53 protein-coding genes (1 of these 53 only partly in view) are annotated in these 57,468 nt (G+C 56.3%); 29 read left to right on the top strand and 24 right to left on the bottom strand.

What is annotated here, in order from left to right:
* From WEB54_RS13525 to WEB54_RS13510, 4 genes are all read left to right on the top strand, one after another.
* Positions 1–160 carry the 3' end of a nucleoside triphosphate pyrophosphatase gene (locus WEB54_RS13525; RefSeq protein ID WP_368056242.1) on the top strand. Its footprint begins 443 nt before the window's first position, so only the last 160 of its 603 coding nucleotides appear in the window; its start codon lies off the left edge, out of view; the stop codon is at positions 158–160.
* Positions 161–292: 132 nt separating this feature from the next.
* A complete protein-coding gene (gene rng, locus WEB54_RS13520; protein ID WP_368056240.1) occupies positions 293–1,753 on the top strand; it encodes a ribonuclease G in 1,461 nt (486 codons plus the stop codon).
* Positions 1,754–1,832: 79 nt separating this feature from the next.
* The gene (locus WEB54_RS13515) at positions 1,833–5,780 is read left to right on the top strand and encodes a YhdP family protein (RefSeq protein WP_368056238.1); all 3,948 of its coding nucleotides are present in this window, start codon (positions 1,833–1,835) and stop codon (positions 5,778–5,780) included.
* A gap of 42 nt (positions 5,781–5,822) precedes the next feature.
* Entirely contained in the window at positions 5,823–6,626 is an 804-nt protein-coding gene (locus WEB54_RS13510) for a carbon-nitrogen hydrolase family protein (RefSeq protein WP_368056236.1), read from the top strand.
* A gap of 7 nt (positions 6,627–6,633) precedes the next feature.
* Here the strand turns inward: WEB54_RS13510 and WEB54_RS13505 are convergent, their stop codons facing one another.
* The 3 genes from WEB54_RS13505 to WEB54_RS13495 all read right to left on the bottom strand — a co-directional run bounded on the left by WEB54_RS13505 (position 6,634) and on the right by WEB54_RS13495 (position 8,597).
* The gene (locus WEB54_RS13505) at positions 6,634–7,422 is read right to left on the bottom strand and encodes an NRDE family protein (protein WP_368056234.1); all 789 of its coding nucleotides are present in this window, start codon (positions 7,420–7,422) and stop codon (positions 6,634–6,636) included.
* 2 nt (positions 7,423–7,424) lie between these two features.
* On the bottom strand, positions 7,425–7,607 hold the full coding sequence (locus WEB54_RS13500; RefSeq protein ID WP_368056232.1) for a hypothetical protein: 183 nt from the start codon (positions 7,605–7,607) through the stop codon (positions 7,425–7,427).
* Between the two features lie 183 nt (positions 7,608–7,790).
* Complete coding sequence (locus WEB54_RS13495) at positions 7,791–8,597, bottom strand: DUF1338 domain-containing protein (RefSeq protein ID WP_368056230.1); 807 nt, start codon at positions 8,595–8,597, stop codon at positions 7,791–7,793.
* A 284-nt stretch (positions 8,598–8,881) separates the two neighbouring features.
* On the opposite strand from WEB54_RS13495, the gene WEB54_RS13490 reads away from it, so the two are divergent.
* The gene (locus WEB54_RS13490) at positions 8,882–9,508 is read left to right on the top strand and encodes a LysE family translocator (protein ID WP_368056228.1); all 627 of its coding nucleotides are present in this window, start codon (positions 8,882–8,884) and stop codon (positions 9,506–9,508) included.
* Here the strand turns inward: WEB54_RS13490 and rarD are convergent.
* The gene (rarD, locus tag WEB54_RS13485) at positions 9,474–10,403 is read right to left on the bottom strand and encodes an EamA family transporter RarD (RefSeq protein ID WP_368056226.1); all 930 of its coding nucleotides are present in this window, start codon (positions 10,401–10,403) and stop codon (positions 9,474–9,476) included. The two genes, WEB54_RS13490 and rarD, sit on opposite strands and share 35 nt — an antisense overlap.
* Before the next feature lie 7 nt (positions 10,404–10,410).
* Positions 10,411–11,802 (bottom strand): PLP-dependent aminotransferase family protein, encoded by a 1,392-nt coding sequence (locus tag WEB54_RS13480; RefSeq protein WP_368056224.1) that lies wholly within the window; start codon positions 11,800–11,802, stop codon positions 10,411–10,413.
* A gap of 325 nt (positions 11,803–12,127) precedes the next feature.
* Between WEB54_RS13480 and WEB54_RS13475 the strand changes: the two genes are divergently transcribed.
* Both WEB54_RS13475 and galU read left to right on the top strand, forming a co-directional pair.
* The gene (locus WEB54_RS13475; protein WP_368056222.1) at positions 12,128–12,733 is read left to right on the top strand and encodes a LysE family translocator; all 606 of its coding nucleotides are present in this window, start codon (positions 12,128–12,130) and stop codon (positions 12,731–12,733) included.
* Between the two features lie 467 nt (positions 12,734–13,200).
* Positions 13,201–14,043, top strand: a complete 843-nt coding sequence (gene galU / locus WEB54_RS13470; protein WP_368056220.1) for a UTP--glucose-1-phosphate uridylyltransferase GalU — start codon at positions 13,201–13,203, stop codon at positions 14,041–14,043.
* A gap of 254 nt (positions 14,044–14,297) precedes the next feature.
* On the opposite strand, the gene fabB is transcribed toward galU, so the two are convergent.
* Both fabB and fabA read right to left on the bottom strand, forming a co-directional pair.
* Positions 14,298–15,515 (bottom strand): beta-ketoacyl-ACP synthase I, encoded by a 1,218-nt coding sequence (gene fabB, locus WEB54_RS13465; RefSeq protein ID WP_368056218.1) that lies wholly within the window; start codon positions 15,513–15,515, stop codon positions 14,298–14,300.
* 2 nt (positions 15,516–15,517) lie between these two features.
* Complete coding sequence (gene fabA / locus WEB54_RS13460; RefSeq protein WP_028669714.1) at positions 15,518–16,039, bottom strand: bifunctional 3-hydroxydecanoyl-ACP dehydratase/trans-2-decenoyl-ACP isomerase; 522 nt, start codon at positions 16,037–16,039, stop codon at positions 15,518–15,520.
* A gap of 444 nt (positions 16,040–16,483) precedes the next feature.
* Here fabA and guaD point away from each other — a divergent pair, with 444 nt between their 5' ends.
* The 3 genes from guaD to WEB54_RS13445 all read left to right on the top strand — a co-directional run bounded on the left by guaD (position 16,484) and on the right by WEB54_RS13445 (position 19,940).
* Positions 16,484–17,833 carry a guanine deaminase gene (gene guaD / locus WEB54_RS13455; protein WP_368056216.1) on the top strand — a complete coding sequence of 450 codons (1,350 nt, stop codon included), beginning with the start codon at positions 16,484–16,486 and terminating at the stop codon, positions 17,831–17,833.
* A 152-nt stretch (positions 17,834–17,985) separates the two neighbouring features.
* Positions 17,986–18,660: a TetR/AcrR family transcriptional regulator gene (locus tag WEB54_RS13450; RefSeq protein WP_368056214.1), complete on the top strand. Its 675-nt coding sequence runs from the start codon at positions 17,986–17,988 to the stop codon at positions 18,658–18,660.
* Between the two features lie 107 nt (positions 18,661–18,767).
* Positions 18,768–19,940, top strand: a complete 1,173-nt coding sequence (locus WEB54_RS13445) for a 1-acyl-sn-glycerol-3-phosphate acyltransferase (RefSeq protein ID WP_368056212.1) — start codon at positions 18,768–18,770, stop codon at positions 19,938–19,940.
* Positions 19,941–20,180: 240 nt separating this feature from the next.
* On the opposite strand, the gene lolB is transcribed toward WEB54_RS13445, so the two are convergent.
* Together lolB and WEB54_RS13435 are read right to left on the bottom strand one after the other, a co-directional pair.
* Entirely contained in the window at positions 20,181–20,741 is a 561-nt protein-coding gene (gene lolB / locus WEB54_RS13440) for a lipoprotein insertase outer membrane protein LolB (RefSeq protein WP_368056210.1), read from the bottom strand.
* Positions 20,738–22,492, bottom strand: coding sequence for a tetratricopeptide repeat protein (locus WEB54_RS13435; RefSeq protein WP_368056208.1), 1,755 nt, complete (start codon positions 22,490–22,492; stop codon positions 20,738–20,740). The genes lolB and WEB54_RS13435 overlap by 4 nt, the downstream gene beginning before the upstream one ends.
* A gap of 430 nt (positions 22,493–22,922) precedes the next feature.
* On the opposite strand from WEB54_RS13435, the gene hemA reads away from it, so the two are divergent.
* From hemA to prmC, 3 genes are read left to right on the top strand one after another with little or no spacing between them, the layout of a single operon-like run.
* Positions 22,923–24,179 carry a glutamyl-tRNA reductase gene (gene hemA / locus WEB54_RS13430; RefSeq protein WP_368056206.1) on the top strand — a complete coding sequence of 419 codons (1,257 nt, stop codon included), beginning with the start codon at positions 22,923–22,925 and terminating at the stop codon, positions 24,177–24,179.
* Positions 24,180–24,194: 15 nt separating this feature from the next.
* On the top strand, positions 24,195–25,280 hold the full coding sequence (gene prfA, locus WEB54_RS13425) for a peptide chain release factor 1 (protein WP_368056204.1): 1,086 nt from the start codon (positions 24,195–24,197) through the stop codon (positions 25,278–25,280).
* 30 nt (positions 25,281–25,310) lie between these two features.
* Positions 25,311–26,162 (top strand): peptide chain release factor N(5)-glutamine methyltransferase, encoded by an 852-nt coding sequence (gene prmC / locus WEB54_RS13420; protein WP_368056202.1) that lies wholly within the window; start codon positions 25,311–25,313, stop codon positions 26,160–26,162.
* 186 nt (positions 26,163–26,348) lie between these two features.
* Here prmC and WEB54_RS13415 read toward each other — a convergent pair whose 3' ends face one another.
* From WEB54_RS13415 to WEB54_RS13405, 3 genes are all read right to left on the bottom strand, one after another.
* Positions 26,349–27,023, bottom strand: a complete 675-nt coding sequence (locus WEB54_RS13415; RefSeq protein WP_368056200.1) for a MaoC family dehydratase — start codon at positions 27,021–27,023, stop codon at positions 26,349–26,351.
* Positions 27,024–27,164: 141 nt separating this feature from the next.
* Positions 27,165–28,139: a D-2-hydroxyacid dehydrogenase gene (locus WEB54_RS13410; protein WP_368056198.1), complete on the bottom strand. Its 975-nt coding sequence runs from the start codon at positions 28,137–28,139 to the stop codon at positions 27,165–27,167.
* A 19-nt stretch (positions 28,140–28,158) separates the two neighbouring features.
* Positions 28,159–28,359, bottom strand: coding sequence for a hypothetical protein (locus WEB54_RS13405; protein ID WP_368056196.1), 201 nt, complete (start codon positions 28,357–28,359; stop codon positions 28,159–28,161).
* A 167-nt stretch (positions 28,360–28,526) separates the two neighbouring features.
* On the opposite strand from WEB54_RS13405, the gene WEB54_RS13400 reads away from it, so the two are divergent.
* The gene (locus tag WEB54_RS13400; protein ID WP_368056194.1) at positions 28,527–30,071 is read left to right on the top strand and encodes an alpha/beta fold hydrolase; all 1,545 of its coding nucleotides are present in this window, start codon (positions 28,527–28,529) and stop codon (positions 30,069–30,071) included.
* A gap of 309 nt (positions 30,072–30,380) precedes the next feature.
* Positions 30,381–31,580 (top strand): ABC transporter substrate-binding protein, encoded by a 1,200-nt coding sequence (locus WEB54_RS13395; protein ID WP_368056192.1) that lies wholly within the window; start codon positions 30,381–30,383, stop codon positions 31,578–31,580.
* 84 nt (positions 31,581–31,664) lie between these two features.
* Here WEB54_RS13395 and WEB54_RS13390 read toward each other — a convergent pair whose 3' ends face one another.
* The gene (locus WEB54_RS13390) at positions 31,665–32,579 is read right to left on the bottom strand and encodes a LysR substrate-binding domain-containing protein (RefSeq protein WP_368056190.1); all 915 of its coding nucleotides are present in this window, start codon (positions 32,577–32,579) and stop codon (positions 31,665–31,667) included.
* Between the two features lie 139 nt (positions 32,580–32,718).
* On the opposite strand from WEB54_RS13390, the gene WEB54_RS13385 reads away from it, so the two are divergent.
* Positions 32,719–34,185 carry an aspartate ammonia-lyase gene (locus tag WEB54_RS13385; protein WP_368056189.1) on the top strand — a complete coding sequence of 489 codons (1,467 nt, stop codon included), beginning with the start codon at positions 32,719–32,721 and terminating at the stop codon, positions 34,183–34,185.
* A gap of 85 nt (positions 34,186–34,270) precedes the next feature.
* Here WEB54_RS13385 and WEB54_RS13380 read toward each other — a convergent pair whose 3' ends face one another.
* From WEB54_RS13380 to WEB54_RS13365, 4 genes are read right to left on the bottom strand one after another with little or no spacing between them, the layout of a single operon-like run.
* Entirely contained in the window at positions 34,271–35,536 is a 1,266-nt protein-coding gene (locus tag WEB54_RS13380; protein WP_368056188.1) for a branched-chain amino acid ABC transporter permease, read from the bottom strand.
* On the bottom strand, positions 35,536–36,537 hold the full coding sequence (locus WEB54_RS13375; protein ID WP_368056186.1) for a branched-chain amino acid ABC transporter permease: 1,002 nt from the start codon (positions 36,535–36,537) through the stop codon (positions 35,536–35,538). Before WEB54_RS13375 ends, WEB54_RS13380 begins: the two co-directional genes overlap by 1 nt.
* 19 nt (positions 36,538–36,556) lie before the next feature.
* On the bottom strand, positions 36,557–37,261 hold the full coding sequence (locus WEB54_RS13370; RefSeq protein WP_368056184.1) for an ABC transporter ATP-binding protein: 705 nt from the start codon (positions 37,259–37,261) through the stop codon (positions 36,557–36,559).
* A 1-nt stretch (position 37,262) separates the two neighbouring features.
* Positions 37,263–38,045 (bottom strand): ABC transporter ATP-binding protein, encoded by a 783-nt coding sequence (locus tag WEB54_RS13365; RefSeq protein WP_368056183.1) that lies wholly within the window; start codon positions 38,043–38,045, stop codon positions 37,263–37,265.
* A 556-nt stretch (positions 38,046–38,601) separates the two neighbouring features.
* Here WEB54_RS13365 and WEB54_RS13360 point away from each other — a divergent pair.
* Positions 38,602–39,471: a 23S rRNA (adenine(2030)-N(6))-methyltransferase RlmJ gene (locus tag WEB54_RS13360; RefSeq protein ID WP_368056181.1), complete on the top strand. Its 870-nt coding sequence runs from the start codon at positions 38,602–38,604 to the stop codon at positions 39,469–39,471.
* Here WEB54_RS13360 and lnt read toward each other — a convergent pair whose 3' ends face one another.
* A complete protein-coding gene (lnt, locus tag WEB54_RS13355) occupies positions 39,472–40,992 on the bottom strand; it encodes an apolipoprotein N-acyltransferase (RefSeq protein ID WP_368056180.1) in 1,521 nt (506 codons plus the stop codon).
* Positions 40,993–41,435: 443 nt separating this feature from the next.
* Here lnt and WEB54_RS13350 point away from each other — a divergent pair, with 443 nt between their 5' ends.
* From WEB54_RS13350 to WEB54_RS13315, 8 genes are all read left to right on the top strand, one after another.
* Positions 41,436–42,116, top strand: coding sequence for a cyclic nucleotide-binding domain-containing protein (locus WEB54_RS13350; RefSeq protein WP_368056179.1), 681 nt, complete (start codon positions 41,436–41,438; stop codon positions 42,114–42,116).
* A gap of 123 nt (positions 42,117–42,239) precedes the next feature.
* Positions 42,240–43,019, top strand: coding sequence for an outer membrane lipoprotein-sorting protein (locus WEB54_RS13345; protein WP_368056177.1), 780 nt, complete (start codon positions 42,240–42,242; stop codon positions 43,017–43,019).
* A 9-nt stretch (positions 43,020–43,028) separates the two neighbouring features.
* Positions 43,029–44,255 carry an ABC transporter permease gene (locus WEB54_RS13340; RefSeq protein ID WP_368056175.1) on the top strand — a complete coding sequence of 409 codons (1,227 nt, stop codon included), beginning with the start codon at positions 43,029–43,031 and terminating at the stop codon, positions 44,253–44,255.
* 1 nt (position 44,256) lies between these two features.
* Positions 44,257–45,486: an ABC transporter permease gene (locus WEB54_RS13335; protein WP_368056174.1), complete on the top strand. Its 1,230-nt coding sequence runs from the start codon at positions 44,257–44,259 to the stop codon at positions 45,484–45,486.
* A 184-nt stretch (positions 45,487–45,670) separates the two neighbouring features.
* Positions 45,671–46,363, top strand: coding sequence for an ABC transporter ATP-binding protein (locus tag WEB54_RS13330; RefSeq protein ID WP_368056173.1), 693 nt, complete (start codon positions 45,671–45,673; stop codon positions 46,361–46,363).
* Positions 46,356–47,576 carry a hypothetical protein gene (locus WEB54_RS13325; RefSeq protein WP_368056171.1) on the top strand — a complete coding sequence of 407 codons (1,221 nt, stop codon included), beginning with the start codon at positions 46,356–46,358 and terminating at the stop codon, positions 47,574–47,576. The genes WEB54_RS13330 and WEB54_RS13325 overlap by 8 nt, the downstream gene beginning before the upstream one ends.
* A 69-nt stretch (positions 47,577–47,645) precedes the next feature.
* On the top strand, positions 47,646–48,065 hold the full coding sequence (gene hisI / locus WEB54_RS13320) for a phosphoribosyl-AMP cyclohydrolase (RefSeq protein WP_368056169.1): 420 nt from the start codon (positions 47,646–47,648) through the stop codon (positions 48,063–48,065).
* 15 nt (positions 48,066–48,080) lie between these two features.
* Positions 48,081–48,980 (top strand): DMT family transporter, encoded by a 900-nt coding sequence (locus WEB54_RS13315; RefSeq protein WP_368054299.1) that lies wholly within the window; start codon positions 48,081–48,083, stop codon positions 48,978–48,980.
* Here the strand turns inward: WEB54_RS13315 and WEB54_RS13310 are convergent.
* Positions 48,965–50,068: a citrate/2-methylcitrate synthase gene (locus tag WEB54_RS13310; protein WP_368054301.1), complete on the bottom strand. Its 1,104-nt coding sequence runs from the start codon at positions 50,066–50,068 to the stop codon at positions 48,965–48,967. The two genes, WEB54_RS13315 and WEB54_RS13310, sit on opposite strands and share 16 nt — an antisense overlap.
* Before the next feature lie 97 nt (positions 50,069–50,165).
* Here WEB54_RS13310 and WEB54_RS13305 point away from each other — a divergent pair, with 97 nt between their 5' ends.
* Entirely contained in the window at positions 50,166–51,074 is a 909-nt protein-coding gene (locus tag WEB54_RS13305; RefSeq protein ID WP_368054303.1) for a LysR family transcriptional regulator, read from the top strand.
* 15 nt (positions 51,075–51,089) lie between these two features.
* On the opposite strand, the gene WEB54_RS13300 is transcribed toward WEB54_RS13305, so the two are convergent.
* The 3 genes from WEB54_RS13300 to WEB54_RS13290 all read right to left on the bottom strand — a co-directional run bounded on the left by WEB54_RS13300 (position 51,090) and on the right by WEB54_RS13290 (position 53,721).
* The gene (locus WEB54_RS13300; RefSeq protein ID WP_368054305.1) at positions 51,090–52,004 is read right to left on the bottom strand and encodes a hypothetical protein; all 915 of its coding nucleotides are present in this window, start codon (positions 52,002–52,004) and stop codon (positions 51,090–51,092) included.
* Positions 52,005–52,142: 138 nt separating this feature from the next.
* Positions 52,143–53,327, bottom strand: a complete 1,185-nt coding sequence (locus WEB54_RS13295; RefSeq protein ID WP_368056166.1) for an aromatic amino acid transaminase — start codon at positions 53,325–53,327, stop codon at positions 52,143–52,145.
* A 52-nt stretch (positions 53,328–53,379) separates the two neighbouring features.
* Complete coding sequence (locus WEB54_RS13290; protein WP_368056165.1) at positions 53,380–53,721, bottom strand: EamA family transporter; 342 nt, start codon at positions 53,719–53,721, stop codon at positions 53,380–53,382.
* A 188-nt stretch (positions 53,722–53,909) separates the two neighbouring features.
* Here WEB54_RS13290 and WEB54_RS13285 point away from each other — a divergent pair, with 188 nt between their 5' ends.
* Complete coding sequence (locus tag WEB54_RS13285) at positions 53,910–54,371, top strand: YbjN domain-containing protein (RefSeq protein WP_368056163.1); 462 nt, start codon at positions 53,910–53,912, stop codon at positions 54,369–54,371.
* 32 nt (positions 54,372–54,403) lie between these two features.
* A complete protein-coding gene (locus tag WEB54_RS13280; RefSeq protein ID WP_368056161.1) occupies positions 54,404–55,369 on the top strand; it encodes a zinc transporter ZntB in 966 nt (321 codons plus the stop codon).
* Positions 55,370–55,398: 29 nt separating this feature from the next.
* Here WEB54_RS13280 and WEB54_RS13275 read toward each other — a convergent pair whose 3' ends face one another.
* Both WEB54_RS13275 and WEB54_RS13270 read right to left on the bottom strand, forming a co-directional pair.
* Positions 55,399–56,268, bottom strand: a complete 870-nt coding sequence (locus tag WEB54_RS13275) for a mechanosensitive ion channel family protein (RefSeq protein WP_368055707.1) — start codon at positions 56,266–56,268, stop codon at positions 55,399–55,401.
* Positions 56,269–56,358: 90 nt separating this feature from the next.
* Complete coding sequence (locus tag WEB54_RS13270; protein ID WP_368056159.1) at positions 56,359–56,745, bottom strand: MerR family DNA-binding protein; 387 nt, start codon at positions 56,743–56,745, stop codon at positions 56,359–56,361.
* 204 nt (positions 56,746–56,949) lie between these two features.
* On the opposite strand from WEB54_RS13270, the gene WEB54_RS13265 reads away from it, so the two are divergent.
* Positions 56,950–57,204, top strand: a complete 255-nt coding sequence (locus WEB54_RS13265) for a DUF4404 family protein (RefSeq protein ID WP_368055711.1) — start codon at positions 56,950–56,952, stop codon at positions 57,202–57,204.
* Positions 57,205–57,468: the final 264 nt, after the last annotated feature.

The raw sequence follows: 57,468 nt of genomic DNA, 5'->3' as shown, positions 1-57,468 counted from the left end.
TAAAGCCGGGGGCTATGCTGTTCAGGGGTTGGCGTCGGTATTTATCAAACGGATTGAAGGTAGCTATTCTGCTATTGTAGGTCTACCACTGCGCGAAACGGCCCAATTATTGACCCGCAGGGGTGTCGTGGTCTGGGGTGGTGCCCTGGTGTCGGTCTGATGCCTTGCTGGCTCCGCTGGTTTCAGGTCGGTCTTACCGGGCAGGGTTCGCAGCAAAGCGCTCAAACAGCATGAGCCTGGGGCACCGATACTGCGCCAGCGCTTGAAATTTAGGGTTCGAACAGGCTCAGTTATGAATTCAGAGATATTGGTAAACGTAACACCGATGGAAACCCGGGTGGCCATCGTTGAAAACGGGGCCGTTCAGGAGATTTTCATCGAGCGTGAGCAAACACGCGGGATCGTCGGTAATGTTTACCGTGGTAAGGTCGTCCGGGTGTTGCCTGGCATGCAGGCGGCCTTTGTTGATATAGGTTTGGAGCGGGCTGCCTTTATTCATGCATCTGATTTTGATCAGCCCAGGCGTGAAGGTGAAGCGCAGAAATCCATCCAGTCTCTGGTGCGTGAGGGTGAGTCGATTACGGTGCAGGTGATCAAAGATCCCATTGGCACTAAGGGCGCACGGTTAACCACCCATTTATCGATTCCGTCGCGTTACCTGGTGTACATGCCGGATTCGAACCACATTGGCGTATCCCAGCGCATTGACGGTGAGGACGAGCGAGAGCGTCTGCGCTCTCTGGTACTGAAAGTCAAAGCGGATGAGGGCATCGAAAAGGGTGGTTACATTTTGCGTACCGCGGCCGAAGGCATCGGTGAACAGGAAATCCAGTCGGATCTGAATTATCTGAAGCGTGTATTTCGAGTGTTGGGCGAGCGGATACTGGAGATGCAGGGGCCAGCCACTATTTATGAAGACCTGCCACTGTACCTGCGCGTTGCCCGTGATCTGGTGCGGGCGGATGTCGAGAAAATACGCATAGATTCGAAAGAGACCTACACCAAGGTTATTGATTTCGTGCGTAAATACACCCCCGAAGTTGAGCCCGTGTTCGAGTACTACCCGGGTGAACGGCCTATTTTTGATCTCTTTGCGGTCGAGGATGAAATTCGCCGGGCTTTGGGGCGTAAAGTCGAGTTGAAGTCGGGCGGTTATCTGATTATTGACCAGACGGAGGCGATGACAACGGTAGATGTTAATACCGGCGCTTTTGTGGGTCATCGCAATCTGGAAGAGACAATCTTCAAGACCAATCTGGAGGCGGTCACTACCATTGTGCGGCAACTGCGGTTGCGCAATTTAGGTGGCATTATCATCATCGATTTTATCGACATGGATGATCCCGAGCATCAACGCCAGGTCTTGCGCATGCTGGAAAAATACCTGGAGAAAGACCACGCCAAAAGCAAATTAACCGGTGTATCCGACCTTGGTCTGGTTGAAATGACGCGCAAGCGGACCCGGGAAAGTCTGGAACACATGATGACAGAGACCTGTTCTGTCTGTAATGGTCGAGGCCGTATCAAGACCCCCCAGACAGTGTGCTATGAAGTTTTTCGGGAAATATTGCGCGAAGAGCGCGCCTACAATAACGACCAGTATCTGGTACTGGCGTCGCAGGAAGTGGTTGATCGACTGCTGGATGAAGAATCGTCCAATCTGGCCGATCTCGAAGATTTTATCGGCAAGCCGATTCGGTTTCAGGTTGAGCCCATGTACAGCCAGGAACAATTTGATGTCATTCTGCAGTAGGCCAGCGCCCGCACTGTTACCAACAGCGGGCGTTGGCTCAAACGGCGGCGCGGCCGCCAGTCCGCTGAAGCGCTGATCCATGGCCAGGTATCGCTTGGTAAAGACACTGGGCACGGTGTTGCTGAAGATCGGTGCGTTCTGGATTTTACTGGTGGCCGCCTACCTGGCGCTGGGCCGTCAGTTTTTCCCGCATGTCGAACGCTATAACGCGGAACTGGCGCTGTTGCTCAGTGACCGCCTCAACGCGTCGGTCTCCATTGGCCGCCTCAGCGGACAGTGGAGCCAGTTCAACCCCATTCTTATTGCTGAAGACGTTCAGATTAGTTCAACCCTCAGTGTTGAGCGAATGTTGCTGGAGCCAGCATTAATTCAATCGCTGGTGACGCTATCGCCGGTGTTTAAACGATTTGAACTGACCGGATTTGAAGCCAACCTGATACAGACGGAACAGGGGTGGTCCTTCGCCGGTGTGGGTGGCGGGTCAGGTCGGGCCAACCCCTCCGACATGTCGCTTGAGCAGGTGATCGCCCTGATTCGCCAGCAGCGGGAAGTTCGTTTTACCGATATGGCCCTGCACATAGAGCCCCGACTATTGCCGGGAATGACGGTTGCCATGGAGTCGGCGCAACTGACCGGTCTGGAGGACGACAACTGGATGCGTGCACAAGCCAGTGTCAATTTTGATGGCCTGACGGTTCCCATCGAACTGCAACTGGAAAGCACTCGCCGTAACAATCAATATGAGGTGAGCCTATACGCACGGCACGGTGCCTTTGATATGGCGCCCTGGCTGCAGGAGCGTCTGCCGGACATGCGTCAGGCCTCGCTTGCGGGTGAGTACTGGATCAGTCTGACCCGTGATCAATGGCAGTCGGCGCAGGTTCGTTTGCAAAGCCCGGTTACCCGCTTTACTGGTAGCCGCGCCGGGTTGACGCTGCGCAATCTGGATATGGAGTTGTTTGCCGAACGGACCACCGCGGGTACGGACCTCTGGGTACGTCATTTTTCCCATGAACTGGAACGGTCTGGTGGAGCAGAACCCGAGGTTCAGGGCGATTTCATCGTTCGGGCGAGCCAGCGTCAGTCTCAATGGCAGGTGCAATGGGATCAACTGCCAATGGCTCCCATCAGCGCTTATTTGGCGTTGAATGACGGCAGTGGTTACTGGGATCGGGCGTTTCCACAAGCCAGCATTGACCAGGGTAAGGTGGCTTATCGTACCGGTCAGCCCGATTCTCTGAGGATGACGGCGAATGTCATTGATTTGCAGATGCAACCTTATGCGGGTATTCCAGGCATAACCGGAATCAGCGGCCAAGTGCGGGCTGAGGGGGCGACGGCGCGCCTTGATTTCGATAACACCGATGTTACTTTCGAGCTTCCAGCCATTTATCAGCAGCCATTTCTGTTTGAGCGCATCAGTGGGTTACTGGATATTCGCTGGTCGGCGGGCGCCGGGGTGCAACTGGAGGGGCACCATGAAGTGGCCATCGCACCCGATGCCGCGCAGCGTACCGCAGGCGTTTCGGCGCAGCCTCTGACTGGTCACTGGCGCGTGGACCTGGTGAATGGCAGTGATGTTGCCGCCGATGTTCGTGAAGTGGGTTTTCGGCTGGCCGTGGCAGCGGATACCACCAACGCTAACTGGGCCAAACGGCTGACGCCAGACTATCGCCTGCCAGCCCAGGTCAAACCCTGGATTCTGGACAACCTTCAGTCGGCTCGGTTTTCCGATCTGGATTTTTCCTTTGTTTCTGGCTTTCGAAGCGGCCGAATGACCGAGAGTGGACTGGCCCTAGTGACCGATGTCGATGACGCTGAGGTGCGGTTTAATGATCGTTGGCCTGCGATCACCGGCGGGTCGGGTCAGGTTAGGGTGTCACTCGATGATCTGCAGGTCGACGCACAGAGCGGTCATCTGGCTGGCATAGCGCTGCGCAGCGGCCGTTTGCACCTGCCTTTCTCCGAGCGGCAACTGCTCATCGACCTCGACGTGGCGGCCGATGCTGGCGAAGCTCTGGCGTTGTTCAAGCAGGAGGGTCCGCTCGACTTTCTGGCGGCGGATGTGGTCAGTGACTGGACCCTGTCCGGGGTCACCGAAGCGACGCTGGACCTAACCGTTCCGTTGAGCGAGGCGCCAATCGACATTGCGCTGACCAGCCAGTTGGACAACGGCACTCTGAATTTGGCCGAACTGGATCTTACCGTGTCGGATCTTAGCGGTGATATCGGTTATAGCAGCGCGCGCGGGCTTTATTCGGATCGTCTCGACGGGCGGCTGTTTGGGGCTGAACACCAGGCACAACTGACTTCTGATCTGACCGGGGCTGATACCCGGGTCAGCCTCTCGGTTTCCGGTAATACTCCCGTTGATGCCTGGGGGCGTTGGCTCGAAGACCCCTGGCTTTCTGGCCAGCCCTACCAGATTAACATCGATACCCGACTGGATTTTTTGCCGGGCCAGACCCATATTACCGTGCAATCGGATCTGGTAAACCTGCCGCTGGCATTTCCGGCCGTTCTGGGTAAGACGGCGGAACAGGTGCGTCCGCTTGCGCTGGACCTGGTGTTTGCCGAAAGCGAGGGGCTGGGCATTACCGGCCATTACAACGAGATATTGCAATGGTCATTTGACCTCTCACCCGGGAACCGGATAGAAGCCGGAACGCTTGCCCTCAATACGCCGTTGGTACGCCGGGAGCGATCAGGGGTTTATGTCGATGCCCTGCTGCCCGAAGCTAATATCGATCAGTGGCGCGAGGCCTTGCAATCGGTAGGTGAGGTTTATCAGGAAGCCGGGTCGCCACTGGCTGAGCTCGGATCCGAGGCCGGTTCACAACTGGTGCGCGAAGTGAACCTGCGAGGCGCACTGTGGCGTGGCCAGGGGTTGAACTGGACTCAGCCACGGGTGCAGGTGCTCAGCAGTGATGAGGGCTGGCTGACGACCCTGGAAGCCCGGGAACTGAGTGGCCGGGTTTTGATCCCATTCAACGGGGATCCTCATTTTGCCGACTTTGATTTTGTGAATATTAATCGTACGCCTCCGAGCGCCGGTGCCTCGCCGGAGGCTGGCGCTGAAGACACGCCCGCGCCGGATCCGATGGCCATGTTGCGTCCGAATGAACTGCCGGATGCGAATATGCAAATTGCCCGGCTGTCAATTGACGGTCGCGATATGGGCAGTTGGCGGGCTGAGATCCGGCGCGAGGACGGCAACGCGGTGCTGCGGAATCTGAGAGTAGAAATGCCCGAGGCGCGTCTGGAGGGAGAATTGACCTGGCGGTACCTGGATAACCAGCACCGCACGGCTTTCCAGGGCCAGGTTCGAACCGGCAACATATTGAGGGTGCTGCAAAGCTGGGACTACGCCCCGGTGCTCGAAAGTCGAACGGGTCAGTTTGATCTGGATTTCGAATGGCCGGGCACGCCCGCCTACTTTGATTTTGACCGTCTACGCGGCGGGATCGAATTGCGCCTGACCAATGGGTCTATTCTTGAGCTGGATGAATACGAAGGCGTGAAACTGGTTGGTTTGCTGAATTTCACCCGGGTTCTGCGCCGTCTGGCGCTGGACTTTTCCGACCTGATTCGCGATGGCATCAGCTACGATGTCATCGAAGGTGAATTGCTGTTTGACCGGGGTTTTGCGCGCGTAGGTGACCGCTTGCTGATTGACGGGCCGGCGATTAAATTCCGTTTCAGTGGCGATGCCGACCTGGTTCGCGATGTGCTGGATGTCGATATGGTCATGACCGTGCCGCTGTCCAGCACCTTTCCTCTGGTGGCCTTACTGGCTGGTGTGTCGCCGCAGGCGGCCGCGGCCATTTACGTGACCGAGCGGGTGTTCAATAACGAGCTGGAACGCCTTAGTTCTGCACGTATGCACGTGACCGGATCGCTCGAGGAACCGGAACTGCGGTTTTATCGTGTGTTCGACAACAACACCGGCAGTGCATTGAACCCCAGTGTCAGTGATCGGTTGCGCAACGTAGTACCGACGAATCCGGGCAGCCCGGGTTCGCCCTGACACCCGGTCATCCTCCGGTTTTGTCGATGATAGGAGGTTTTTATGAAGTGGTATCTGGCTCAGATGATCAGTTCCCGGCATCTTGAAGACAATCTCGATCAAGTAGACCGGCATGTGCAGGCGGCGGCCGAGGCAGGGGCCCAGGCGATTCAATTACCTGAAATGTTTGCTGTCTTCGGTGGCGGAGTGGCGCGGGACCTGGCGGCTGCAGAGACTGACTTCACCGGGCCGGTTGGCCAGCACTTGCGTGAAGCGGCTTGTCGTCATGGGCTTTGGGTTGTCGCTGGCACGGTACCCGTACTGATGCCAGGTGAGGCGAAACCGAGAGCCCGCTTGCACGTACTGGACGATCAGGGCGAAGTGCGGGCGCATTACGATAAAATTCATCTGTTTGATGCGGCCGTGGGTGATGCCCAGGGACAGTATCGCGAGTCAGACCATTATCAGCCAGGCCAGGATGTGGTCACCGTTAAAACGCCCTGGGGCCACTGGGGACTCAGCGTCTGTTACGACCTGCGCTTTCCCGAATTGTACCGGCTGCAACGCAGCCGGGGTGTGGATACCTTTGTGGTGCCGTCGGCGTTTACCTGGTCGACTGGCCAGGCGCACTGGGAAGTTCTGTGCCGCGCCCGGGCCATCGAAAATGCCAGCTATCTGGTCGCCGCCAATCAGGGCGGACAGCACGACGAGAAACGCCGCACCTGGGGCCACAGCCTGGTGGTTGACCCCTGGGGTGACGTTGAAGGCGCGGGAGAGGGTGAGCAGGGGCTAACGATTGACACCGACCTGGAGCGGGTCGATGCGGTTCGTCTGAAAATGCCTACCCACGAGCATCGCAGGCTTTAACTGCAGACTACGCCTGCCAGGCGAATACGCGAGGCTCGGCCATGGTGCCATCGGGGCTCAGTTGCGCTTCGCTGACCTGCAGTCGGCCGCTACGGTGCACGGCTATCCAGGTGCGGCATCGACTGGCGTAACGTTCCGAGGTGATCGTCTGGGCGGAGAGGGTTCGTTCCCAGTCCAGGGGAACACCGGTATCGGGAAGGTGAGCATCCGATTGGGTGTGCGGGTCTGCCAGTATCGGCAGTATGGCCAGATCGTCCGGGAGCCAGGGTGTTGTTTCCATCCTTTGGTGACAGTCGGCCATCTGCTCACGGGCCAGTGCTACCTTGGGCCAGGGGGTGTTCATCGCATCGTTGCTGAGCCCATGAATCCCTGGTGTTAACCACTCGCCTTGCGGGTGGTCCGAACTGAACCAGAACAACCCCTGAGCGTCGAACAATACCAGATTGAACCCACCGTATTGGTCAATGTCTGGTCGCAGGGATTGATGGAAGGTGGCGATGTCGTGTGGTTGCTGTAAAAACGCCAGCGGCAGTTCGCCGCGGCTGCGCTGGCCAGTTTGACCCAGATGCCCGGGGCGGATGTTAGTGAGCAGCGCTATGCGACCGGCGGGGTCAGCCGCCAGCCAGGTGCCTCCGGCTTTTAGATCTCGTCCGGCCAGAACCGGAACAGGGCGCTGCTCTGTGGGGTCCCACCAATGCATGGGGTCTGCCGGGCGATCAAGGAATTCATCGCGGTTGGCAACCAGCAACAAGGGCCATTCATGCCCGGGACGATAATTAAAGACGCAAAGACACATACTCAGTTCATCACCATGCTGTGCAGCGCCACCCGGTTGCCTTCGCTGTCACGGATGACCGCGCGAAAACCAAAGGGCGCCAGTGGGTGGATGGTTTTTTCAATTCGTCCGCCGTAATGCTTTACCTGCTCCAGCGCGCGCCAGTCGCCCATGGCAGTTGAGGTAGGGCAGAGGGCCAAGCCCACCGGGGGGTGACCTTTGCAGAATTAGCGCAATCACGACTTCGCCCTTTTTGTGGCGAAAAACAGCCATATCGGCATGCGGGCGCTGGTCATCCAGCGTCCAGTCCAATACTGGCTGACAAATGCCGATGGCACGATCAAGAGCCGGGGCTGGGCCATCAGCTGCTAACGGCACAGCGGGTGTAATCAGCTTTTGCGCATGTCGGTCGACTCGAAAATCTTGTCGGCGCTGGCCGCGACAAAGCCCTGATACAGATTGCCCTCGTCATCGTGATACCGTTTGGCAAACTCGTAATAGCAGGTCGTTACGTCGTGCTGTTTACTGTCGGCAAAGGTAAAGGGCTGCACGCTGGCTTTGGTTGAACCCTGTTCGAGCAATACAGCCGATGACCCCTTAACCCGACCACCGGCCTCGTTGATGCTGAAACCGAGCTCTTCGATCATCTGGTTCATCTGTTCGATGTCATTGATGCTATTCAGGGCGTTCACGTTGATGGTGAAGTGGTTGCAGCGCAGGCCAATCACGCTTAGCCAGGCTGCGTATTCCGATTCGCTGGCCAGCTGCTCGTAATCTTCATAAGACGGGGTTTGCCATAAAGGGCCGCGCCAGAATATAGACGCATCGGCGATGTCATTCGGGGCAATCTGGTCAACCAGGCGGTGAATAATGGCTTGAGCCGTATCGGTGAGCTCTTCGACGCGCAGTTCACTGAGGAATATACGGGGCATGTCCGGGCGCGGTGGAATGTACCCATAGGCATCCAGTTTTTTCGACGGGAACTGATAGGGTTCGTAGCGGCTGTATCCCATGTCCAGAATAAAGGGTTCGAGGTACTTCAACTGAATCGGGCCAATGTTAAAGGTGCGAAAAGCAACGTGGTCATTTTGCACCACTTCGCCCCGGGCGATAAGGGCGTCGGCAATGGCCTCGGCCTGAGGCGTCATATTGATGTAGTCCTGCCACAGGTGGTCGAAAAACGTTTCGATCTTCATTTAAGTCTCCAGCAATGATGCGTGTTGGCCCGGCACTTAAACCCGGCGATGGAGCCAGTCTACTGAGCTGCGACCACAGCGGTTATCAGCAGCACGCCTTAACCTTGTGGATGCGCGACCTGTGCGGTTATCTGGCCAACCGGTGGCTGAAAGTTTGGAAACCGAGAATCAGGAACATCTGCCGACTCTGCATGAGTTTGGCGACTACCTGGCAAGGCTCGCCATACGGTTCCGGCTTCTGGTAGTCTTCGAACGTTGTTTATTGTCTATTTTTGGAGAGGTTTATGCCCGCCTGGTGGCCCTTTGTACTGGTCTATACCGCCGCTGTAATCAGCCCGGGGCCGGATTTTGCGCTGGTGGTTAAATCGGCACTGACGCGCGGTAAGCGCGCCAGTACGTTGAACGCCCTGGGCATTGGTCTGGGGGTCACCTTGCATACTCTGGTTGCTGTGTTGGGCGTTTCAGCGCTGGTACAGTCGAGTCGCTGGCTGGCGATGACCATGCCCTGGCTGGGTATTGGTTATTTATTGTACCTCGGCTGGGGCGGGCTGAGCGCCCAGCCTGCACCGCCCGGTCAGCCGCTGGACAGTGCGGCGAAGGTCAGTGACCGGGGCGATTTCTGGCAGGGGTTTTTAACCAATGTGCTGAACCCGAAAGCGCTGTTGTTTTTCTCGGCGATTCTGGTGCAACTGGTTGAGGGTCTGAATGGCTGGATGCAATCTGCCCTGGTCGGGTATGTGTTTGTGGTCACCAGCCTGTGGTTTGGTCTGGTCGGTTGGGTGTTGTCGCAACCGGCGCTGCAACGCCGGTTTCTGAATCGACGCCACTGGATTGACCGGGGCGCCGGGGTTATTTTTGTGGCGTTGTCAGCGCTGTTTATTTGGGACTGGTGGCAGCGTTGGATGCTTTAAGGGCACGCTTGGCGGACTGGTTGCGCCCCAGGGTGCGCAACGAGTCGAGTGTTAACAACAGCAACGCCGCCCAGATTAGACCGAAGGTCACCAGTTTTCCCGGGCTCAGCGTTTCGCCATAAACGAACACCGCCAGTAAAAACATGCCACTTGGGGCTATGTACTGAAAGAACCCGAGTGCAGTCAGGCTGATGCGGTTGGCCGCTGCCGCGAAGCACATCAATGGCACCATGGTGACGGGGCCTGCAGCAAACAGCAGGAGGTTAATCGACCAGGTGTTTTCGATCAGGCTGGTGGTGGGGCTGGTGGCAAACAATAGATAGCCAGCGGCAATGGGTAGTAGTAACCCGGTTTCCAGTGCCATACCGGTGAAGCTGTCGACGCCGATTTTTTTACGCACCAGACCGTACAGCGCAAAGCTGGTGGCCAGCAACAGTGCAACCCAGGGCAAGCGACCGAACTGGATCAGCTCGAAGGCGACAGCGGCGACACAAAGCAGGGCGGCGATGGTGCGAACTCTGTCGAGCCGGTCTCTGAAAAAGATCATACCGAGCAATATATTCATCAGCGGGTTGATGTAGTAGCCGAGGCTGGCGCTGAGCATGTAATTGCTCTGCACTGCCCAAATAAACAACCCCCAGTTAAACCCGATCAGTACCGTAGAGGCCAGCAGATTCCAGCGGGTACGGGAGGATTTCAATGCGGTCATCAGTGCCGCGCGTTTGCGAAACAAAAAAATCAGACCCAGTGTTAACAAGAAAGACCAGATAATGCGGTGCGACAATAACTCGGCTGCCGCAACATCGTTCATGACTTTAAAATAGATGGGTGCCACAGCCCAGAGTATGTAGGCTGTTAGTGCGTAGAATGCGCCGCTGCGCGTTGCGGATGCCATAGTCGTCTCAAATGTTGGTCTGTGAATCCTGGGCATTGCCCGGGGTCTGGATCAGGTAAATCAGGGTGTCGATGGCGCTGAGTAAAGTATCGCGTTTCAGCCGGCCACCGATACAAATGCGTATGGCCTGAGGTGCGGAAAACTGACCTGCTGCAAACACTTCAGCCGGCTTAAATTGAATGCCATGTTCGGCAGCGCGCGCTACCAGGTTGACGGCGCGCCAGGGGGCGGGTAAATCCAGCCAGACGTTGAACCCGCCACCGCGTGGGGACATTCCGGCCTGGTTCAGCCGTTCGCAGACCGCATTCTGACGCCACTCGATCTCGGCTTGCTGGCGTGCCAACAGTTGATCGGCATAGCCATTGTTTAGCCAGTCGCAGGCGATTTCAGTCGTCAGCGGAATCGCCATCCAGCAGGTGGCACGGAAGGCTGCGCCGACGGCATTGACCCATTCTTCCGGTGCGCGCATGAAGCCAACGTGCAAGCCGCCACACAGCGCTTTGGATAGACTAGCAATGGTGATGGTAATGCCCGGGTGGCGCTGGCTGAAGGAGGGCCGGGCCGGATCGCCCAAACAACCCTGCACATCGTCTTCAATGACGGTGATCTGATACTGGCGGCAAATCAGCGCCAGTTCATCAATGCGTTGTTGTGACATCGACCCGCCCGTCGGGTTGTGCATTCGGGTCATTAGGTACAGTGCACGCGGTGGATGGCGCAGGCACTGGCTTTCCAGCGCCTCAGGGGTCAGCCCCTGGTCGTCTATGGCTAGCGGCATTAGTCGCAGATTTTGCTGAGTTGCCGCAGTGACCAAGCCGGGATAGGTCAGCCCTTCACAGGCCAAGCCATCGCCGGGTTGCAACAAGGCATTGAGCGCAACATAAAAACCATGCTGACCGCCCAGGGTGACCAGCAGGTCGTCCCGGTTGAAGTCGCCAAGGCCGGTCTTCAATAACCAGCGACGCCCCGCTTCGCGGTGGTGTTCGAGACCAAATTCAGACTGGTAGCGCAATAGGTGCGGTAGAACATCGGAGTGCTGCAGTGTTGCCAGCGTGCGTGTTAATTGTTCCGGTTGATCCAGTTCCAGCGCAATACTAAAGCCCAGATCAATGCCGGTATCGACCGTCGAGTCGGTGACTTTAAAACTGGCGGTGCCGGGGTTCAGGCCGCGAATAAAGGTGCCACTGCCGACCCGGGCTTCTATTAACCGGCGACGTTCGGCTTCGGCATAGGCGCGGGTAACGGTGCCAACGGTTACACCCAATTGTTCGGCCAGATGCCGGTGCGTAGGCAGGCGGTCGCCGGGCTTCAGTTCGCCATCATGAACGGCACGCTCGATGCTGTTGGCCAGTGCCTTGTATTTTGGCCCGGTCTGTCCGGCCAGTGTTAGTATTGTCATGGTGACAAAGAACTACTTGCAGTGAATTGTCGTCGTATTACACTGCAATTGTTCGCTTTTGTCGAACCTTGATTTGGATTAATTGCCCGATTAATACGACGTGCATCGTTAATGTTAGTTTTTATGGTTATAATTGTATCGATACAAAGGACGATTTATGACTTCATATCGCTTTTATCAGGATGCCTATCAAACAGAGCTGGAAACCCGGGTGGTTCGAATTTTCAGTAAAAAACCAATGCATACAAAACAAACGAATCAATGTCGAATTGGTCGACTGAACCATCTATCGGGGCTGCCGGTGCAGCCTGTGAGGTTTGAATAAATGGACGCAATAACCCTCGGGTTTTTATTGCCTATTGTGATTTATACGTTTAGTACAACAATCACTCCGGGCCCCAATGTATTGATGGTGACGGCCTCCGGAATGAACTTCGGGCTGCGCCGTACGATGCCGCACATTACCGGTATTTTCATTGGCTTTCTGACGCTGAACTTACTGGTCGCCAGTGGCATCGGCGCGCTGTTGCTGGCCATGCCACAGTTGCATTGGGCGCTTAAAATTATCGGGTCGGTGTACCTGTTGTGGCTTGCCTGGAACATCGCCACCGCGGGCGGCATGGCCCGTGTCGATGGCGATGCCCGCCCGATGCACTGGTGGCATGCCGCGCTGTTTCAGATCGTGAACCCCAAAGCCTGGGCCATGGCGATTACCGGCATAGCAGCCTTCAGCTTGCCGGGTGATGCGTACTGGCCGAGTGCACTAACCGTGGCCTTTATGTTCGCTCTCATGACTTACCCTTGCAGTTGCGTCTGGGCGGTGCTTGGCTCCCAGCTGCGCCGTTGGCTGGAAGACCCGGCACGACTGCGGAAGTTTAACCTGATACTGGGTATTCTGACGGCCCTGTGTGTGGTCTTTATTCTGATGTAATGGATGCATTACTGGTTTTGCAATCCTCGCCGGCGTAATCCTCCCTTGTCGCGCGAGGATTTTTTTATGGTTTGGCGGCGGCGCCCAACCCTGACTGACCAGATGGGCGGTTATGCTTTTTCGTCACAATTCGATCTGAGTTTGGTGCGGGCTGGGTCGACATGCACTGCATTGGTGCTGTTGGTCATTTTGGTGCAAAATGATGATCGATTTAAGGGCTGGCCGTTCCCTTTGGCTGATCCGGGTACCGCGCCCGGCTAATCAGGGCCGGGGAGAGGTAGACCTTTTTCTTTTGCTTCGCAATGGTCGCGCCGGAAATGTTACTGGTCAGGGAATTGCAAGACTGAACACAGACTCGCTGAGACAAGCCGGGTGCCGATTCGGGAGACACTGGCAGCAGTTACCAGATAAGTCCCGACCGGACAGGCCCGCTCAGCGGAGATGAACACACTGGAAGAGGACGTAACATGATCCGCAAATGTTTGTTTCCTGTGGGTGGCTATGGCACCCGGTTTTTACCGGCCACCAAAGCCCTCCCCAAAGAAATGCTGCCCATCGTCAATAAACCCCTGGTGCAATACGGGGTGGAAGAATCCATCGAATCCGGCTTGTATGAAATTGGCTTTGTAACTGGCCGGGGTAAACGCGCCATCGCCGATCACTTCGACATTTCCTACGAGCTGGAACACCAGATTAATGGCTCCGATAAAGAAAAGTACCTGACCTCGATTCGTCACGTCATGCACGAAGGCGTCTTCTCTTTCACCCGCCAGAAAGAAATGAAGGGCCTCGGCCATGCCATTCTGGCTGGCGAAACCCTGATCGGTAGCGAACCCTTTGGCGTCGTGCTCGCCGACGACCTGTGTATACCAGAATTCGATGGCGACAACGTGATGGCACAAATGGTCAAGGTCTTCAAGAAATTTCGCTGCTCCATTGTCGCGGTAATGGAAGTACCTGAAGATGAGATCCACAAATACGGTGTCATCGAAGGCGAGGAAGTGAAAGATGGCCTGTATCGCGTAAAAAGCATGGTCGAAAAACCCAATAAAGAAGACGCCCCGAGCAATCTGGCTGTAATTGGCCGCTATATCCTAACGCCGGATATTTTCGATATTTTGCGTGAAACGCCTCCGGGCAAGAACAATGAAATTCAGTTAACCGATGCGTTGATGACCCAGGCACAGGATGGGGTTGTGATGGCCTACCGGTTCAAGGGTACCCGGTTTGATTGTGGTTCCGTGGAAGGTTTTGTTGAAGCGACGAATTATTGCTATGAAGAGTTGTATAAGAAAGGGAATTTAAACTGAGTTTTTAGTGAAAGTTTTGGCAAGAAAATATGCATAAAAAAAGGGTCGCTCAAAATTGGCGACCCTTTTTTTATGCATATTTTAAACGGGTTTTTTCTGGCTAAGATTAACCCGAGAAACAAGTGTTGGCTGCCGGGTCTGCCTGGCCGGGGTAGTCCGCAGCAGGGACGCTGCGGCCTAGACTCCATGGATGGATTCACGCCGACCCCGGACAGGCAGACCCGGTGGCCAGCGCGAGCTCCAGGCAACAGGACTTAACTTTGATACCGCTGCATAACCAAGGTCGCGTTGGTACCACCGAAACCGAAGCTGTTTGACATCACCCGGTTCAGAGTCACGTTGTCTTTGCGTTCGGTGACGACGTTGGCGTCGCCAGCTTCCGGATCCAGGTTCTCTACGTTTTTGCTGGCGGCGATGAAGTTGTTTTGCATCATCAGCAGGGAGTATATCGCTTCCTGCACGCCAGCGGCGCCGAGGCTGTGACCGGAGAGTGACTTGGTGGAGGCAACGGGAGGCATGGCATCGCCGAAGACCGTGCGAACGGCTTTCAGTTCGGTGACGTCGCCAGCGGGTGTCGAGGTGCCGTGGGCGTTGATGTAATCGATGTCGCCATCGACCGTGCTCATTGCCATCTGCATGCAGCGTACTGCGCCTTCACCGCTCGGCGCGACCATGTTGTAGCCATCGCTGGTGGCGCCGTAGCCGACGACTTCAGCGTAGATTTTGGCACCGCGGGCTTTGGCGTGTTCCAGCTCTTCCAGAATCAGCATGCCGCCGCCACCGGCGATGACGAAGCCATCACGATCGGCATCGTAAGCGCGGCTCGCACGTTCCGGTTCGTCGTTGTACTTGGTGGAGAGGGCACCCATGGCGTCGAACAGGCAGCTCATGGTCCAGTGCTCGGCTTCACCGCCACCGGCGAAGACGATGTCTTGTTTGCCGAGCTGAATCAGTTCTGCCGCGTTTCCAATGCAGTGAGCACTGGTGGAGCAGGCTGAGGTGATGGAATAGTTAACACCCTTGATCTGGAACGGCGTGGCCAGGCAGGCTGATACCGTTGAACCCATGGTCTGGGTGACACGGTAGGGGCCTACCCGTTTCAGGCCTTTTTCACGCAGGATGTCGGCGGCTTCGGTCTGGCTGTCGGAATCGGCACCGCCGGAACCGGCGATCAGGCCGGTGCGGATGTTCGAGACCTGCTCGGGGGTTAGGCCTGAATCCTTGATCGCCTGATCCATTGAAATGTAGGCATAGCCCGCCGCTTTGCCCATAAAACGAATGGCTTTGCGGTCAATGTGGTCGGCCAGGTTAATGTCGGGCGTGCCGCTAACGTGGCTGCGCATGCCCATATCGGCGTATGTCTGGTTAAATCGAATGCCCGACTTGCCTTCACGCAGGCTCTCGGTGACGGTTTCAGCGTCATTGCCCAGGCAGGAGACGATGCCAAGGCCAGTAACTACGACTCTTTTCACGATCAGGCTCCCATTTGTTCAGGTTTGAACAGACCGACTTTCAGGTCCTTGGCAAAGTAGATGGGTTTGCCGTCGCATTCAACCACACCATCGGCAATGCCCATGACCAGGCGGGATTCCATCACGCGCTTAATGTTCAGCTTGTACACGACTTTCTTGGCATCCGGCATGATCTGGCCTTTGAAGGTCAGTTCGCCAACGCCCAGCGCACGGCCTCTGCCGGCATTGCCACGCCAGCCGAGGAAGAAGCCGACCAGTTGCCACATGGCATCCAGGCCCAGGCAGCCGGGCATGACCGGGTCGCCGGGGAAATGGCACTGGAAGAACCAGAGGTCCGGGTTGATGTCGAGCTCGGCGATGATTTCGCCTTTGCCATACTGGCCACCTTCATCGGTGATCAGGGCGATGCGGTCCATCATCAGCATGTTATCGACCGGCAGCTGGGCATTACCCGGCCCGAACATGCGTCCGTAACCGCATTCGATCAGGTCCGCTTTGTCGAGGGAAGAAGGGCGATCTGTCATAACTGTCGGATTCCGTGTGGTTAGAAAATGTAGGTATAGGTAAATGAATCAGTAAAAAGTAGGCTCAAGCCTGTTTTTTGGTGCCAGAACCGTGAATCAACGTCTAAATCGGTCGTGTTAGCGCCTCTTGAGCGCTAGTGTAGCGCATGACCGATGTTATTTATGTGTATTCACAGTGCCGTATGTTATCGCTTTATGGCCCAGACAATACTGGAAACCCCCGGGCTATTCCATGCCGCAGGGGAAAAAGTGAGTGAAGGAGGGCGCAGGGGTGGAGGTAATCCTAGTTGCACCGTCAGGGAGAGGCTGAAGGTTTCAGCAAACTGACCAATCACCCCGACCATGGTGGGGCAGTATTCACGCTGTGGCTGCCCTGAAGAGGCTAGTTGACCTTTCGGTCAGCTTTGATACAGTCTGCCTGTATGAATCACCCGTGAACCGCTCATGACCAAGCCCGTACAGAATAATAGCTCACCGGCGACAGATCCTTCGGCCCGCTTTACCGCCGATCAAGCGGCCCAGGCCACGTTACTGCTGGGCCAAAGCATCGATTTCCCCCAGGTCGACCAGATTCGACATTGCCCGAAGGCGGCACTGGTTATTGTGCAGGGACGCATTGCCTGGCACGGGCCAGCCGCGGAATTGTCGGTTACTCAGCAGTCCTTTGCAACGGTTGTTGATTACGGCAATGCCTGGATCATCCCCGGCCTGATCGACACTCACGTCCACGCTGCCCAAATGCCGGTGATCGCCAGTTGGGGCGAGCAATTGCTCGACTGGCTGAACCGCTACACCTTTCCGGCCGAACGCCGCTTCGAAGACCCGGTGATCGCCCGCCATCAAAGTGATGTCTTTCTGGACGCGCTACTCGCGCATGGCACCACCACAGCCATGGTGTTTGGCACAGTGCATGAAGCCGCGACCGACGCTTTGTTCGAAGCCGCTCGCGAGCGTCGCATGGCCCTCATTGCTGGCAAGGTGCTGATGGACCGTAATTGCCCGGATTACCTCAGCGATACCGTCAACAGCGGCTTTGACGCCAGCGCCCGGCTGATCCATCGCTGGCACGGCACCGACCGGTTGCAGTATGCCGTTACGCCTCGTTTTGCACCTACGTCCACCGAAGCTCAGTTGGAACGGGCCGGGGCATTGCAGCAGGAGGCCAGAGGGTTGTATCTGCAAACCCATGTTTCGGAAAACCCGGATGAAGTCAGTTGGGTGCAGTCGTTGTTTCCCAAGTCGAGGGATTACGTGGATGTCTACCAACACTATGGATTACTCCACGAACGCTCAGTGCTGGCGCATGGGTTGCATCTGACCGACCGGGAATGGACTGCATTGCGAGAACATCAGGCGCGCATTGCAGTCTGCCCGACGTCCAATACGTTTCTCGGCAGCGGCCTGTTTGATTTCGCCCGGGCAGAGCGGGAGGGTGTCGTATTGGGGTTAGCGAGCGATGTTGGCGGAGGAACATCGTTGTCACAGCTGGTCTCGGCGGCAGAGGCCTACAAAGTCGGGCAGTTGCAAGGCTACAAGCTCACTGCCAATGCGTTGTGGCACCAGATGACCGCAGGTAACGCCCGGGCACTGCATCTGGACACTCAAATTGGCTCTCTGGACAGCGGCAAAATGGCGGATTTGGTGGTGCTGGATTCGACCCGCAGTGCCAACCTCAGTGCCCGGCTGGCGCACGCAAACTCACTCGAAGAAGCATTGTTCGCAACGCTGATACTGGGTGATGAGCGCCTCACCCGAGCCACCTGGGTCGCTGGTGAGCGGCTTTACAGCGCCTAGGAGTCTGTCGGACCTAGACTCTCAGTTGCATTGAAACGGGAAGCCGCTTAAGCTCGAAATGTACGCGGAATCAGTGAGTTAGACTGGCAAGCGAGTACTGGTCGTTGACCACTGTCTTCGTTCTTTCTATCACCTCAGTGCAGGAAGTCATCATGGTCGACCAGGCCCAGAAACGCTTGAAAGAAGAATTCCAAACCAAGGAAAAGGCAGGGCGAATCCGGCAGCAGAACGAGGCCATCATACTTGAGGCGGCGGAAATTGAATTCGCGCAGCATGGCTTCAAGGGAACCTCGCTGAATGCCATCGCTGAACGCGCGGGTCTGCCCAAATCCAACATCCTGTATTATTTTCAAAGCAAAATTGGCCTCTACGGCGCGGTGTTGTCAGATATTCTGGGCATGTGGAACCAGGCGTTTAACACCACCACCGCCGATGAAGACCCGGCCGCAACGATTTACGCCTACATTCGTTCCAAAATTCGCTATTCCCGTAGCCACCCTCTGGCCTCAAAAATTTTTGCCATCGAGGTGATACAGGGTGCCCCGCATCTGAAAAAGTACCTGGCTCAGGAAATGCATCACTGGGCACTGGGGCGGACCAACGTGATTCAGGCCTGGATCGACGCCGGCAAGATGGACCCGATCGACCCCTTGCACCTGCTGTTTATGATCTGGGGAAGCACCCAGCACTATGCCGACTTCGCCACCCAAATTGAGTGGGCGCTGGACAGTGAGGGGCTAACCGAAGCCGACTTTGAACAGGCCGAACGTACCCTGACCCACGTTATTCTGAAGGGCGTTGGTTTAACGGTACCCGGTGAAGCTTGAGCGTTGCCCGGGTCTGAATGCTTTTTGTCCGAGCCCCCGGGTCCGAGCCTGATTTTCAGGCCGACTTGGAGTACAGTAGCCGCTTTTTATTGGTCTGATAAGGCTCTATGACTGCAGAATTTGACGATATTCGCCCCTTTAACGACGACGAAGTTCCGCTCGTCCTGAAGCGTGTGCTCGCCGACCCGGAAATGCATGCGGCCATTGGCGCCTGGGTAGCGCCGGGTATGAACCGCAAAGCCCCCTGGTTGCTGCGCTCCCTTATTCGTCTGGGCCTCGCCTGGCAGTTCCGCGGTATTCGTCGCGTTGAAGATTTTCAGCCCCGGCTGCGTGGCTATCTAAAACGGATCCTCGATAAAAGCGTGGCGGATCTGACCGTATCGGGACTCGATGCGCTCGACCCAAACAAGGGTTATCTATTCGTCTCCAACCACCGCGACATCGTTATGGACCCGGCCATGGTGAACTGGTCGCTCTATCACGCGGGGTTCCAGACCGTACGAATCGCCATCGGAGATAACCTGCTGAGCAAGCCTTTTGTCAGCGATCTGATGCGCTTGAACAAGAGCTTCATCGTGCGCCGCTCAGTCAAGGGCATGAAAGCCAAACTGAAAGAAGCTCAGATCCTGTCGCGCTACATTCATCATTGTATTACCGCCGATCAGGCAAATGTCTGGATCGCCCAGCGGGAAGGTCGCGCCAAAGATGGCTTCGACAAAACCAACCCAGCCGTAATCGGCATGTTCAGTCTGAGCAAACCCAAAGATCGCGACTACGCCAGCTACATTCGCGAGTTGAATATCGTTCCGGTGACCATCAGCTATGAAGTGGACCCGCTCGATTTGTCCAAAGCGCGTGAACTCTATGCGCAGGAGCATAAAGGCGGTTACAAGAAAAAGGCCCATGAGGATGTTCAGTCGATTGCCCGCGGTATGACCGGCTGGAAAGGCCGGGTCCATCTGGCCTTTGGCGAAGTATTGAACGGTGATTATGAAAAAGACACCGATGTCGCAGCGGCAATCGACGCCCAGGTGCATCAGCATTACCGCTTGTACGAATCCAATGAATGGGCTCACGCCATCTTGCACGGTGACCAAACTGAACCGACAAACGCAGATGCCGTGAAGCTGGCAGAGCGGGTTGCGGTAACGCGGGATACCCTTAAACCCTATATGTTGCGCCAGTATGCGAATGCGGTGCAAATGAAGCAGGGGTTACCGGCGCTGACGTCAGCGATGGATGAGGTAGTGCCAGACTCAGAGGGTCCTGAGGACCAATAAACCATCTCTTAGGTTTTCGGAATTGCAGAGTTAACCTCTAGTTTGTAGGCCGTGGCTAAAATGGTTAGCACCGTGTGCCGGTTAGGCTTATCCAGGGTGGTCCGCAGCAGGGACGCTGCGGTCCAGGCCCCATGGATGGGTTTACGCCGACCCTGGTTAAGCCTAACCGGTGCACGGTGCGGGTTATTGGCGATATACCTTGCGTAGCCACCAAAGTGAGCGCAGCCTCCGAGACTGGAGCTATAACTCGCTAACCCAGTTACGAATGACCAGGCGGCCGCTGCTGCCATTGCGGGCAAAATCGATTCTTCGGGGTAGCGATTCGCCGGTTTCATCGAAATACAGTGGGTAGTCAACCTGCCAACCCGACTGATTAATGCTTTGCACCTGGCGGCTGGCGGCATCCCGGTCGATGATGGCTTCGATGCCCGGGTAGGGCTTGGCGCGAACCCAGTATTGAAGGTAGTCGAGCGGCAGATCCAGTTCGGTAATTTCGTAGGCCAGCTCGCGTAAGGTGCTGCGGGTTACCTGGTCGGCGCCTTTGGTCAGGGTTACCTTGCCCGGCTCACCGTTTATCTGCACGGCACCCTGGCCCAGAGGGCCACTCAGCTCAATCTCGAAATCCTGTGCCCGCTGTTCCCAGTCAACGTTGAAACTGCTCGCTTCGGTGGCGTTGCGAACGGCCATTTTACCCGATAGCGCCCAGTTTTCTGTCAGATCACTGGCTCCCGGTTGAGTGCCGAAGCGGGCGCAGCCGGTTAGCAATAGTGTTGCCAGGCCGAGAATCAGCAGCGACTTCATCGGTCGATGCCCAATGTTTCAATGATGGCCCGGGCTGTCGGGCTGTTGCTGTTCCAGTTGAAGGCCTGGTCGAGCCAGCGTAGCGCCTCATCCTGTTTGTTTTGTTCCCACAGTACGGCGGCCAGATGGGCGGCGACTTCATCCGATTCCATTGACTCCAGTGAACGGCGTAACCAACGCTCAGCTTCCTCAAGGTTGCCGAGGCGATATTCCACCCAGCCCTTGGAATCCTGAATGGCCGGGTCATCGGGCTGCTGCTCCAGCGCACGGTCAATGTAGCGTTGTGCCTGAGGCAAATTGACATTGCGATCGGCCCAGGTGTACCCCAGGGCGTTCAGCGCCGAGGTGTTGTCTGGCTCTTGTTCCAGCACATCGATCAGATTGGCCTCAAGCAAATCGTATTGCCCAAGGTTGGCGGCCAGCAATGCCTGGTCGTACAACAGGCTGGTGTCGCCCGGGTGCGCTGACAAGGCTTGGCCGTAGACGGCCATTGCCTGCTCGGTGTCACCCAGGCGGCGGTACAGATCGGCTTCAATGCGCCACAAAACAGGGCTCTGGCCGGGATAGGCCTGCCGGGCCTGATGCAAGGCTTTCTGTATATCGGTGGGGCGGCTGTTCTGCCAAACCTCGCTAAGTTCTGCCAGGGCAGAAATTAGGTACGGCGGTGCCTGGACGCTCAAAAACCGCTGGGCAGCTTCTTCTGGCAAGCGGTTGATGCGGCTGATCCGGCCCAGAAAATAATGCGCTTCATCGCTGAATTCGGTGGGAATCAGCCGCTCGAACAGCACTTCAGCGGTATCGTAATCTCCGTTATCGAAAGATTCGCGCGCAAAAGCCCGGGCTATGACCGGTTCATTCGGAAACCGGTTAAACAGGGATTCAAGGGTGTCTGCTTTATTGGCGCCCGAGTCTGCGTAGACGAAGCCCGCATAGGCCGTTGCGACTTGACTATTGTTGGGGTATTGCCCGGTGAGCTCGCTGATGATCGTACGAGCCTGCTCAATGTCGTTCAGTTCCAGATGGAGTCTGAATTCCAGTAAACCCTTGTCTGGGCTGTCCTGTCGCGCACGATTAGCGCTGATGACGTCCAGTGCCTGTTGATAGCGGCCAAGTGTGGACAGCAGTTGGGCGTTGGCAAAGCCAATGCTGGTGTTATCGGGGTGGCTGGTTTCAGCCTCGGCGAACACGGGTAACAGGCTCGCTTGCTGGTCGTTGGTCAGGCTGTTGATGCCAGCCAGTGCACCCTCGACCTCTGCATCCGGGTCCAGCATTAGCCATCTGTCCAACGCCCGTTTGGCGGTGACCTGATCCGCATTGGCCAGGCTGGCAATGGTCAGCGCCTGCCAGCCTTCGACACTGTTTGGTTCGAGCCGGAGCCAGTGGCCTGCGTGCTCTCCCATGCTGTCGTAATTGCCGACCACCTGGTTCAGAGCCGTGGCGCGCTGGGCCACCTCAAGGTCGTCGAATTGACGGTCGAGACGGCTGTAGAGTTGTGCGGCTGAGCCATAGTCGCCACGGTTGGTCGCGATTTCCGCCAGCAACAGGGTATAGAAGGACTCGCCGGTTAGCGGAGTTGTGGCAATGCGAGTCTCGGATTCTATAGCTTGCGCCGGTACCGAATCAGTTTCGGTTTGCGGGGCGGAACTACCGGACGATTCGGCCTGAGAGGCCGTCGTGGTGCAGCCACTGAGGGCCAGGCTGAGAATCAGGGTGGCCAGCAGGGTACGTTTGAAAGGTGCTGATGATGTCATGTGTCTTGGCTTCGCCGTCTGATTGTGAGGGTTGCGTCCTGCGCAAAAAAGGGTAATCCGGATCGATTGTGCCGGGGGGTCCCTTTCTTTGCTGCACTGGTTGATTCAATTTCGTTGCAGTTACCGACGTTGCGAGGGTTTACGCACTGGGATGTGGTTCAGCTCAGTATCGGATAGCCAGGGGCAATCATGAGTATAGCCTGACCTGCATTGTTTGTGACACGTTCGGCCTCATACTGCTGTCGAGTTCCCGGTTAGAGTGACCTGTGGGTGACTTCCGGGTACAGCAAGCGAAGCGTAAATCCGTGTAAAGATGCCTGCTGGCAGACCTTTCCCGGCTGGGACGCAAGGTGTTATCACAGTCGCCTCCAGACCCGAAAATCGGTAGACTACGCGTTTGATCAACGAAGTGAGCAGGCCCCGTCCAAACATGTCATTGCTGGCCCTCGGTATCAATCACAACACGGCGTCAGTAGACGTTCGGGAGAAAGTCAGTTTCGCTCCCGAAACCATGCCCGACTCCCTGTCTTCGGTGTTGTCGATTCCCGGCATCGAAGAGACGGTGATTCTCTCCACCTGCAACCGCAGTGAAATTTATTGTTCGCTGACTGAGCCTGCCGTCGGTATTGAAGCGCTGATTCAGTGGCTTGCTCAAACGCACCGTATTTCTCCCGACGAATTGCGCGCCGCGCTCTACATCCATGCCGATGCTGATGCGGTCTCCCATTTAGGGAGGGTGGCGGCCGGGCTGGATTCCATGGTTCTGGGTGAGCCGCAGATTTTGGGTCAGTTAAAATCCGCCTTCGCCGTTGCCCAGGAATACGACTCCGTCGGTCAGCAGTTACATCATTTGTTTCAACACAGCTTTCGGGTCGCCAAGGAAGTCCGCACTCATACCGCCATTGGTGAAAACGCGGTCAGCGTGGCCTACGCGGCGGTGCGCCTGAGCACCCGTATTTTTGACCGGCTCGACCGGTGCCGGGCGTTGTTGATAGGAGCCGGTGAGACCATTGATTTGGTGGCGCGACATCTGCGTGACAAGGGCGTGACCGATCTGGTGGTGGCCAACCGAACATTGGCCCGGGCGCAAAGTCTGGCGGCGGAATTTGGCGCTCGGGCGGTATTGTTGTCGGACATTCCGGATGAGCTACCGGGTGCGGATATCGTCATTTCCTCGACCGCAAGTCAGTTACCTATCATTGGCAAGGGCATGGTTGAACGCGCCCTGAAGAAGCGCCGGCATAAACCGGTGTTTATGGTCGATATAGCGGTACCGCGTGATATAGAAAGTGAAGTCGGTGATCTGCCCGACGTGTATCTGTATACCGTGGACGATCTTAAAACGGTCATCGAAGCCAATGTGCGCAGCCGCCAGGAAGCAGCGCATGAGGCGATGGACATCATTGCCCGTTCAACCGATGCCTTCAGTCAGTCGTTGAAAGAACGGCAGGCGGCTGACACCATTCGCGCCTTGCGTCAGCAAGCCGAGCAACTGAAAGAGGTTGAACTTGGGAAAGCCCGTCGTGCTTTGCAACAGGGCGGTGATGCCGAGCTGGTGATGGAACAACTGGCACGCGGCCTGACCAACAAATTACTCCATGCACCCACCGTGGCCTTGCGCAAAGCCCACGGTGATGGTGATGACAAGGAGGCCAGTGAATGGGCTTCCCGTCTGTTTGATTTATAAGGCACTCAAGCGTCTATGAAAGAGTCCATCCGCCAGAAACTGACTGAACTGTCTGAACGATATGATGAGCTGGCGCGTCTGCTTTCCCAGCCCGAGGTGATCTCGGACCAAAACCGCTTTCGTCAGTATTCCCGTGAATATTCAGAGTTAGAGGATGTGGTGGGTTGTTTTGCCCGTTATGGGGAGGTCGAAAACGACATCCGCGATGCCCGTCAGCTGATGGACGACAGCGACCCCGAGATGCGCGACATGGGTCGGGATGAAGCGCGACTCGGTGAAGAGCGCTTGCAACACCTCACTGACGAATTACAGGTTCTGTTATTGCCCAAAGACCCGAACGACGGACGCAACGTGTTTCTGGAAGTGCGGGCGGGTACCGGTGGCGATGAAGCCGCCCTGTTCGCTGGTGATCTGCATCGAATGTACGGCCGCTATGCTGAGCGCATGGGCTGGCGGCTGGAAATTATGACCGTCAGCGACGGCGAACACGGTGGCTACAAGGAAATCATCAGTCGCATCAGTGGCGATCAGGTCTATTCGCACCTGAAATTTGAATCCGGTGCGCATCGGGTTCAGCGCGTTCCGGAGACCGAAAGCCAGGGGCGTATTCACACCTCAGCTTGCACCGTTGCGGTAATGCCAGAGGCCGATGAACTGGCCGAAGTCGAGATCGACAAAGGCGACTTGCGCGTCGACACGTATCGCGCCTCCGGTGCCGGCGGCCAGCACGTCAACCGAACCGATTCTGCCGTTCGCCTGACGCACCTGCCCACCGGCATCGTGGTGGAATGTCAGGATGAGCGCTCCCAGCACAAGAACAAGGCCCGGGCGATGTCGTTGCTGGCGGCCAAAATAATGGATGCACAATCCAGTGCTGCGGCCCGTGAACAGGCCGATACCCGGCGCAGCCTGGTCGGCAGCGGGGATCGCTCCGAGCGGATTCGCACATACAACTTCCCACAAGGGCGAGTAACCGACCACCGCATCAATTTAACGCTCTATAAACTGGATGAAGTCATGCAGGGCGCACTGGACCAGGTGGTTGATCCGCTGGTGCAGGAACACCAGGCGCAGCTGCTGGCCGATATGGCGCAGTCCTGACGTGTCACGACCCAAACCGACACCATCGCTATGCCGAATCCCTTCTTGAATCAGGTTCGCCAAGCCCAGCAATGGGCCCAGCAGCAGGGTCTTGAACCGCTGGAGGTGGATCTGTTGCTCGCCCATGTGCTCGGTCAGTCCCGAACCTGGCTGTTTACCTGGCCCGAACGGACCCTGACCGATGAACAACAACGGCGTTTTAGTGATCTGACGCAACGGCGTCTGGGCGGTGAGCCAGTTGCTCATATACTCGGCACGCGCGAATTCTGGTCTCTGCCGTTAAAGGTAAACGCCAGTACGCTGATTCCCAGACCAGATACCGAGACGCTGGTCGAGACCATACTGAACCGCTTTGACCAGACTGCACTGCGGGTGGCGGATATGGGCACCGGCACCGGTGCCATAGCGCTTGCATTGGCCAGTGAACGACCGGATTGGAGCATCAGTGCCTTTGATGTTCAACCGGATGCGGTAGCACTTGCACAAGAGAACGCGCAACACCTGGGTTTGCCGGTCACTGTAGGCTTAAGCCACTGGTGCGAAGCTCTGGCTGACCAAAGTCTGGATCTGCTGGTCTCCAATCCTCCCTATATCGCCGCCAATGACGTTCACCTGCAGCAGGGCGATGTGCGCTTCGAGCCGCTGTCTGCGCTGGTGGCAGCCGAGGATGGCCTGGCCGATATTCGTATTCTGATTGTGCAGGGGCGACGGGCTCTGGTGCCAGGCGGCTGGCTGTTTCTGGAACATGGCTGGACCCAAGGCCCGGCGGTAAGAGATTGCTTTGAACGTTTGGGCTATGGCTCGGTGGCAACCGTGCAGGATATGGGGAATCGGGATCGGGTCAGCTTTGGTCAGTGGAACCCTGTGTCTGGTTCGTTTTAATTGACTCAAGTTTCGAAGTTCGAAATAGATTAGCGCCGGGTGGCAGGGCTGCTTTTGCGGGGTATCTGAGGCATGGATGCCGAAGTTAAGCCTACATGGATGTATTTACGGCGCCCCCGCAGGAGCAGCCCTGCCATCCGGCGCGGGTTCAAGGCGATGCAGCCAATTTGAACTCCGAAACTTGTGTTAATAGACCAGGCGAATGACGGTTTCAGCCACACAGGCTGGGCGCCGGGTGTGTTCAATATTGACGGTGACTTCTTCAGTGACTTCCAAGCCGCGACGGACTACTTCGACTGCGACGATTTTCTTGGTCGCTCGCACCCGGCTGCCAGCCTTAAGCGGATAGGGGAAGCGCACCTTATTCAGGCCCAGATTGACGACCATTTTCGCGCCGGGGTAGGGCGGCTTGGTCGGGTCGACCGAGTCGGTAAGTTTGGGAATCATCGATAAGGTTAAAAAGCCATGCGCAATGGTGGCTCTAAACGGAGATTCCTGTTCGGCACGGGCCGGGTCGGTATGAATCCACTGCTGGTCTTCGGTGACGCCGGCAAAGGCGTTGATCCGGTCTTGCTCCAGGGTTAGCCACTGGCCTTCATAAACCACATCACCCAACTGGCTCAGCAGTGTCTGGCGCATGGCTTCGGCACGGGGGTTATCGCACTCTGTTAAAGCATCCTGCGGGGAATCGACCGGCTTGCGATCCTGATCCAACACCCAGTTTACCCATTCGTGATTACGGGCGCTCTGCCACAGTTCGTTCCAGTATTCGCGCCATTGCGGTGCGATAAGCTCCCGAAATTCCGCCTGATTCTGGCTCAGACGTTCTTTCTTTTCTTTAATCAGGTCGATGACACTCATGTCCGGGAATCCATTTCACAGAGAGGCTGATCCAGTAGGAATAAAATCCATTATACGCCAAAACCCCCGTATCGCTTAGTCTGGGGGGAAATGAGTGCCATGAAAGTTGCTCAATGGTGGCCATTTGTATGTCCTGTGAGATTAATGCGTATCGTGCGTCAGTGAGTCTGCCAGTGCATCGGGATCCTGTTCGGCCCAGCGATTCAGTTTTTGCTCCAGCTGGCGCAGCAGACGCGCCATGGCCCCACCGGATGACCAGGCAATATGCGGCGTCACAATAACGTTGGGCAGGGCCGCAAGGCGCCAGATGATGTGATCTGTCGGTGGTGGTTCGCTGCTGGCGACATCCAGTGCTGCAGCACCGATTTGGCCATGGGTTAGGGCGTCGAGCAAATCAGCCTCAACGACAAGGCCGCCCCGGCCACTGTTAATTAGCAGGGCGTGGGGCTGCATCAGACTTAGCGTATGGCGGTCGATCATGCCTTCAGTCTCGGCAGTCAGCGGGCAGTGCAGGCTGAGAATGTCGGCCAGTGATAGCGCCGTTTCAAAGGCGGTGTAACCCGGTCTGACCGACTCGGCACCAGGCCGTTCCGCATAGATAACCGACAACCCCAATGCCTGGGCCCGGCTGGCCACCGCATTGCCAAGGTCGCCCTTGCCAACAATGACCAGGCGCTGGCCGCTTAAGGTGTGAATCGGGGCCATTCGATGACAGAAAAACGGGCTCTGGCTCCAGCCTTTTTCATGTGTGTCTTGCAGGTAGGCTTTGAGGTTCCGGGCCAGTGCCAGCATCACCATGATGCAATGCTCGCCAATGGCGTCGACGGCGTAGCCGGTGGCGTTGAAGACAGCGATGCCTCGGGCACGACAGACGTCGAGATCAACATTGTTGGTCCCTGTGGCGGTGACTCCAATGCATTTCAGATCGGGCAACTGAGCCAGCAGCGTCGCATCAATCACCACTTTATTAACGATGGCGATGTCAGCCTGGTGCAAGCGTTCCAGTCGTTGATCAGGTGCGGTTTTGTCGAAGGTCTGCCAGTCGGTCACAGCGGCCGGTGGCGACAAGCTCTGTTCATCCGGAAAGGTGGCGGCGTCAAGAAATACGGCTTTCATAAGGTCTCGGTTGTCGAATTCAGTGCCCTTGAATGTACCTTATTCTGAGGGCAGGTGCCCGCGTTGGAGGAACCTGTCCAGTTCGAACCAGGCCCAAACACACCGAGGTCAGTTCGGCGTTACGGGTATTCAGCCGGTCTGCAGACCCCAACATGATCTCATTTTCGCGGGTCATATCGAACAGGGAAAACTTGAGCGATGAACTGTCGGAATTAATCACAAGCACCGGAACTGCAGTTATGGCGTTAAATTCTTAACCGGTTTGACGGACGGCCCAATACCGGGCCGTAATTGTGTAAGATAGGCCAAAATCAGACTGACGTTGTCCGGGGCCCGTATTCGCAGCCCGACGTTAGCCAGCCGTGAACCACAGAGTGAGTATATAAGATGGCAGTTCCCTTGGGTAATGACCGGCATCACGCCTGGCAAGCCTTTTCTCTGGCCAGGCGGGGTATTCAGGCGCAATGCAGGCGCGCCGGTCTTTGCTGGTTGTTCGCGGTGATAGCGCTGCCTGCCTGGGCCATGCCCGAAGGGTATGGGGTTTTGGAAGGCGGCGGTTATTTTGTGGGCCAGACCGAGTCGGACAGTCATATCCGGTTTGCCGGGCAGTCGGTCCCGGTCGACGCTCAAGGCCGCTACATCTTGGGTTTCGAGCGGATGATGCGCGGTGAATACCCACTCACGATGCGTTCACCGGGCCAGCCCGAAAAACGGTTTCAACTGGAAATAAAAGGGCGTGATTACCGAACTCAACGGGTCGACGGGCTCGATCCGTCCCGGGTCAATCCGCCGGAAGACCAGATCGCCCGAATTGTGGCTGATGCCGCGAGGGTTAATGCGGCGCGCGCGCAACGAGTGAGCAGTGAAGGCTGGCAAGAGCCTTTTATCTGGCCTGCTTTCGGCCGAATTTCGGGCGTCTATGGCAGCCAGCGTATTCTGAATGGTGACCCGTCGGCACCGCATTGGGGTATCGATGTTGCGGTGCCAACCGGAACTCCGGTCTACGCCCCTGCTTCCGGGGTGGTGACGCTGGCGGAACCGGATTTATATTTCAGCGGTGGCACCCTGATGCTGAACCATGGCATGGGCCTGTCATCAAGTTTCCTGCACCTGTCCCGCCTGCTGGTTAGCCCTGGTGAACAGATTGAGCAAGGACAACTGATCGCGGAAGTGGGTACTACCGGGCGCAGCACTGGCCCCCACCTCGATTGGCGCGTGAACCTGGCCGACGTGCGCATTGATGCCAGCTTGATGGTGCCAGAGCAGGATGACCTGTGCTCCGTTGAAGGCCAGGGCTCGCAAGTCGTTGTGCTGGTGCATGGCCTGGGCCGTACCGATCGCTCTATGGCTCGGCTGGCTGAATCCTTGCGCCAAGCGGGCTTTGCCACCTGCAATCAGGAGTACCCCAGTCGTCAGGAGACGGTGCAGGAACTGTCGGCCTATGTGGCCAACGCAGTGGCACAGGTCAACCGGCAGGGTTACGACACCGTTCATTTGGTGACCCATTCACTGGGGGGTATTCTGGCCCGGTACTGGCTACAACGTTCCGATTTACCCGGTCAGGGCCGGGTGGTGATGCTGAGTCCGCCTAATCATGGCAGCGAAGTTATTGATGCGTTGGACGATCATGCCTGGTTTCAGTGGATCATGGGGCCAGCGGCTCTGGAACTGGCGACCACTGACGATGCACTGGTGAACCGCATCGAACCGATCGATGTCCCGGTTGGGGTGATTACCGGAACCCGGTCCAGTGACCCCTGGTTCAATGTATTGTTTCAGGGGGATCACGATGGCAAGGTGTCCGTCGCCAGTGCCCGCTTGAGTGAAGCCGACGGCTTTCGGCTTGCCGAGGCCGGACACACCTTTATCATGAACGACGAGGACGTCCGTTTCTGGGTGGCCTTTTTTCTGACCAATGGTTTTTTCCCCTAGGGAATCACTGAACTGGAATCATGGCTTTACAAATAGGCTGTTAGCTTTTTTCACATTCGGGGGTGCTGCCGCTTGAAAAATAGGGGAAGCTGCCGGTGCGTATAAATGCAACACTGTCTAACAACAAGAAAAAGACTGGCACTGCGCACAGCTCACGCGATCACCTGATTGAAGGTTGTGTCTGAACAGAAAGTGAATAAAGCCGACAATGCGGGCTTATGCGCCGTTTGAAGGCTTGTGTTTCTGACAAAAACTCCTCAACATGAAGTGGTCCCTTCGGGAAACATAATAACAGCGAGAGAGAACACTATGATTAAAAAAACACTCTTGGGCGTAGCAACCGCTGCAGCACTGGTCAGCGCGGTACAGGCCGAGGAAGTCAAGATCGGGTTTCTGGGCGGTTTTACCGGTGGGATCGAGAGCTTGACGCCGCCGATTTATGATGCGGCTCGCCTGGCGGTCAGCCACGTGAACGGTCAAGGTGGTATTCTGGACGGTGACATTCTGGTCATGCCCAGTGCCGACACTACCTGCGGTGACGCATCGGCTGCCACCAACGGTGCCGACCGGTTGATCAACTCTGAAAACGTCACCGCCATTGTCGGTGCCCTATGTTCAGGTCCGACCATTGCCGCCGCTAACAACGTTGCTGTTCCTGCCAGCGTTGTGATGATCTCACCGGCTTCTACGTCACCGGCGGTGTCTGAGCTGAACGATAACGATCAAGTCTTCCGTACCCCGCCGTCAGATGCCTACCAGGGTGAAATTCTGGCCCGGTTGCTGGTCTCCAAAGGCATTGAAGAGGCCGCCGTTACCTACGTTAACAACGATTACGGTAAAGGTCTGGCCGATGCGTTTGCCGCTGCGTTCGAAAATGAAGGCGGCATGGTCATGGCCAATGAAGCACACGAAGACGGCAAAGCCGATTACCGTGCTGAAATCGCTTCACTGGCGTCTACCGGTTCCCAGAACCTGGTCGTGCTGGCTTATGCTGACGGGTCCGGTCAAACTATCCTTCGTCAGGCCAATGAAAGCGGTAACTTCGTGACCTATGTTGGTGGCGATGGCATGGTCGGTGACGGCCTGGTTCGTGCCGTGGGCGGAGACGTTCTGGAAGGCATGATTGCCACCAAGCCGGGTACCCCCGATCTGCCAGGTTTTGATGTATTCGCAGCACTGGCTGAGGGTGTTGAACTGGATCCGAACGCGACCTTTGCCGGTCAGTCTTACGATGCTGCCTTTATCATTGCGCTGGCTATCGAATCCATGGGTGAAGACAGCCGTGAAGGCCTGAGCGATCACGTGCGCCGCGTCGCAACTGCACCGGGTGAAGTTATCCTGCCGGGTGAGTGGGCCAAAGCCAAGCGTTTGCTGGCGGCGGGTCAGGACATCAACTACGAAGGTGCAACCGGCCAGCATGAATTCGATGCCAACGGCGACGTACCTGGTGTCATTGTTGAAATGACCGTGCGTAACGGTGCTTTTGTGGAAGTGGGCGAAGTCCAGTAAATCGGACAGGTTACCGCTACACGAATAGACACTGAGTTCGTTTAAAAAAACCGGCCTTCTGGGCCGGTTTTTTATTGGGCGATGTTACCGGGCCTGAGCAGCCAGTCGCTGCCAAAGCCGGTTAACCGCTGGGTTGCGAACGAGCGCACATCGATACAGGCGGATTTCCAAAGGAGCGTGCCAGCGTTCGGCTCCGCAGATCACCAGCTCACCCTCCCGCAGTTCCCGGCGAATACACAACTCCGGTACCCAGGCAATGCCAGCGCCCGTTAGAGCCATGCCTTTCAACCCCTCGGCCATGGCGGTGTCGTAAACGGTTTTCAGCCGCAATCTGATGGGGTCTTGCTTTAGCATCAGCCTTAATGTCCGGCCCAGAAAGGCTCCGGGGGTGTAAGCCAGTAAGGGGATTTCGTCCTGTCCGTCGCTGTCGAGCGAGTAACGCGGTTGGTCTGTGCCAGCCACGGGTACCGACACCGGCACCAGGCGTGTGTGCCCTAGTGTGATGGAAGGAAAGGTGCTGGCATCCAGTTGCAGGGTGGCGTAGGAGTCGTAGTAGATCTGCAGCAGATCACACTGGCCTTCGCGCAGTGCATGCAAGGCTTCTTCCACGTTCATCGCCACCAGGCGCATGTTCAGGTTGTTCATCACATCCCGATGTTCGGTCATCCAGTCCGGGAAGAAAGAGAAGGCCAGCGAATGTGCAGCGGCTACGCGCAGTGTGGCCTGCTGGTTGGCGTCTAACCCGCGCAGTCGGCTCACAGTCTCGCGCAACTGAGACATGACGGTGCGCGCCGTCAGCAGGAATAGCTGGCCCTCGTCGGTTAATTTCACCGGTGTCGTTGATCGGTCTACCAGTGGCACCGCCAGCATGGTTTCCAGCGCTTTAATGCGCCGACTGAAGGCTGGCTGAGTCACAAAGCGACGTTCCGCCGCGCTGGAAAAACTCAGGGTGTCGGCCAGGGCGATAAAATCCTCCAGCCAGCGTGTTTCAAAGTCCATTCAAGCCCCTTAGTATGCAATATATGCATACTATAGCTGAAAACGGCATTGGTCGGCGAGCTATGCAAGGCGCCACAATGAGTGCTCCGGTCGCCACTGTGGCAAGCCGGACACCCCCCGGAGGACAAAGAAAACCATCATGCTGCCAACGCAGAGCGACACACCCACCCGCACCGCTCATGAAACTGCCCAGTCAACGCGCCTGGAGCGCGATCTGCTGGGTCAGCGTTCCGTTCCTGCTGAAGCCTATTACGGCATTCAAACGCTTCGGGCCGCTGAGAACTTTGATTTATCGGGGGTGACGCTGGCGCACTTTCCCAAACTTATCATCGGGCTGGCCATGGTTAAAAAGGCCGCCGCCGCTGCCAATGCCGAGCTGGGGTTACTCGAAGCGCGCCGCTTTCAGGCGATCAATGCCGCTTGCGACCAGTTGATTGCCGGTGAACATCACGATCAGTTTATTGTCGATATGATACAGGGCGGGGCTGGCACCTCGACCAATATGAACGCCAACGAGGTTATTGCCAATTTAGGGTTGGAGTGGCTGGGTCATGCAAAAGGTGCATACCAGGCCTTGCACCCGAACAACGATGTTAATGCTTCCCAGTCGACCAACGATGCTTACCCAACGGCGATCCGGGTCGGGTTGCAACTGTCACATGCGAAGCTGGTGGACAGCCTGGCCTTGTTGCGCGATGCCCTGGCTGATAAACGGGATGAGTTTGCCGATGTGCTCAAAATGGGGCGCACCCAGCTGCAAGACGCCGTGCCGATGGCACTTGGCCAGGAATTTGGAGCCTTTGCGACCACCCTGGGTGAAGACATCGATCGTATTGCAGGCCTGTTTGACCTGCTGCGGGAAGTCAACTTGGGCGGCACCGCCATTGGCACCGGCCTGAATGCGCACCCGGACTATGGACAGCTGGCCGTTAGTCACCTGTCCCGTCTCTGTGGTCACCCGATGCGGTTGGCCAATGATCTGATTGAGGCGACATCCGATATGGGTGCGTTTGTCTTGTTTTCCGGTATGACCAAACGGCTAGCGATCAAACTGTCGAAGATGTGCAACGACTTGCGGTTGTTGTCGAGTGGCCCCCGGGCCGGATTCGGCGAGATCAACTTGCCAGCCCGTCAGCCAGGCTCTTCCATCATGCCCGGTAAAGTGAACCCGGTGATTCCCGAGGCGGTGAACCAGGTCGCTTATCAGGTAATCGGCAATGATCTGGCCATCACCATGGCGGCCGAAAGCGGGCAGTTGCAGTTGAATGCTATGGAGCCACTGATTGCCTATAAGCTGTTTGATTCAATGCGCCTGCTGCGTCGCGCCATGGATATGCTGCGCACTCTGAGTATAGAGGGCATCACCGCTAACCGCGAGCATTGCCTGGCGCAAGTTAACGCATCCATTGGTGTCATTACCGCGCTGAACCCCTACATCGGTTATGACAATGCGACGCGTCTGGCCAGCCTGGCATTGGCGACAGGACACAGCGTCCGGGATCTGGTTTTGGCTGAAGGCTTAATGCAGACGTCGGAACTGGATGAAGCCTTGAGTCTTGAACGACTGGTATACCCCGGCCGTAAGACGATGCCCGAGACTGTTTAATGCCCGGTGAGCCAATGGCCTACCCCACTATTGAGCATAAAAAAGGGGAGCTGCAAGCTCCCCCTTTTAACCTATTTTTAATAGCTTAGGCGTGATGCGCCACTTTTTCCGGAAACAGTCCTTTGGGTGCGTAACGCAGCACCAGGCTGATGGTCAGACCGATCACGAACACCCGGGCTTGAAGCGCGCGGCTGTCGAGATCACCGGGTGGCTGCCATTCGAACCAGGCGGAACCAAGCTGGCGCGCTATATCGATTAGAAACAGCGCAGCCGGTTCCGACATGATCCAGATAATATAAATAAACACTGCACCAAAGATGGTGCCCTTGTTGTTACCGGCCCCCCCGAGAATCACCATTACCCAGACCAGAAAGGTATGGTTCAGAGGTAGAAACCCGCTGGGATCAAAAATGCCATTAAAGGTGACCAGAGCAGCACCACCGATGCCCATCAGCACCGAGCCCAGAATAAACACTTCCAGGCGGCGGCGGTTGACGTCTTTGCCCATAGCGGCCGATGAGTTTTCATTATCGCGGATGGCGCGCATGGTACGACCCCAGGGGGCGTTGTAGGCGCGGTAGAGCAGGAAGTAGATGACGGCGATCATCACCGCAGTTACAGAAAGGTACGCCGCTCGGGCTGCAATAAAGCCGATATCGCCGGCCTGTGGCACAGGCCATGGCAGTGGAGATACCGTCAGCGTACCCCGGGTTAGCCAATCGGCGTTTTTCAGAAACGCCTTGATGATTTCAGCAATGCCCAGCGTTGCAATGGCAAGATAGTCACTGCGCAAACCCAGGCAGATATGGCCAATGAAATAGGCAATACCGCCAGCGATAGCACCGCCAAACAGCCAGCCGACCCAGACCGGCAAACCGAAACCGCCGATGAATCCTGCTTCGGATTCAATGGCTTTGGCGACTGGACCCAGAGAGGTGACAACCCACAGATAAAGAATGGCAGAAGAAATAATGATAAGCGGCAAGCGAATCTTCTTGCTAACGCCGAAACGCTTCAGTTGAGTAAGGCCATAAACGATGGCGATCGACAGCAACGCCTTGAGGCCAACGCCACCTAACTGACCGGGCAGGTCAGTACTCCAGAAGTCGTCGTTGGTTGGGAAGCTGAACAGCATGGTAATGAAGCCACCGAGGGCGACAAACCCCATGATGCCCGCGTTAAATAGACCGGCGTAACCCCATTGAATGGTCAGGCCCAGCGCCAGAATGGCGTAACAGCTGGCTTCAGCCAGAACCCGGACGCTGTAGGCGGAGCCCTGAGAAGCAAATACGATCAGAATCAACGCAGCCAGCAGGCTGAACAGGATGATGTCTTTCTTTGGCAGTTGCATCAGATGATCTTCCCTTTAAACAGGCCGGTTGGTCGCCAGATTAAAATCGCCAACAGGATGAAAAACGGAATGGTGATTTTGTATTCGGTGGGCACAAACGCCAGGGTATTGGGCAAGTCCAACGCGGGGATGGCTTGCTCTAGCGGGCGCAGCACGAAGGTCCAGTTGAATACCGCCAGAGTTTCTGTCAGGCCGACCACAAAGCCACCTGCCAATGCCCCATAAGGGCTACCCACACCGCCGACAATGGCGGCCGCAAAGATGGGTAGTAGAATCATGAAACTTAAATCAGGTTTCAGCGTTACGTCGAGTGACAATAAGGTACCGGCCGCACAAGCCAGTGCACCGGCGATGATCCAGGTAACACCGACGACGGTGTTGGTGTTGATGCCAGAGACTTTGGCCAGATCCGGGTTATCCGACATGGCGCGCATGGCTTTGCCAAGTCGCGACTTGTTAAGGAACAGATGCAAGGCAACAACGGCGAACACCAGAGACAGGAACAGCAGCAATTGAGGTTCGGTGACCACCAGATTGCGCGAAGCGGATTCAAACGGCAGGTCGATGCGGAAGATTGCCTTGCGATCGTCAATGTAGAGGCTCTGCGTTCCGGTACCGGCGAAGAAGCGAATCAGCCCCTGTAACATGAGCGTGACGCCGACCGACGCCATGACCATAACGACCGGTTTAACGTTGTTTTCCCGCAGTTTTTTGTAGAACAGCTTGTCGATACCCACGGCAATAAAAGCCGTCGCCACCATGGCAAGCGGCATCATCACAAAGGCGGTAGGTAACCCGATGGCCGGACCAACGGCCGGAAACAGAGCCGTCAGGATCAGCACCAGAAAGGCGCCCAGCGTCATCATGTCGGCATGGGCAAAATGAGCGAAGCGCAGAATGCCGAACACCAACGTGACACCGATGGCTCCCATGGCGTAGATTGAGCCAATCACTGCGCCATTAATAACCACACTGTTAAAAAAGAAAATAAATTCGTTCACAACGGACTCCTATTAACCGTCAGCCACCCAGGAAGCTTTTAGCCACTTCCGGATCGTTCAGCAGGTTTTGGCCTGTATCGGTAAAGCGGTTTTTGCCCGCTGCCAGTACGAACCCCTTGTGTGCAATGCGCAACGCCTGCTTGGCATTCTGTTCAACCATCAGCACGCCGACGCCGCTTTTGTTAATGGCGATAACCCGCTCAAAAATTTCGTTCATGTAAAGCGGGGAAAGGCCGGCCGTCGGTTCATCGAGCAACAACAAGCTGGGCTCAACCATCAGTGCGCGACCCATGGCGACCATCTGACGTTGCCCGCCAGACAGCTCACCGGCTGGCTGCCTGCGTTTGTCTTTAAGATCGGGGAAGAAGCTGTACACGCGTTCGAGCATGTAGCTGAAATCATCGCGACGAATAAAGGCGCCCATTTCCAGGTTTTCTTCGACCGTCATGCTGATAAAGACATTATGTTCCTGAGGGACAAAGCCCATGCCCTTGTGTACCAGTTTGTCTGGTGCCAGGTTGGTGATGTCGTCGCCGCGCAACTCAATGCTGCCCTCGCTCACATTCAGCAATCCAAAAATGGCTTTTAGGGTAGTCGACTTGCCGGCGCCGTTGGGGCCGACAATCACGCCAATCTCACTTGATTCAATGGCCATGTTGACGCCATTGAGAATGTTCATGCCGCCGTAACCGGCATGAATGTTTTTGCATTCAATAAGTGCCATATTACGCTCCGGCCTCGTTCGGATCACTGCCAAAATAGGCTTCAATCACCTGGGGATTATTGCGGATTTCCTCAATGGTGCCCTCGACCATGACACTGCCCTGGGCGAGTACGATCACCGGATCGCACAGCTCGGCGATCATGTCCATGTCGTGTTCAATCACCAGGAAGGTGTAGCCCATTTCGCGGTTCAGTCGCTGAATATTACCGACCAGATCATGCAGCAGGGTTCGGTTGACACCAGCGGCTATTTCATCGAGCAACACCACCTTGGCATCCACCATCATGGTGCGGCCCAGTTCCAGCAGCTTTTTCTGACCGCCGGAGAGGTTACCGGCGAGCTCGTTTTTAACGTGATCGAGACCGATAAAATCGATGACATCCATGGCTTTTTGCCGGACACCCGTTTCAAAGTCGCGCACTTTTCCGGGTTGAAACCAGGTATTGAAAATGTTTTCGCCCGGCTGGTTCGGCGGCACCATCATCAGGTTTTCAAGCGCTGACATGTGCGTGAATTCCTGAGCGATCTGAAAGGTGCGCAGCAGGCCTTTTTCAAACAGAACGTTGGACGGCAGGTTGGTAATGTCTTCTCCCGCCAGCTTGATGGTGCCTTTGTCGACCGGAAACGCACCGGCGATCAGATTGAACAAGGTTGATTTACCGGCCCCGTTGGGGCCAATCAGGCCGGTAATCGAGCCTTCTTCAACGGCAATGGAGCAGTCGTTAATGACGTGCAAGCCGCCAAAGGCTTTCGATACGCCCTGTACTTCGATGATGGATCCCATTAACCCTCCCACATTCAGTCTTCAACCGTCGCTCTGCGGCGACTGGTCGCATCAAGTGATCGTGCTGTCCAGTTCCGTTAACACACCGCCAGCCCGAGGGATAAGGCTCCGGTCGGTGATAGCCGCTATACAATGGCAGGCAAGCAGGGTATTGGAGTGGTCAATCCCGGTGGCACCTGGTTGTTGTGGCTGGTCGTGATCAGGTTCGAGAACTGGAAACTCGATCAATGTTTGATTTTTTATTGTTGATCGTTGCGTCAGTGAGGACGCCCGAAGCGTAAGCAGCATGGCTGGTCACTTCTTGTCGTTTTGATGCCCTGCAACCATACCCGATTGCAAGACCCCGCGATAAAAAATCCCGGCGATTCTACCTTGTACGCCTGTAAAATCAAAAGGAATGCCGGTAAATCGAGGCCTGGGGCGGGTATTTGTAAAACCTTGCTACTGGCAGGGTGTAGCGTCAGCGTGACAAAACGGCTGGTTTTCAAATCGCGCAATGACAGCCCGGTGACCCGTCACCTATACTGCGCGGCCAGTTTTCAAAGAACGTTAACCCATGCTCAGTTACCGACACGCCTTTCATGCAGGCAACCACGCCGATGTCCTCAAACACCTGGTTCTGATCCAGTGCCTTGATTACCTGACCCGCAAAGACACCCCGCTGCGGTACATTGATACCCATGCCGGAGCGGGCATGTATTCGCTGACGGCGCCTCAGGCCCAGAAAACCGGTGAAGCATCCGAGGGCGTAGCCCGGTTGCAGGCGCAACCTGGTACACACCCGCTGGTTAAACAGTATCTGGGTCTGATCAAACAGGCTAATGAAGGCGCGGCTGGTAATCTGTATCCGGGTTCGCCCTGGATCGCCAGCCAGTGTCTGCGCGCCCAGGACAAATTGGTGCTGACCGAACTGCACAGCAAAGATCATGAAGCATTGGAAGCCCTGTTCCGTCGCCAAAAGCCGGTCAAGGTGGCACGTCAGAATGGCCTGGAGCGATTGATATCGGAATTGCCCGCACCGGAGCGTCGTGCCTTTGTATTGATTGACCCCTCTTACGAGGTCAAGGCGGAGTACGAAGAGGTTGCCACAGCGGTTAAACTTGCCATGAAGCGGATGTCCACGGCCGTTATTGCCGTCTGGTTTCCGGTGGTACAACGTGAGCGGGTGCGTAAGCTGGAACGGCAACTGACCGGGCTGGCGGAGATGCAGGTGTTCGAACTGGGTATCGCCCCCGATTCTCGAGAGCACGGTATGACCGCCAGTGGTTTGATGGTATTGAACCCGCCCTGGGGTCTGGATACGGTCATGGAAGAAGTGATGCCGGACCTGATGACCGCCCTGCAGGTACCATCGGACGGCTTTTTTCGCATTCGACGTCATCCGGTCAAGGGTACACCGGGGAAGGGCGCTGTGGGACGCGGCTGATCAGCCGCGTCGCCGTCCGACCCATCCCGATATAACCAGCCCCGCCAGGGGCAACAGCACCCAATAAGGTCCACCCCAGCGTTGGTACGGGGTTAACCCCTCCCTGAGATTGACGCTACCGGCAACCGCTGCCACCTCAAACTGCTCACTGCGCTCCAGAACCTGGCCGTTCGCGTCAATCAGGGCGCTGATGCCATTCTGGGTAGACCGAACAATGGCCCGGCTGTTCTCGATGGCCCGCATCCGGGTAATCTGCAAATGCTGGTGCGGGGCCAGCGAATCGCCGAACCAGGCGTCGTTACTGACCATGATCATCAAGTCCGAATCCCGGGCGAGCGCCATGGTCAATCCCGGGTAGGCCGCCTCATAGCAGATAACCGGGGCCAGCCTGCGCTCATGGCCTCGATACATCCACGGCATCGGTGTCTGTGGCGCGGTGGCAGGCGTCAGGGTCGACATCGGGATATTAAAAAAGTTGATCAGGCCGCGCAACTGCTGCTCAAACGGCAGGTACTCGCCAAAGGGCACCAGATGTTGCTTGCGGTACTCCCCACCCGCCGTGCCAAAGCCGAGCAGGGCGTTAAAGTAGCGATCCTCATCCTGAGTAACAATGCCGGTAATAATGCCTTGCTGACGCTCATTGCCCACCCGTTCCAGATCTTCAAGGTAAGCCGGAATGCGCTCGGGCCGAACCGTGAGTGCGGCTTCCGGCCATATCATTAAATCAGCGGAGTCGAACCGCCGGGCTTGTTCGCTGTAAAACTCCAGCGTGGGCCGAACCTGACTGCTTTGCCACTTCTGTGCCTGGGCGACATTGCTTTGAATCGCCACGACCTCGGCGCTGTCGATGACCTCTGTCCAGCGATCAGCCGGTAGCGCAGCACCTAAACCCATGGATATCAGAATAATAGCTGCGCCAATCCCCGGTACCCACCTAGGTGTGGGGCTGGCTTGTATCGGCAGAATCATTGTCAGTGCCGCTGCTGAAAAAGCGATGATGGCACTAAGACCATAGACACTAACAACGGCTGCCAGCTGCCCGGCCGGGGTATCGGTCAACGCATAGCCTGAAAACAGCCAGGGCATGCCGGTAAACAACCAGCTTCTGACCCATTCAAACACCAGCCACAGCAAGGGTGCAGCCAGCCAGCGGCTAGCAGCTCTCTGTTTAAAAAAGCGGTGGTACAACCAGGCCTGCAACCCGGGTAATAAGGCAATCGCCAGGCAAAAAACGGCTGTCATCAGAACCGACAGGGGAATGGGCGTTGCCACCGTCCGCATGCTGCCATACACCCAGGAAATCCCCACACCGAACAAACCCGCCCCGTAACACCAGCCCAGCCAGAACGCTTGCTTGCCGGTTTGAGCACGCTGGGTCACCCAAAAATAACCGATGAGGCTGAGCCACACTAAAGGCCAGAAACCAAAGGGAGCCAGAGACAGAGGCAATAAAATACCGGATAACAGCGCCAGTGCGGCTAATGGCAGAGAGGAGCGTAAAGCAGAGGTGGCAATTGTCATTGAAGAGGGAACCCGACGGGTAACAAACCAGAGAGCATAATGCCCAGACTGGGTGAGGTTTTGAAGTCATACAGTGGTCGTGTGGTGTAAAACCGCTAAGGGTGAAGCTTTGTAGGCGGTTCTTTAGAAGTTGCACAGTAGCGAGTGTCGGCCAGCGGGTAGGTTTGTCCGGGGAAGTCTGAGGCATGGATGCCGAAGTCAAGGCTCCATGGACGGATCTACGCCGACCCCGGACAGACCTACCCGCTGGCTGACACGGCCCCTGGCACAGAACCTACTGCAGCCGCCAAAACTGTGACGATATAGTGGCTTTTCATCGAAAGCTCACCAAACTGTGCGCATTGGATTCACAGGGGAGGCCAGAGGGGCTAGCATTGGTCCACTCGTTTCACAGAACCGACAAACCGGTTAAAAAATGAACATGCATAAGGTATGAAAATAAGATGAAGACCCTGGCATTAAAAGACATTTCAGCCGTTTCGATCGACGACTTGCTGGGAGGTATTTCATTCTTTCGGGAATTGCGTGAAGTGGACCCGAAGCAGGCCGAATTTCTGGCCACATATGCTCGTGTTATGGCGGCTGATCCGGGTGAGATTGTCATTCACCATGGTGATCACGACCCCAGCTTCTATTTTCTACTGCGCGGTCAGTTACTGGTCTACCCGGACGACAACAGCATTAAAGGAGAGCCCTTGAGTGTGATTACACCAGGCCATGTCTTTGGTGCCCTGGCGATGATTTGCAAAGTCGATCGTACTGCAACACTGGTGGCTGACCCCATCAGTGGCGAAGTGAAACTGGTGGCGATTGATGGCACCGGATTTGGTGAGCTGAACGATTATACCCGGGTGCGTAGACACACCAAGATTCTGTTCTACCGTATGGTGGTGGCCAACACCCGCTGGAAGCTGGAAGTTTACCGCATGCAACAGCCCAACCATGTTATCAGCCGTGATATGCGCAAGCTGGAACTGTTTCGCGGTGCACCGAACAGCGAGGAGGAATTGCAAACGCTGGCGCGCCAGGCACAGCAGATGACCGTGTTGCTGATGCGCTGGAATAATCTGTTTTATGAGGAAGGCAGCGGCGATAATGGAGCAAGCCCGATCAATACGGCTTGATTGAAAGACGCAGGACATTGAAAGACGTGGGACATTAACTGACGCAAGACATTAAGAGACGTAGGACATTCAGTGACGTTTTAGGGTTGTTGTTCTGGTTTGATGCGGGGTGAGGGCAGGGATATGGCTTTGTTAGGTGGTTTGGCGGCCGGGAGTGTCTGGTCTCGGTTGTTGTGTTTGTTGTTGCTGTCATTTTTTTCTTTGTGCTGGGCCGAGTCGGTGAGTGATGAGGCTCGGGCGGTGGAGCTGCTTGAGCGAATTGATACGCTGTATCAGCAGGAATCCGCGCGCGCTATTATGACTATGAGCATCGTCACCCCGGAATTTGAACGGTCACTGATGTTGGAGTCCTGGTCGCTGGGGATCGATTACGCCTTGGTGCGCGTGTTGGAGCCGCAGAAGGAGCGGGGCGTCAGTACCTTGCAGCGGGACAACGAGATGTGGAATTACCTGCCCAAAATTCGCAAGGTGGTGAAAGTACCACCTTCGATGATGATGGGCAGCTGGATGGGGTCTGATTTCACCAACGATGACCTGATGCGCGAAGTATCCCTGGTTGATGAATATCAGGTGCGCCTGAGCGAAACAGACACCGAATACCAGTTGGACCTGACCCCGCGCGAACAAACGGTCACGGTCTGGGGTGGACTGGAAATTATCATACGCAAGGATGATCTGCTGCCGGTTCGTCAGCGCTACTTTGATGAAGAGGGAACCCTGATGCGGGTTATGGAATTCAGCGACATAACCGATTTTGGCGAGGTAACACTACCCGCAACCATGACGCTGACGCCGATGAACAAAACCGGTCACCAGACAACGGTCACCTATCAGGGACTGGATTTTGGCGTTGATCTGACAGAGGACTTCTTTACCCTCAATAACCTGCGCCGCCCTTTCTGAGCCGTCGTCATGATGATGTTGACGCTCGCCTTTCGGAACATTCTGCGTAACCGCCGGCGAACGCTGCTGACGGTGCTGAGCATGGCTGGCGGTTATTTGCTGGTATCAGTCCAACTGTCGGTGACTGAAGGCAGTTACGATCAGGTGCTCGACTTTTACACCCGGGACACCACCGGTCATGTTCAGGTTACGGTCGAGGGGTACATCGAGACACCTACACTCTATAAAGCCTTTGAACTGACGGACTCCCTGTTGCAAACCATCACCTCGGTACCCGGTGTTCAGGCCGTGGCCCCCCGCATTGAAAGCAGTGCACTGGGGTATGGCGAAAGCCGGAGTTTTCCGGTGAACGTTCGGGGGGTCGATCCCGAGCGGGAGGCTGCTTTGTCTTATTTGGCCGACAAAGTCAGTGCCGGGCGTTACCTTACTAACGAACCGGATGCCGAAGGCTATGCTGGCGTCATGATTGGCGCTCAGGTCGCCCGGCAATTGTCGCTGGGGGTGGGTGATGAGCTGATTCTGGTCTCCCAGGGTGCCGATGGTTCCCTGGCCAACGACCTCTACCGGGTGCAGGGCATACTGGGCCAGCCGGGCGACGCCGAGGAGCGCTGGGTTGTCATGCCACTGGCCGCTGCGCAATCCTTTTTTGTGCTGCCGGGCGAGGTGCACCGGCTGGTGATACTGGGGTCTGACTACCGGGCGGCACAGCGGCTGTCGGAGCATATTGATGGCGCGGTGGCGAAACCGGATCTGGCAATCAGCTCCTGGCAAACGGTGGCGAAGGAATTTTACGAGACCATGACCGCCGATAAAGAAGGCGGCATGATTACCCTCTATGTGATCGTGTTTCTAGTGTGCATTGGTGTGCTCAATACCGTGCTAATGTCGGTGCTGGAGCGTACCGGTGAGTTTGGTGTGCTAAAGGCCATCGGTACCTCGCCCTCTCGCCTGTTTTCACTTATTTTGCTGGAAACCTTATTGCTGGCGGTAATTGCCTGCCTGCTCGGCGGGTTGCTGGCGTTGCCGGTTAATCTCTGGTTTACCCTGCAGGGCATTGCACTGGCCGAACCGATGGAAATTTCCGGCATCGTGTTTTCCCATTATCGGGGCCAGATGTCGACCTATGTATTTGGTTTCCCGATGCTGGTGATTCTGATCGCCTCCTTCCTGATTGCGATCATGCCGGGCATTCGTGCGGCCCGTATTGTACCGGTCGATGCGATGAGGACACTCTGATATGGGATTAACCAGCCGAATGGCACTGCGCAATCTATCCCGAAACAGACGTCGCACCCTGCTGACGGCGATGATCATCAGCCTGAGCCTGACCGCCCTGATGTTCACCGATGCGCTGATTCAAGGCATGACCGACACCATGGTGCGGTCCGCCACGCGCCTGTATTCAGGCGATGCGCAGATTCACCATCGCGAGTTTCTGGCCCGTCAGGATGAAAGCCGGGTTATCGACGATCCGGAAACGGTACTGAATCAATTAGCCCGGGAACCAGAAGTAGACGGATACGCGCCTCGCACCCTGGCATTCGGTATGGTGTCGAGTGCGGCCAACAATCGAGCGGTACAGGTGGTGGGTGTAGACCCGGATGCCGAAGCCGGGGTGTCCAAAATTGCCGATGCGATCATCGCGGGCGATTACCTCTCTGACGACGGGCCGGTCACCCAGTTGCTGATTGGCGATCGCCTGGCTCAGTTGTTGGAGGCGGATATTGGGGACCGGATTGTCGTCTCGGTGAATAACCAGATCACTGAGTCCGCCGAGCAACAGTTGTTTCGGGTCAGCGGTATTTTTCATTTGAATGCCCGAGCCATGGACGAAAACCTGGCGTTTATTCGCCTGCCCGAAGCGCAGTCGATGATGGGGGTAGGCGACGCCGTTCATGAAATCGCGTTTAATCTGACCACCGCATCGCTGGCAACCAATACCGACCTTGGGTTATGGCAGCGTCTCAGCAATGAACGCTGGGTCGCCCAAGGCTGGACGGAATTAATGCCGCAATTGGCGACCATGCTGCAACTGACCAACAGCAGCACGGTGATCGCGGGTGTCGTGTTGTTTTTCCTGGCCGGTCTGGGTGTAATTAACGGGTTGTTCATGTCGATCTATGAACGCACCTACGAGTTTGGCGTCTTGCTGGCAATTGGCACGCGCCGGCGTCAGTTGTTTAGGCTGATCATGACCGAAGGCCTTATTTTGGCACTGGGGGCTATTCTCATCGGCCTGGTATTGGGCGTTTTGCTGATCACCTGGTCGGCGTCGGTTGGGATCGACTACGGGTCAATGGAAGTATCTGGGGTTGCGTTGGCTGAAATTATCCGGCCGCAGCACCGTTTTATTCAATACAGTGCCTTACCATTCTGGGTGTTGGTTATGACGCTGGTGGCCTGCATTTACCCGGCCATTCACGCGGCGCGAATCGTGCCCGCGAAGGCGCTGCACAAGAGTTTATAGTGGTGGCTCTGGTCCGCGTCGGCTACCGGTGATGCCTCTGCGGGGTCGGCGTAAATCCGTCCATGGAGCCTAGACCGCAGCATCCCTGCTGCGGACTCCCCGCAGAGGCATCACCGGCATCCGACGCTCGCATTGTGCCAACTCCACAATGTGAGTTCGGGCTTATAACAAAGGGAGAGACAGTATGTCGTCGGTAATAGAAACCCGGGGCGTCAGCAAACATTATGGTGAAGGCGATACGCTGGTCAAAGCGCTCGACCAGGTCAGTTTTGGCATTGCGCAGGGTGAGTTTACCGCCATTGTCGGGCCTTCGGGGTCGGGGAAGTCGACGTTGTTGCAATTGATGGGTGGGTTGGATAATCCCACTCATGGGCAGGTGCATCTGGCGAACAAAGACATTACTCAAATGTCCGGGCGCGAATTGTCGGATTTTCGGCGTGACCATATTGGCTTTATTTTTCAGGCTTACAATTTGATTCCGGTATTAACCGCTGCCGAGAATTGTGAATACATCATGCTGTTGCAGGGCGTCGCGGAAGCCGAGCGGCGTGAACGGGTGTCTGCGATGCTTGACCGGGTGGGCCTGGCGGGAAAGGAAGGGCGCTTTCCCCGTCAATTGTCGGGCGGGCAACAACAGCGGGTTGCTGTGGCGCGGGCGATGGTCAGCCGACCGAACATCATTCTGGCCGATGAACCGACCGCCAATCTGGATTCCCAGACCGGTTCTGACTTGCTCGATATGATGCACGACCTGAATCGCAACGAAGGCATGACCTTTGTGTTTTCGACGCACGATCCGATGATCATGGAGCGTGCCAGTCGGCTGATTCGATTGAAAGACGGATGTATAGATTCCGAGGAACAACGCGATGAGTAATCGCGCAAGATGGACGACCGTCTGTCTGCTTGGGTTAGCCGGGCTGGCGAGCAATGCGCTGGCGGATGTGGATGTCTGGTGGGATCTGTCCGCCGGTGCCGAAGCCCTGGCGTACCCGCAAGTCGAGGGCTTGTCGGATGCATCGCAACCCCCAACCTGGGCACTGGATCAGACGCTCAGCGGCCGGATGAATCTGGTCTGGTATTCCGAAGACTCGTTGGAAGTCGGCATGCACTATGGCCTGGCCGAGCAAGCGCGGCTGGCCCAGGCCGACGGGGAGGATGCCTTGCAGCAGGCACTGGAGACCGACCCGGCCAATTTTCGCTGGCGGGATCTCGATGCCACCCTGGTTGACGACGACCCGGTGCGTATTCGGCAGAATCTGGATCGCGCCTATATTCGCGCCTACCTCGGCCACGGCGATATAACGCTGGGGCGTCAGCCCATCAGTTTTGGTTTGGCCAGGGTGTATTCGCCGGTCGATGTGATCTTGCCCTCAGAGTTGCAGGCGCAGGAACCAACGTACCGGGCAGGGGTCGATGCGCTGCGGTGGCTGCTACCCTTGGGGGCCGTGACCGAGTTGGATCTGGGCTGGGTGTTTGGTGATGACTCGGTAGTGTTTGCCCGTGGCTATACCCAGATCAACAGCCTTACCTGGGAAGCAACCGCCCTGTCGGTTAATCAGACTCATCATGTGTTGGGTCTGGGCACTCAAACCGCGCTGGGAGACTGGGGGCTGTGGCAGGAAATGGCGCTGCTGTCGACCGACCGGGACAGCGATGGCGGCAACGGTTTTCGGGCGACGCTGGGCGCCGATCAGCAATTTCTGGACGATGTCTACGTGGTCGCTGAATACCATTACAACAGCCTTGGTGTCAGGGGGGATTATGCTGACATTAACGCCAGCGGCTGGCACAGCACCGGCCTGGTTTCACCCTGGGGGCAGCATTACCTTAGCCTGCAAACTTCGAAATCCCTGTCTCCGCTGTGGCAGGCTTCCCTGGGGCAGTCCGTTAATCTGAGCGATGGCGGGGTGTTGTTAACCGGTGCACTAAGTCGCAGCCTCGGCAATAACAGCACGCTGGATTTCACGTTTCTCCATGCTCTGGCCGAGCGACCTGTAGTGCGTAACGCAACGTCAACGCCTCAGGCGCTGGACGAGTACGGCGTGTATCCGTCCCAAATTCAGGTAAACTGGAGCACGGTTTTTTAGGCTGATCGGATGTTTCGTGTGAGAACCTGAAAGATCGTTTCCTTAGGCAGACCGACATAAGGCAGGACCATGTTTAAACAATGGGAGCAGGCTCCCCAGGGTACTCAACTGGCACTTGATGACGTGCTCGGTGCGCTTAAAACCAACGACGACGGCTTGATTCCGGCCATTGCCCAGCAACACGATACCGGCGAAGTATTGATGATGGCCTGGATGAACCGGGCCTCGATTGAAGAAACACTGGCAGAGGGGCAGGTGTGTTATTGGTCGCGCTCGCGCCAGACTTATTGGCGCAAGGGCGAAAGTTCCGGACACCGGCAGCGGCTAATTAGCATGAAGCTCGATTGCGATGGTGATACGCTGTTGTTGCTCGTTGACCAGCAAGGCCCTGCCTGCCATACCAACCGCCGCGATTGTTTCTTCTATGAGATAACCCCCGACCGCGTCATTCTCACCTCGAATCCCGATTCGGGATTAAACGCTTCGTAATCAGGAATTCACCGGATGTTGCCGTTAGATGTATTACGCCTGTTGGCGCTGTCCACCCTCTGGGGGGTGTCGTTTATTTTTATGCGCGTTGCCGTGCCGGAATTTGGCGCGGTCAGTCTGATTTTTATTCGTATGGGCGTTGCGGCATTGCTGCTGTCGCCCTTGTTGCTGGTGCGCAGGCATCGGGTTCTGGTCTGGCAATACAAGGCGCCTCTGGCGGTGTTGTCCCTGACCAACCATGTGTTGCCGTTTTCACTGCTGGCCTATGCGACGCTCAGCCTTGAAGCAGGCTTCACTTCACTGATCAATGCTACGACCCCCTTGTTCACCGCATTGATCGGCATGATGTTTTTTTCCACAGCGGTCACTCGTCAGCAATACGTGGGCCTGGCGGTCGCTTTTATTGGCGTTTATGTGTTGTCGGGCAACCGGCTGGATTTCTCTGTGGGTGGCGATGGCTGGTCCATTCTCGCCGCCCTGGTGGCAACTCTGTGCTACGGCGTGGCGGGTAATTTTACCAAGCAACGCTTGTCGCATTTACCCGTGCAGGTGGTGGCTGGCGGTAGCACGGCGTTGTCAGCCCTGATGCTGCTGATACCCGGCCTTTTGTTGTGGCCGGAATCGATGCCATCGACTCAGGCCTGGCTGAATACACTGGCGCTGGCGCTGTTCAGTACGGCACTGGCCTTTCTGGTGTATTTTCAGCTGTTGTCGAGCGCGGGGGCGACAGCGACTTCCACGGTGACTTTTCTGGTGCCGGTGAGTGCTCTGGGATGGGGGTATGTTTTTCTTGGGGAGACGATCAGTCTGACCGTTTGGCTGGGGATGGCGATCACCCTATTCGGGACCGCCATCACCACCCGGTTGATCCGCTTTGGCCGGCCGAAGCCAGCGACGGATCAGGCGCCGATGTAAAGCGCGCGCGGACGAATCAGTCGGGCATCGGTCTGGAACTCGTGGTAGTGCGAGACCCAGCCGAACACTCGGCTGCAGGCGAAGAAAGAAGTAAAATACTGCTCCGGAATGCCCAGCGCCAGATAGACAGCGCCTTTATAAAATTCCAGATTGGCGTGTATTTCCTTACCCTTTTCGCTGAACACTGACTGGCAGGTATCTTCCACCGCGACCAGCGTTTCCATCAGGTTTTCCCACTCGGTGCCTTCACAGAATTGGCGCGCCATTGGCTTGAGAATGGCCGCTCGTGGATCCAGGGCTTTGTATTCACGGTGCCCCATGCCCATGATCTTGACTTTGTTACCCAGCGCATCCCGCACCCAGGCATCGGCCTGATCCGGTGAGCCGATGGTTTGTGCCATGATCACCGCGGCTTCGTCAGCACCACCGTGCAGGGCGCCGGATAGGGCGCCCAGGCTGCCAGCTACACTGGCCTGTAAACTGCCCTGAGTGCTGGCAATTACGCGGCCCGCGAAAGTCCCGGCGTTAAAGCCGTGATCCAGTTGCAGGATCTGGGTTGCATTAATGGCACCCACGGCTTCGGCAGTGGGCGCTTTACCCTGAATACCATGCAGCAGGGTTTCCAGAAACCCAAGGCCGGCGGGCAACACACGAACCTGACCCAGAGTGCAGAGGTTGTGCCAGACCCGGACCACGCCGTTTAACCGGGCCGCCAGCACCAGGCCGTCCTGCCACTGTTCAGTTACAAACTCAGGAGCTGCCTGGTTGGGAGTCAGGTTGGCGACTGGTGCAACGGATTGCAGCACAGCCATAGGGTGCAGAGTGCGCGGCAACTGCTCAAGCAGGCGCAGTTCGGTCGCGGTGAGTTCAGACTCGGCCGCCAGCCAAAGATCCAGTGTGCGAACCTGGTCTGCGGTGGGGTGCTCACCCGTCATCAGCCAATAGGCAACGCCCGCGAACGGCTGCTTGACCAGCTCTTCAATGGCTTCACCGCGGTAAGTCAGACGGCCGATGTCGCCTTCAACATTGGACAGACGCGTCGCGCCGACGATGACGCCTTCGAGCCCTGAATTGATGTCGGTTGTCATATAATCACCTTCGATGCCGTTAAAGGCCGCTATTAAACGCGGGCACTTTTGGTTAATCTAATTAAACTTTTTTAAGTTATGATAAGTAGAGCTGATCATGCGCTTCGAAAACAGTGAACTGCGTATCTTTTTGAGCGTGGCGAGAACCGGTGGTTTCCGATCGGCAGCCGCTGATTTGCACCTGACTCAATCGGCGGTCAGCCAGTCGGTAAAGCAGCTGGAGACCAAGCTGGGCGTGCCACTGCTGATTCGCGAGCGGCCGGTTCGGCTAACCCCGGCGGGCCGGCGATTGTACCGTTATGCGGATGATCAGCGTCAGCAGGAACAGCAAGTGTTCAGCGATCTGAACCGTCTGTCCCGCGGGCTGGACCAGCGCCTGAGCGTGGCCATCGACAGCACCAATAACCGTTTTGCCGGGGCAGAACTGATTTCGGTGTTTAACCGGCGCTGGCCTGAGGCGCGTTTGCGCATTATCGAGCAGCCCTCGCGGACCATCGTGCAATCGGTAATCAGTGGTGAAGTTGAGCTTGGCCTGGGACCCTTTCAGACCCGGATGGACCGGTTTGAGCGGGTGCCTCTCTACCGGGAAAAACGCCTGCTAATGATCAACCCCAGCAAGCCAATTCACAGTGGCGCCCTGACGCTGGCCGACCTGCGGCGCATTCCCCTGGTGGTGTCCTCACTGGATGAGCCTGATCAACGCCCCTATCAGGAAAAGCTGCGTGATCGCTTTCAGATGATCTGGCAGATCAGCAGTCTGAACGTGCGTTTGAATCTGATTGATCAGGGACTGGCCGTGGGGTACATCAGCACAGAAGTGGCGCGCCAGTTGCCCCAGATTCAGCATTTCCGGCCCTTGCTGGAATTCGATTTTGCCAGCATCGAACGTCAGGTCGGGGTGTTTTACCGTTTGGACCGGGAGTTGAGCCCAGTCACCCGGGATTTCATTCAGGTATGCCAGGCGTTCTGGCAAGACCGGCGTGCACTTATTTCCAGTGAAACTTAGGGAGCCAGAGATCGATTATTTTAACCGAAGGTAATCAACGGTAATTTCCCGGGGGTTTTCAAGCTCGAACGCAAAGAGCTCCAGGTGGCTGATGTTGCTCATGTCCATGTTTCGGCCCGATGGGGCGTTGCGAACGTCGTCCAGTGAGAATTCGATCAGATTCCAGCCGTATTCAATAATAAAGGTGTTGTTGAACCGATCCTGGTACAACAAGGATTGCTCATGAGCCTTATCGTTAATGCGCAGCGTCAATGGCATCGGCAAAAGACTTGGGTTATACACTTCAAAATGCAGGGAGGTGAAACCAGTCCAGTCATTGGGTAACCGAACCATCCGGGCTCCCGAGTAGGTGCGGGTGCTCAGGCGGATGACCATGCTGTGCTCGCCATGCCAGGCGCGTTCCTCAGTTAGAGCGACATCGCCTTGCCACCAGTCCAGTTCATAGTCGTTTTCGAAATCGGACAACATCGGCAGGGTATTCTGTAACCTGTACTCGGTCAGGCTGGCCTGGCTGACCATTACCAGTTGACTGACGAAGAGACCCGTAGCGATCAGACGACCAGTCCAGATTTGGGCGCTGGGCGGGTTCAGCCAGAACAACGCAAGCCAGGCACCAATCAGGTTACGCTCGACATCCTCCCAGCTTCGAGTTCGCCCCGTATTGTGCTGCGCGTATTCGATAATGATGCTGACCAGAAATACGGCAATGCTGATCGCGAGCCAGTGTGGCCAGGTACGCATGTCCAGCTTGTTGCGCAGTGCAATGATCGCCAGTGCGAAAAAAACGATGTGGCCAAAATTAAGCAGGGTGCGCTCAAGCTCGGAGTCGATCCCCAGGCCTGCGCTGTAGAAAAAAAAGGGAATGCACGCTACCAGCAGGGCAGGTAGAAACCAGCGTTTCAGGAGGGTCGGAAGCAGAGTGGGGGTCATAGGCGCCATGTTTTAGTGCAGTAGATCGCGTTTGTCCGGTTCCTGAAGCAGACCATAGAGGGCATCAGGGATGGATCGAACCTAGACTATGCCCGTGCGCGGCGTGGAAGTACACCGCACACGACAGATTCGAGCGGCTCAGGCGCCAACGGTAAGAAAGCACTCGGCCAGGCGGGGAATATCGCGTTCTGCGAGACCGGCAACGTTCATCCGGCCTCCGCCCACCATATAAATGCCATGATCGACTCGCAATGCATCGATTTGTTCGTTGCCCAGGCCGGTTACCGAAAACATGCCACGGTGCTGACCGAAATAATCGAAACGGTCGCTGCCGCTGATCTCGCGGAATTGACGAACCAGTTCGGAGCGCAGGCTGTTGATGCGCTGGTTCATCACCATCAGCTCTTCCATCCACAGGGCTTTCAGATCGTCTCGTCCCAGAATAGCCGCGACCAGTGCAGCGCCGTGATCCGGTGGCATGGTGTAGCTGCCACGGGCAACTTCCAGAATCCGACCTTTGGCTTTCAGGCTTTCCTCCAGCGAGTGGCCAACGACGATAGCCGCACCGGTACGCTCGCGGTACAGACCGAAGTTTTTGGAGCAAGAGGTGGCGATGATCAGCTCCGGCAGACGGTCGGCCAGCAATCGCAAACCCGCCGCATCTTCCATTAAGCCGTCACCAAAGCCCTGATAGGCAATATCAACAAACGGCAGAAAGCCCCGTTGTTCGGCCAGCTCAGCGATGCGTTGCCAGGCGTCCATGGAAATATCGGCACCGGTCGGGTTGTGACAGCAGCCGTGCAGCAGCAGTACGTCCTGTTCGCCAAACGTCGCGATCTGATCGAGCATAGCCGCTTCATCAACTTGCTTGGTGGCGACATCAAAATAAGGGTATTCGGCGACGTTGAGGCCCGCAGCTGCCATCACCGGCCGGTGGTTCACGTAGCTGGGGTTGCTGATCCAGACGGTGGCGTCGGGTCTGGCTGTTTTAATCAGCTCAGCCAGCATGCGCAACGCACCGCTGGCGCCTGGTGTTTGAATGCCAGCAGCCCGGGTGTGTGCCGCCGTGCCACCGAGCAGCAAATCAATCAGCGCCGTATTGAACGTCTCATTACCGGCCAGGCCGATGTAGCTTTTGGTGGTCTGGGTTTCAGCCTGTTCCCGTTGCGCCTGCCTGACGGCAGCCATGATCGGTGTTTCCCCGTCGGCATTGCGATACACCCCGATGCCGAGATCGATTTTATCGCTGCGCTGATCGGCCTGGATGGCCAGGGTTAGCCCCAGAATCGGATCTTGTTTCGGGGCATTGAGACGTTCAAACATTCGGACACTCCGCTGGTGAAAAGGATATCGTGGCTGAATTGGGGCAGGGCAGTTACCGGGTACAGATCAGCCCGCTGGCGGCAATTACGCCCAGGGTCACCAAGGATAACCCCAACAGCGTGAACAGTTCGACGCTTTCCTGCAAAAATACCGCTGCCAGCACTGTCGCGCAGACCGGGGTGAGCGAGCCGATCGCCGAGGTTATTTCAGCACCCAGTGCCCGGATCGCGTAGCCATAAAGAAAACCCGCGCCCAAACCGACGGCAATGCCCTGAACGGCGAGTTGCAGCAGCCATTCCTGAGTCGAGACAGTGCTGAGACCCACCCCTGCGCCACTGATGATCCCGTAGAGTACCAGCAAAGCGCCAGAGCAGGAAAAACGGCAGCCCGGCACCGACTAGAATGCCAGCCAGCCACAGGGGGTGTACGGCAAGAATGCAGCGACGGCGACGGACTATATAAAGCATAAGAATCAGCCCAGGTAGGGCAAAGCGCCGTTGTTATGAACCCGGTGGAGACCGGGGCAAAATGACCGTACAATGCCAGTCCGTTTTTGACCGACCCCTGAAAGGCGACCCCTGTATGTCAGATTTCACGCGAGATCATCTGGAAAACTGGTTAAAGGATCTGTCGGTCCGGCATTATCTGTGCCCGAATTGCGATGGCATTCATCTGACGGATCTGGAAGAGCAGTTGGGTGTACTGGAAAGCCGGGTATTCCTGGACGATCTTATGATCATCATCTCTACCGAGTTGCCGATACGTCCCTCCGCAGTACTGCCCCTGCACGGCAGTCTGAACCTGGTAAATTTCGAGCATCCGCTGGTGAAGGTAACGCTCAACCTGCACGATGACGAGATTCCCCGCCTGGTGATTAGCGGCATTCTGATCGCTACTGAGCTGTCACCGGGGTATTTCAACGCCTTTCTCAGTGCTGTGACCGAGAGCACCATGAATGTGCTTGAACACGCGACAGCACTGGACGTACTGTTTCTCGATGAACCCGAATTGGACGTAGATGCCAAGGGCGATGCGTTGCATTAAATTTGGAGTTATAAAGCAACCAGGGTATCGATATGGCTAATAACACCTCAGATCACTCCTTTGTAATTGATCACTGGCGGTTTGATCTGCAGCCTCCCGAATCACAGACAGGCGCACCTGATGATGTGGATCAGCGTTGGGTGCATTGTCAGCGCGATGACCCCGGTTTGCCCGGTTGGTTGGCTGACCTGGAGATTAACCGGGGATTGCGCCAGGCATTGTTGGCGGAAGATACCCGGCCCCGGTTCGAACCCGTTGGTGATGGGTTTCTGTTGATTTTGCGAGGCGTCAATCTGACGCCGGGGGCCGAGCCCGATGATATGCTTAGCCTGCGCATGCTCTGGTACAAAGATGGGTTGATCACCTTGCGCAAACGCTCGTTCAAGGCCATTGCCAGTGTGCGTGAGCGGCTTGAGCAGAAACAGGGGCCGGCGTCGGTTAGTGCCTTGCTGGTGACAATCATTGAGGCATTAAACGATCGTATTGGGGAGCTGCTGGAGGCGTCGGAACGTGAGCTGGAAACCCTCGAAAGTCGGGATAGTAGCGTCAATCCGCAACAGTATTTGTCGGACCTGACTCATTTTCACAAACGACTGTTGCGCCTGAACCGGTTTATCAGGCCGCAGATGGGCGCGCTGGACCGGTTGGCCAGCGAAGCGGGTGAGTGGCTGTCGGACCGGGATCTACTGTTACTGGCCAACCAGAGAGACGTGACGTTGCGCATGCTGGAAACCATTGAAATGCTGTTGCAGCAAATTCAACTGGTGCGGGATGAACAGCAGCAGATCGTGGCTGAGCGAATGAGTCGTAATGCATATTGGTTGTCTGTGATTGCCGGTATCTTTTTACCCCTTGGTTTTCTGACGGGTCTGTTTGGTATCAATGTGGGTGGCATGCCTGGTGTGGATGATGGTATGGCGTTCTGGTACACCTGCATCGGATTGGGTGTGGTTGCTGTAATAGAATTTCTGATACTGCGTCGGCTACGTTTCCTGTAAAAAACCGGGGCAAGCCCGGCTTTTTTAAACTACCCCGGTTTTTGTTGGAGCGCGTTGGTCGGTTGTGCTGGCATATTGCCCACGTTGTAGTGATGCACATCCTGCTGTGGAAAAGGAATGCTGAGCCCGGCCGCCTCTACCGCCACTTTTACCTTCTTCTGCATTTCCCACCAGATGGTCCAGTAATCATCGACCGTGGCCCAGGCGCGAATCTGCAGGTTTACAGAACTGTCGCCCAGCGATTGCACCATGAGCTGTGGTGTAGGGTCTTTCAGGAAGCGGGGCTCATCATCAATCAGCTTCTGCAGGGCACGAAAACCGGCATCGAGGTCATCGTCGTAAGCGACACCGACGACAACATCCATGCGGCGGGTGCCATTGCGTGTGGAGTTCTGAATGGTAGCGGCCCAGACATTACTGTTCGGAGCGGAAATATACTGGCCATCCGGCGTCTTGAGAATGGTGGTGAAAAGGCTGATCTCCTCAACGGTACCGCCGGTTCCATCAAAGGTTATGTAGTCGGCCACCCGGAACGGACGCAGAATCAGCATCATAATACCGGAAGCGATGTTGCTCAGAGTGTCTTTGAGTGCCAGACCAATGGCCAGGCCAGCAGCACCCAGCAGGGCGACAATGGAATTGGTATTGACGCCGAAAATATCCAGCACAATAACAACGGCGACGATGTAGACCGCATAGCCGGCGATACCGGCAAACAGGGGTATCAGTGTCGGATCCATTCTTTTGATGCGTTTTCCACTGTTGCGAATCGATTTCTTAACGGTATTGGAGACAATACTGGCAACGATGAAAACGGCAATAACCAACAACAGGTTGTAGCCGACACTGAGAATAAAGGGGGAGTTTTCTACCCAGAAATTAGTGATCCAATCCAGCATATAGAGGGTTCCTTCAGGCTTTTAGACAGCGTTAAGCCTATCGCTATCGCGGAATAAGTCAAAGCCTGATCGTCAGATTATTGCTCCATTTTACCCGTGAGCCAAAGAGTCCAGAATGGCGCAATCGGGTGACTGGTTGCCCGGGCAACGGGATACCAGGCCAGTCAGCGTATGCTTCATGGCATTCAATTCCCGTATTTTATCGTCCAGCTCATTCAGGTGCCGCCTGGCCAGTTCGTTAACCGCAGCACTGGCTCTGCCCGGGTCATCGTACAGTTCGAGCAAAAACCGGCATTCCTCCAGCGAAAATCCGAGCGTTCTTGATCGAGCCAGAAACTGCATCCGTTCGACGTCCCGGGTACCGTATTGCCGGTAACCATTGTCGGCACGCCGGGATTGGACCAGACCCAGACTTTCGTAATAACGAATTGTTTTTGCCGGCAAACCGGACGCCGCCGCTGCGTCTTTGATCAGCATTCTGTAGCCCTCCTGTGACTCGAAAATGCAGGCTAGTTTTGACCTTTCAGCCGGGGGAATGTCAAGCCCGGATGTGCAGGCATTTACCCGCAATGTGAACTGGCTCTGCTATAGTGAGTGTATCCGGGCAGTGACTGGTCTTGCCGACCAGGATTACCGGTGACGACAGATTTGTACCATTCATTGAGACACAAGGGTCCCATCATGCCAAAAGACCATCTGCGAGCCTTACTGGAGCGGTTACGAGCGACTCTGGATGAAGGCGAGGTCAGTCCGCAGCAACAGGAACTACTGGCCAAGGTCGAGTATCACATCCATAACGCTGATGAGCCGGACCCGGAAGAGCCCAGCCTGCGGGAATCAATGGAAATGCTGATCGAGGACCTGAGTGTAGACCATCCGCGCAGTGCCGCCATGGCCAGAAACATTCTGGAATCACTGGCCAGCATGGGCATCTGACGAGTACCCCCGCGCTTGTGGCATTGGCCCGCATCGGCTACCAGGGTTACCCCTGTGGGGTCGGCGTAGATCCATCCATGGAGCCTAGACCGCAGCATCCATGCTGCGGACTACCCCACAGGAGTAACCCCGGCAGCCGCTGCTCGTCACCTTAGCGAACTTCAATACTCGAGTTACTTGATGGTCAGGCGCTGCCTGATTTGACTGACCGTCAACAGAATAGCGAAGGCAATAACCGCCGTTACCACAATCGCCGGGCCACTG

The organism is Saccharospirillum sp., from assembly GCF_040881935.1.
Taxonomy (GTDB): domain Bacteria; phylum Pseudomonadota; class Gammaproteobacteria; order Pseudomonadales; family Natronospirillaceae; genus Saccharospirillum.
This window is presented reverse-complemented; position numbering and strand designations above follow the sequence as displayed.

Coding starts and splice junctions, on each gene's coding strand:
- rng (WP_368056240.1), top strand. CDS start 293: ATGAATTCAGAGATATTGGTAAACGTAACACCGATGGAAACCCGGGTG.
- WEB54_RS13515 (WP_368056238.1), top strand. CDS start 1,833: ATGGCCAGGTATCGCTTGGTAAAGACACTGGGCACGGTGTTGCTGAAG.
- WEB54_RS13510 (WP_368056236.1), top strand. CDS start 5,823: ATGAAGTGGTATCTGGCTCAGATGATCAGTTCCCGGCATCTTGAAGAC.
- WEB54_RS13505 (WP_368056234.1), bottom strand. CDS start 7,422: ATGTGTCTTTGCGTCTTTAATTATCGTCCCGGGCATGAATGGCCCTTG.
- WEB54_RS13495 (WP_368056230.1), bottom strand. CDS start 8,597: ATGAAGATCGAAACGTTTTTCGACCACCTGTGGCAGGACTACATCAAT.
- WEB54_RS13490 (WP_368056228.1), top strand. CDS start 8,882: ATGCCCGCCTGGTGGCCCTTTGTACTGGTCTATACCGCCGCTGTAATC.
- rarD (WP_368056226.1), bottom strand. CDS start 10,403: ATGGCATCCGCAACGCGCAGCGGCGCATTCTACGCACTAACAGCCTAC.
- WEB54_RS13480 (WP_368056224.1), bottom strand. CDS start 11,802: ATGACAATACTAACACTGGCCGGACAGACCGGGCCAAAATACAAGGCA.
- WEB54_RS13475 (WP_368056222.1), top strand. CDS start 12,128: ATGGACGCAATAACCCTCGGGTTTTTATTGCCTATTGTGATTTATACG.
- galU (WP_368056220.1), top strand. CDS start 13,201: ATGATCCGCAAATGTTTGTTTCCTGTGGGTGGCTATGGCACCCGGTTT.
- fabA (WP_028669714.1), bottom strand. CDS start 16,039: ATGACAGATCGCCCTTCTTCCCTCGACAAAGCGGACCTGATCGAATGC.
- guaD (WP_368056216.1), top strand. CDS start 16,484: ATGACCAAGCCCGTACAGAATAATAGCTCACCGGCGACAGATCCTTCG.
- WEB54_RS13450 (WP_368056214.1), top strand. CDS start 17,986: ATGGTCGACCAGGCCCAGAAACGCTTGAAAGAAGAATTCCAAACCAAG.
- WEB54_RS13445 (WP_368056212.1), top strand. CDS start 18,768: ATGACTGCAGAATTTGACGATATTCGCCCCTTTAACGACGACGAAGTT.
- lolB (WP_368056210.1), bottom strand. CDS start 20,741: ATGAAGTCGCTGCTGATTCTCGGCCTGGCAACACTATTGCTAACCGGC.
- WEB54_RS13435 (WP_368056208.1), bottom strand. CDS start 22,492: ATGACATCATCAGCACCTTTCAAACGTACCCTGCTGGCCACCCTGATT.
- hemA (WP_368056206.1), top strand. CDS start 22,923: ATGTCATTGCTGGCCCTCGGTATCAATCACAACACGGCGTCAGTAGAC.
- prfA (WP_368056204.1), top strand. CDS start 24,195: ATGAAAGAGTCCATCCGCCAGAAACTGACTGAACTGTCTGAACGATAT.
- prmC (WP_368056202.1), top strand. CDS start 25,311: ATGCCGAATCCCTTCTTGAATCAGGTTCGCCAAGCCCAGCAATGGGCC.
- WEB54_RS13415 (WP_368056200.1), bottom strand. CDS start 27,023: ATGAGTGTCATCGACCTGATTAAAGAAAAGAAAGAACGTCTGAGCCAG.
- WEB54_RS13410 (WP_368056198.1), bottom strand. CDS start 28,139: ATGAAAGCCGTATTTCTTGACGCCGCCACCTTTCCGGATGAACAGAGC.
- WEB54_RS13400 (WP_368056194.1), top strand. CDS start 28,527: ATGGCAGTTCCCTTGGGTAATGACCGGCATCACGCCTGGCAAGCCTTT.
- WEB54_RS13395 (WP_368056192.1), top strand. CDS start 30,381: ATGATTAAAAAAACACTCTTGGGCGTAGCAACCGCTGCAGCACTGGTC.
- WEB54_RS13390 (WP_368056190.1), bottom strand. CDS start 32,579: ATGGACTTTGAAACACGCTGGCTGGAGGATTTTATCGCCCTGGCCGAC.
- WEB54_RS13385 (WP_368056189.1), top strand. CDS start 32,719: ATGCTGCCAACGCAGAGCGACACACCCACCCGCACCGCTCATGAAACT.
- WEB54_RS13380 (WP_368056188.1), bottom strand. CDS start 35,536: ATGCAACTGCCAAAGAAAGACATCATCCTGTTCAGCCTGCTGGCTGCG.
- WEB54_RS13370 (WP_368056184.1), bottom strand. CDS start 37,261: ATGGCACTTATTGAATGCAAAAACATTCATGCCGGTTACGGCGGCATG.
- WEB54_RS13365 (WP_368056183.1), bottom strand. CDS start 38,045: ATGGGATCCATCATCGAAGTACAGGGCGTATCGAAAGCCTTTGGCGGC.
- WEB54_RS13360 (WP_368056181.1), top strand. CDS start 38,602: ATGCTCAGTTACCGACACGCCTTTCATGCAGGCAACCACGCCGATGTC.
- lnt (WP_368056180.1), bottom strand. CDS start 40,992: ATGACAATTGCCACCTCTGCTTTACGCTCCTCTCTGCCATTAGCCGCA.
- WEB54_RS13350 (WP_368056179.1), top strand. CDS start 41,436: ATGAAGACCCTGGCATTAAAAGACATTTCAGCCGTTTCGATCGACGAC.
- WEB54_RS13345 (WP_368056177.1), top strand. CDS start 42,240: ATGGCTTTGTTAGGTGGTTTGGCGGCCGGGAGTGTCTGGTCTCGGTTG.
- WEB54_RS13340 (WP_368056175.1), top strand. CDS start 43,029: ATGATGATGTTGACGCTCGCCTTTCGGAACATTCTGCGTAACCGCCGG.
- WEB54_RS13335 (WP_368056174.1), top strand. CDS start 44,257: ATGGGATTAACCAGCCGAATGGCACTGCGCAATCTATCCCGAAACAGA.
- WEB54_RS13330 (WP_368056173.1), top strand. CDS start 45,671: ATGTCGTCGGTAATAGAAACCCGGGGCGTCAGCAAACATTATGGTGAA.
- WEB54_RS13325 (WP_368056171.1), top strand. CDS start 46,356: ATGAGTAATCGCGCAAGATGGACGACCGTCTGTCTGCTTGGGTTAGCC.
- hisI (WP_368056169.1), top strand. CDS start 47,646: ATGTTTAAACAATGGGAGCAGGCTCCCCAGGGTACTCAACTGGCACTT.
- WEB54_RS13315 (WP_368054299.1), top strand. CDS start 48,081: ATGTTGCCGTTAGATGTATTACGCCTGTTGGCGCTGTCCACCCTCTGG.
- WEB54_RS13310 (WP_368054301.1), bottom strand. CDS start 50,068: ATGACAACCGACATCAATTCAGGGCTCGAAGGCGTCATCGTCGGCGCG.
- WEB54_RS13305 (WP_368054303.1), top strand. CDS start 50,166: ATGCGCTTCGAAAACAGTGAACTGCGTATCTTTTTGAGCGTGGCGAGA.
- WEB54_RS13300 (WP_368054305.1), bottom strand. CDS start 52,004: ATGACCCCCACTCTGCTTCCGACCCTCCTGAAACGCTGGTTTCTACCT.
- WEB54_RS13295 (WP_368056166.1), bottom strand. CDS start 53,327: ATGTTTGAACGTCTCAATGCCCCGAAACAAGATCCGATTCTGGGGCTA.
- WEB54_RS13285 (WP_368056163.1), top strand. CDS start 53,910: ATGTCAGATTTCACGCGAGATCATCTGGAAAACTGGTTAAAGGATCTG.
- WEB54_RS13280 (WP_368056161.1), top strand. CDS start 54,404: ATGGCTAATAACACCTCAGATCACTCCTTTGTAATTGATCACTGGCGG.
- WEB54_RS13275 (WP_368055707.1), bottom strand. CDS start 56,268: ATGCTGGATTGGATCACTAATTTCTGGGTAGAAAACTCCCCCTTTATT.
- WEB54_RS13270 (WP_368056159.1), bottom strand. CDS start 56,745: ATGCTGATCAAAGACGCAGCGGCGGCGTCCGGTTTGCCGGCAAAAACA.
- WEB54_RS13265 (WP_368055711.1), top strand. CDS start 56,950: ATGCCAAAAGACCATCTGCGAGCCTTACTGGAGCGGTTACGAGCGACT.